The organism is Lacinutrix undariae (genome assembly GCF_052934785.1).
Genome location: NZ_CM128809.1, coordinates 1,105,172 through 1,162,842, shown reverse-complemented (window position 1 = coordinate 1,162,842; position 57,671 = coordinate 1,105,172). Strand labels below are relative to the sequence as shown.

49 protein-coding genes and 1 tRNA gene (2 of these 50 running past the window's edge) are annotated in these 57,671 nt (G+C 32.2%); 24 read left to right on the top strand and 26 right to left on the bottom strand.

Annotation, left to right across the window (positions count from 1 at the left end):
• Positions 1 to 968: the 5' portion of a S8 family peptidase gene (locus ACU4C5_RS05155; protein ID WP_446845984.1), read on the bottom strand. The gene continues 631 nt to the left of window position 1, outside the view; 968 of the gene's 1,599 nt are visible here — the first part of the coding sequence; the start codon lies at positions 966 to 968; its stop codon lies off the left edge, out of view.
• A 13-nt stretch (positions 969 to 981) separates the two neighbouring features.
• Positions 982 to 1,839, bottom strand: a complete 858-nt coding sequence (locus ACU4C5_RS05150; protein ID WP_446845983.1) for an MBL fold metallo-hydrolase — start codon at positions 1,837 to 1,839, stop codon at positions 982 to 984.
• Between the two features lie 229 nt (positions 1,840 to 2,068).
• Here ACU4C5_RS05150 and ACU4C5_RS05145 point away from each other — a divergent pair, with 229 nt between their 5' ends.
• Complete coding sequence (locus ACU4C5_RS05145; protein WP_446845982.1) at positions 2,069 to 3,916, top strand: cation:proton antiporter; 1,848 nt, start codon at positions 2,069 to 2,071, stop codon at positions 3,914 to 3,916.
• 115 nt (positions 3,917 to 4,031) lie between these two features.
• Here the strand turns inward: ACU4C5_RS05145 and lepA are convergent, their stop codons facing one another.
• Positions 4,032 to 5,828: a translation elongation factor 4 gene (gene lepA, locus ACU4C5_RS05140; RefSeq protein WP_446845981.1), complete on the bottom strand. Its 1,797-nt coding sequence runs from the start codon at positions 5,826 to 5,828 to the stop codon at positions 4,032 to 4,034.
• Positions 5,829 to 5,981: 153 nt separating this feature from the next.
• Here lepA and ACU4C5_RS05135 point away from each other — a divergent pair, with 153 nt between their 5' ends.
• Together ACU4C5_RS05135 and dusB are read left to right on the top strand one after the other, a co-directional pair.
• The gene (locus tag ACU4C5_RS05135) at positions 5,982 to 8,399 is read left to right on the top strand and encodes a TonB-dependent receptor domain-containing protein (protein ID WP_446845980.1); all 2,418 of its coding nucleotides are present in this window, start codon (positions 5,982 to 5,984) and stop codon (positions 8,397 to 8,399) included.
• Between the two features lie 278 nt (positions 8,400 to 8,677).
• Entirely contained in the window at positions 8,678 to 9,667 is a 990-nt protein-coding gene (gene dusB, locus ACU4C5_RS05130) for a tRNA dihydrouridine synthase DusB (RefSeq protein WP_446845979.1), read from the top strand.
• Between the two features lie 104 nt (positions 9,668 to 9,771).
• Here the strand turns inward: dusB and ACU4C5_RS05125 are convergent, their stop codons facing one another.
• The gene (locus ACU4C5_RS05125; protein ID WP_446845978.1) at positions 9,772 to 10,974 is read right to left on the bottom strand and encodes an ABC transporter permease; all 1,203 of its coding nucleotides are present in this window, start codon (positions 10,972 to 10,974) and stop codon (positions 9,772 to 9,774) included.
• Between the two features lie 4 nt (positions 10,975 to 10,978).
• Positions 10,979 to 11,374: a 30S ribosome-binding factor RbfA gene (gene rbfA, locus ACU4C5_RS05120; protein WP_446845977.1), complete on the bottom strand. Its 396-nt coding sequence runs from the start codon at positions 11,372 to 11,374 to the stop codon at positions 10,979 to 10,981.
• Between the two features lie 166 nt (positions 11,375 to 11,540).
• Here rbfA and mce point away from each other — a divergent pair, with 166 nt between their 5' ends.
• The 3 genes from mce (at position 11,541) to ACU4C5_RS05105 (ending at position 13,204) form a co-directional block, all read left to right on the top strand.
• Complete coding sequence (gene mce, locus ACU4C5_RS05115; RefSeq protein ID WP_446845976.1) at positions 11,541 to 11,945, top strand: methylmalonyl-CoA epimerase; 405 nt, start codon at positions 11,541 to 11,543, stop codon at positions 11,943 to 11,945.
• 76 nt (positions 11,946 to 12,021) lie between these two features.
• A tRNA-Ile gene (locus tag ACU4C5_RS05110) sits at positions 12,022 to 12,095 on the top strand.
• A gap of 896 nt (positions 12,096 to 12,991) precedes the next feature.
• A complete protein-coding gene (locus ACU4C5_RS05105) occupies positions 12,992 to 13,204 on the top strand; it encodes an Fjoh_0651 family PID-CTERM protein (protein ID WP_446845975.1) in 213 nt (70 codons plus the stop codon).
• On the opposite strand, the gene ACU4C5_RS05100 is transcribed toward ACU4C5_RS05105, so the two are convergent.
• Positions 13,197 to 13,784, bottom strand: coding sequence for a riboflavin synthase (locus ACU4C5_RS05100; RefSeq protein WP_446845974.1), 588 nt, complete (start codon positions 13,782 to 13,784; stop codon positions 13,197 to 13,199). The genes ACU4C5_RS05105 and ACU4C5_RS05100 overlap by 8 nt on opposite strands.
• Before the next feature lie 137 nt (positions 13,785 to 13,921).
• Here ACU4C5_RS05100 and pdxA point away from each other — a divergent pair, with 137 nt between their 5' ends.
• The 8 genes from pdxA (at position 13,922) to ACU4C5_RS05060 (ending at position 20,348) form a co-directional block, all read left to right on the top strand.
• Positions 13,922 to 14,968, top strand: a complete 1,047-nt coding sequence (gene pdxA, locus ACU4C5_RS05095; protein WP_446845973.1) for a 4-hydroxythreonine-4-phosphate dehydrogenase PdxA — start codon at positions 13,922 to 13,924, stop codon at positions 14,966 to 14,968.
• Between the two features lie 73 nt (positions 14,969 to 15,041).
• Entirely contained in the window at positions 15,042 to 15,581 is a 540-nt protein-coding gene (locus tag ACU4C5_RS05090) for a YceD family protein (RefSeq protein ID WP_446845972.1), read from the top strand.
• Positions 15,582 to 15,587: 6 nt separating this feature from the next.
• Complete coding sequence (gene rpmF, locus ACU4C5_RS05085) at positions 15,588 to 15,791, top strand: 50S ribosomal protein L32 (protein ID WP_076662774.1); 204 nt, start codon at positions 15,588 to 15,590, stop codon at positions 15,789 to 15,791.
• Between the two features lie 179 nt (positions 15,792 to 15,970).
• Positions 15,971 to 16,969 carry a beta-ketoacyl-ACP synthase III gene (locus ACU4C5_RS05080; RefSeq protein ID WP_446845971.1) on the top strand — a complete coding sequence of 333 codons (999 nt, stop codon included), beginning with the start codon at positions 15,971 to 15,973 and terminating at the stop codon, positions 16,967 to 16,969.
• A gap of 37 nt (positions 16,970 to 17,006) precedes the next feature.
• Complete coding sequence (gene accB / locus ACU4C5_RS05075; RefSeq protein WP_446845970.1) at positions 17,007 to 17,486, top strand: acetyl-CoA carboxylase biotin carboxyl carrier protein; 480 nt, start codon at positions 17,007 to 17,009, stop codon at positions 17,484 to 17,486.
• Between the two features lie 86 nt (positions 17,487 to 17,572).
• Positions 17,573 to 18,925, top strand: coding sequence for an acetyl-CoA carboxylase biotin carboxylase subunit (gene accC / locus ACU4C5_RS05070; protein ID WP_446845969.1), 1,353 nt, complete (start codon positions 17,573 to 17,575; stop codon positions 18,923 to 18,925).
• 273 nt (positions 18,926 to 19,198) lie between these two features.
• The gene (mtgA, locus tag ACU4C5_RS05065; RefSeq protein WP_446845968.1) at positions 19,199 to 19,909 is read left to right on the top strand and encodes a monofunctional biosynthetic peptidoglycan transglycosylase; all 711 of its coding nucleotides are present in this window, start codon (positions 19,199 to 19,201) and stop codon (positions 19,907 to 19,909) included.
• On the top strand, positions 19,899 to 20,348 hold the full coding sequence (locus ACU4C5_RS05060; protein WP_446845967.1) for a 3-oxoacyl-ACP synthase: 450 nt from the start codon (positions 19,899 to 19,901) through the stop codon (positions 20,346 to 20,348). The genes mtgA and ACU4C5_RS05060 overlap by 11 nt, the downstream gene beginning before the upstream one ends.
• A gap of 7 nt (positions 20,349 to 20,355) precedes the next feature.
• Here the strand turns inward: ACU4C5_RS05060 and ACU4C5_RS05055 are convergent, their stop codons facing one another.
• The 7 genes from ACU4C5_RS05055 to ACU4C5_RS05025 all read right to left on the bottom strand — a co-directional run bounded on the left by ACU4C5_RS05055 (position 20,356) and on the right by ACU4C5_RS05025 (position 28,036).
• Positions 20,356 to 21,270 carry an ABC transporter ATP-binding protein gene (locus ACU4C5_RS05055; protein WP_446845966.1) on the bottom strand — a complete coding sequence of 305 codons (915 nt, stop codon included), beginning with the start codon at positions 21,268 to 21,270 and terminating at the stop codon, positions 20,356 to 20,358.
• Positions 21,271 to 21,341: 71 nt separating this feature from the next.
• Positions 21,342 to 23,438: an FG-GAP-like repeat-containing protein gene (locus ACU4C5_RS05050; protein WP_446845965.1), complete on the bottom strand. Its 2,097-nt coding sequence runs from the start codon at positions 23,436 to 23,438 to the stop codon at positions 21,342 to 21,344.
• Positions 23,439 to 23,452: 14 nt separating this feature from the next.
• Positions 23,453 to 24,547 (bottom strand): hypothetical protein, encoded by a 1,095-nt coding sequence (locus tag ACU4C5_RS05045; RefSeq protein WP_446845964.1) that lies wholly within the window; start codon positions 24,545 to 24,547, stop codon positions 23,453 to 23,455.
• Between the two features lie 133 nt (positions 24,548 to 24,680).
• A complete protein-coding gene (locus ACU4C5_RS05040; RefSeq protein ID WP_446845963.1) occupies positions 24,681 to 25,670 on the bottom strand; it encodes an aspartate-semialdehyde dehydrogenase in 990 nt (329 codons plus the stop codon).
• A gap of 136 nt (positions 25,671 to 25,806) precedes the next feature.
• Positions 25,807 to 26,217, bottom strand: a complete 411-nt coding sequence (mscL, locus tag ACU4C5_RS05035; protein WP_446845962.1) for a large conductance mechanosensitive channel protein MscL — start codon at positions 26,215 to 26,217, stop codon at positions 25,807 to 25,809.
• Between the two features lie 72 nt (positions 26,218 to 26,289).
• Complete coding sequence (gene alr, locus ACU4C5_RS05030) at positions 26,290 to 27,399, bottom strand: alanine racemase (protein ID WP_446845961.1); 1,110 nt, start codon at positions 27,397 to 27,399, stop codon at positions 26,290 to 26,292.
• On the bottom strand, positions 27,392 to 28,036 hold the full coding sequence (locus tag ACU4C5_RS05025) for a thymidine kinase (protein WP_446845960.1): 645 nt from the start codon (positions 28,034 to 28,036) through the stop codon (positions 27,392 to 27,394). The genes alr and ACU4C5_RS05025 overlap by 8 nt, the downstream gene beginning before the upstream one ends.
• A gap of 103 nt (positions 28,037 to 28,139) precedes the next feature.
• Here ACU4C5_RS05025 and ACU4C5_RS05020 point away from each other — a divergent pair, with 103 nt between their 5' ends.
• Positions 28,140 to 28,955 (top strand): DUF8457 domain-containing protein, encoded by an 816-nt coding sequence (locus ACU4C5_RS05020; protein WP_446845959.1) that lies wholly within the window; start codon positions 28,140 to 28,142, stop codon positions 28,953 to 28,955.
• A gap of 191 nt (positions 28,956 to 29,146) precedes the next feature.
• Positions 29,147 to 29,455: a hypothetical protein gene (locus ACU4C5_RS05015; protein WP_446845958.1), complete on the top strand. Its 309-nt coding sequence runs from the start codon at positions 29,147 to 29,149 to the stop codon at positions 29,453 to 29,455.
• Here the strand turns inward: ACU4C5_RS05015 and ACU4C5_RS05010 are convergent.
• Positions 29,452 to 32,787, bottom strand: coding sequence for a DUF7933 domain-containing protein (locus ACU4C5_RS05010; RefSeq protein ID WP_446845957.1), 3,336 nt, complete (start codon positions 32,785 to 32,787; stop codon positions 29,452 to 29,454). The two genes, ACU4C5_RS05015 and ACU4C5_RS05010, sit on opposite strands and share 4 nt — an antisense overlap.
• Before the next feature lie 143 nt (positions 32,788 to 32,930).
• On the opposite strand from ACU4C5_RS05010, the gene rsmI reads away from it, so the two are divergent.
• From rsmI to ACU4C5_RS04985, 5 genes are all read left to right on the top strand, one after another.
• The gene (gene rsmI / locus ACU4C5_RS05005; RefSeq protein WP_446845956.1) at positions 32,931 to 33,599 is read left to right on the top strand and encodes a 16S rRNA (cytidine(1402)-2'-O)-methyltransferase; all 669 of its coding nucleotides are present in this window, start codon (positions 32,931 to 32,933) and stop codon (positions 33,597 to 33,599) included.
• A gap of 16 nt (positions 33,600 to 33,615) precedes the next feature.
• Complete coding sequence (locus tag ACU4C5_RS05000; RefSeq protein WP_446845955.1) at positions 33,616 to 34,038, top strand: OsmC family protein; 423 nt, start codon at positions 33,616 to 33,618, stop codon at positions 34,036 to 34,038.
• 2 nt (positions 34,039 to 34,040) lie between these two features.
• Complete coding sequence (gene recJ / locus ACU4C5_RS04995) at positions 34,041 to 35,735, top strand: single-stranded-DNA-specific exonuclease RecJ (protein ID WP_446845954.1); 1,695 nt, start codon at positions 34,041 to 34,043, stop codon at positions 35,733 to 35,735.
• 96 nt (positions 35,736 to 35,831) lie between these two features.
• Positions 35,832 to 36,191: a hypothetical protein gene (locus ACU4C5_RS04990; RefSeq protein WP_446845953.1), complete on the top strand. Its 360-nt coding sequence runs from the start codon at positions 35,832 to 35,834 to the stop codon at positions 36,189 to 36,191.
• 90 nt (positions 36,192 to 36,281) lie between these two features.
• On the top strand, positions 36,282 to 37,559 hold the full coding sequence (locus ACU4C5_RS04985) for an MFS transporter (protein ID WP_446845952.1): 1,278 nt from the start codon (positions 36,282 to 36,284) through the stop codon (positions 37,557 to 37,559).
• 50 nt (positions 37,560 to 37,609) lie between these two features.
• On the opposite strand, the gene ACU4C5_RS04980 is transcribed toward ACU4C5_RS04985, so the two are convergent.
• Together ACU4C5_RS04980 and ACU4C5_RS04975 are read right to left on the bottom strand one after the other, a co-directional pair.
• Positions 37,610 to 38,362 carry a UDP-2,3-diacylglucosamine diphosphatase gene (locus ACU4C5_RS04980; RefSeq protein ID WP_446845951.1) on the bottom strand — a complete coding sequence of 251 codons (753 nt, stop codon included), beginning with the start codon at positions 38,360 to 38,362 and terminating at the stop codon, positions 37,610 to 37,612.
• 32 nt (positions 38,363 to 38,394) lie between these two features.
• Positions 38,395 to 38,844, bottom strand: a complete 450-nt coding sequence (locus ACU4C5_RS04975) for a 6-pyruvoyl trahydropterin synthase family protein (protein WP_446845950.1) — start codon at positions 38,842 to 38,844, stop codon at positions 38,395 to 38,397.
• A gap of 113 nt (positions 38,845 to 38,957) precedes the next feature.
• Between ACU4C5_RS04975 and ACU4C5_RS04970 the strand changes: the two genes are divergently transcribed.
• Positions 38,958 to 39,599, top strand: a complete 642-nt coding sequence (locus ACU4C5_RS04970; RefSeq protein WP_446845949.1) for a 2OG-Fe(II) oxygenase — start codon at positions 38,958 to 38,960, stop codon at positions 39,597 to 39,599.
• Between the two features lie 101 nt (positions 39,600 to 39,700).
• Here the strand turns inward: ACU4C5_RS04970 and ACU4C5_RS04965 are convergent, their stop codons facing one another.
• The 3 genes from ACU4C5_RS04965 to ACU4C5_RS04955 are packed head-to-tail and all read right to left on the bottom strand — an operon-like array spanning position 39,701 to position 41,690.
• Positions 39,701 to 39,874, bottom strand: a complete 174-nt coding sequence (locus tag ACU4C5_RS04965; RefSeq protein WP_446845948.1) for a hypothetical protein — start codon at positions 39,872 to 39,874, stop codon at positions 39,701 to 39,703.
• 25 nt (positions 39,875 to 39,899) lie between these two features.
• Entirely contained in the window at positions 39,900 to 41,234 is a 1,335-nt protein-coding gene (locus tag ACU4C5_RS04960) for an MATE family efflux transporter (protein ID WP_446845947.1), read from the bottom strand.
• A 24-nt stretch (positions 41,235 to 41,258) separates the two neighbouring features.
• The gene (locus ACU4C5_RS04955) at positions 41,259 to 41,690 is read right to left on the bottom strand and encodes a TlpA family protein disulfide reductase (RefSeq protein ID WP_446845946.1); all 432 of its coding nucleotides are present in this window, start codon (positions 41,688 to 41,690) and stop codon (positions 41,259 to 41,261) included.
• Positions 41,691 to 41,818: 128 nt separating this feature from the next.
• Between ACU4C5_RS04955 and ACU4C5_RS04950 the strand changes: the two genes are divergently transcribed.
• Positions 41,819 to 44,173, top strand: a complete 2,355-nt coding sequence (locus ACU4C5_RS04950; RefSeq protein WP_446845945.1) for a hybrid sensor histidine kinase/response regulator — start codon at positions 41,819 to 41,821, stop codon at positions 44,171 to 44,173.
• Between the two features lie 7 nt (positions 44,174 to 44,180).
• On the opposite strand, the gene ACU4C5_RS04945 is transcribed toward ACU4C5_RS04950, so the two are convergent.
• From ACU4C5_RS04945 to ACU4C5_RS04930, 4 genes are all read right to left on the bottom strand, one after another.
• Positions 44,181 to 46,946: a PD-(D/E)XK nuclease family protein gene (locus ACU4C5_RS04945; RefSeq protein ID WP_446845944.1), complete on the bottom strand. Its 2,766-nt coding sequence runs from the start codon at positions 46,944 to 46,946 to the stop codon at positions 44,181 to 44,183.
• A 71-nt stretch (positions 46,947 to 47,017) separates the two neighbouring features.
• Positions 47,018 to 48,379, bottom strand: coding sequence for an OmpA family protein (locus tag ACU4C5_RS04940; RefSeq protein ID WP_446845943.1), 1,362 nt, complete (start codon positions 48,377 to 48,379; stop codon positions 47,018 to 47,020).
• Between the two features lie 122 nt (positions 48,380 to 48,501).
• Complete coding sequence (gene kbl, locus ACU4C5_RS04935) at positions 48,502 to 49,695, bottom strand: glycine C-acetyltransferase (protein WP_446845942.1); 1,194 nt, start codon at positions 49,693 to 49,695, stop codon at positions 48,502 to 48,504.
• Between the two features lie 22 nt (positions 49,696 to 49,717).
• Entirely contained in the window at positions 49,718 to 52,873 is a 3,156-nt protein-coding gene (locus tag ACU4C5_RS04930; protein WP_446845941.1) for a UvrD-helicase domain-containing protein, read from the bottom strand.
• A 124-nt stretch (positions 52,874 to 52,997) separates the two neighbouring features.
• Between ACU4C5_RS04930 and ACU4C5_RS04925 the strand changes: the two genes are divergently transcribed.
• Positions 52,998 to 53,606, top strand: a complete 609-nt coding sequence (locus tag ACU4C5_RS04925; RefSeq protein ID WP_446845940.1) for a superoxide dismutase — start codon at positions 52,998 to 53,000, stop codon at positions 53,604 to 53,606.
• Positions 53,607 to 54,106: 500 nt separating this feature from the next.
• Here the strand turns inward: ACU4C5_RS04925 and ACU4C5_RS04920 are convergent, their stop codons facing one another.
• The 3 genes from ACU4C5_RS04920 to ACU4C5_RS04910 form a co-directional block, all read right to left on the bottom strand.
• A complete protein-coding gene (locus ACU4C5_RS04920; RefSeq protein ID WP_446845939.1) occupies positions 54,107 to 56,005 on the bottom strand; it encodes an amidophosphoribosyltransferase in 1,899 nt (632 codons plus the stop codon).
• 148 nt (positions 56,006 to 56,153) lie between these two features.
• Complete coding sequence (locus tag ACU4C5_RS04915) at positions 56,154 to 57,089, bottom strand: PfkB family carbohydrate kinase (RefSeq protein ID WP_446845938.1); 936 nt, start codon at positions 57,087 to 57,089, stop codon at positions 56,154 to 56,156.
• Between the two features lie 124 nt (positions 57,090 to 57,213).
• Positions 57,214 to 57,671 carry the 3' portion of a ribonuclease H1 domain-containing protein gene (locus ACU4C5_RS04910; RefSeq protein ID WP_446845937.1) on the bottom strand. It continues 184 nt past the right edge of the window, so 458 of the gene's 642 nt are visible here — the last part of the coding sequence; its start codon lies off the right edge, out of view — the gene reads right to left on this strand; it ends in the stop codon at positions 57,214 to 57,216.

Below are 57,671 nucleotides of genomic sequence, written 5' to 3'. Positions count from 1 at the left end.
GGAACTACTCTAACCGACATGATTTTCACATTATTAGCAATTCCGTTCATTCCTATATTATTGTTACGTTTTGCAGCAATAATTCCAGCAACGTGTGTTCCGTGACTTTCATCAGCTTTATACGGTTTCACATTTGAGTTTCCGTAAATAACATCTGAAATGTCATTAGGGTTATCTCCTGTTTTTCTACCTTTATAAGACTTGTTTAGGTAAACATCTAATTGTTCATTTATAGAAACTAAATCTTTTGTTATGGCTGTTTTAGTTTCGGTTACTGAACCAATTCCAAAGCTATAAATAGATTTAATCATGTTTGCTGCTTCAATTACCGATTGATCTTCAGTAGTTATCGCGTATACTTCGTCTTTAGTGTATTCAGGTTTTTTTAAATAGCCAGAAACCACTTTGTCGGCAGCTATTATTTGTGCTGTTATGGCTTGGTATTGTGATTTTAACTGTGTGTATTTTTCAACCGCTTTTTGATATTCAAAAACAGCAGCACTATATTGTGGATTTGTACTATCTCCCGAAGCTAAAATTCTTACATATTCTAATTGTTCATCGTAAGTGTCTCCAAGAAAATTCCAACCATGTACATCATCAATATATCCGTTATTATCGTCGTCTATATTATTATTAGGAATTTCATCTTCGTTTACCCAAATTACATCACTTAAATCTTCATGATCAATATCTATGGCCGAATCTATAACGGCTACAATAGTGGTTTTTCCTTTTTTATTCTTAATAATTTCGGCGTAAGCTTTATTTAAACTTATTCCTGGAATGGTATCTGTTATTAAATCTAGATGTCCCCAATTTTGCAATTGCGTATCTGTTAATGCTGAAAATTTTAGTGGAATGCTATCTATATTTTCTATAGGCGTAGAAATAATACGAGACGTTCCACAGCTTGCCATTATAGCTGATATAGCAGTTATTGCTATTAATTTATTGAAAGATTTCATGTTTAGTGTAGGATTAAAAAAGATCGTTACAAGTTAAAACATCGTTTAAACGCACGCCTTTTTCGGTATGTTTTACTGTTATTATTGGGTTGTGAGCATCGTGTTCTAAAAAGAGGTAAAAATTCTCATCTGCAGCCAAATTAAGAAATTTTTCTTTTTCGGTAAGTGTTAATAATGGCCTAGTATCATATCCCATTACAAATGGTAACGGTAAATGACCTGCTGTTGGTAATAAATCTGCCATAAAACAGATGGTTTTCCCTTTATAATTAATCATAGGAATCATTTGCTTATCGGTATGTCCGTTGGCAAAGAAAATATCAAAACCAAGCTCTGAATTTTTTAAGAAATCAGTTTCTGGGATTGATGTAAATTTAAGTTGTCCGCTTTCTTGAATAGGCATAATATTTTCTTTCAAAAAAGAAGCTTTTTCTCTATTATTAGGTTGTGTTGCCCATTGCCAATGGTCTTTATTACTCCAAAAATGCGCATTTTTAAAAGCAGTTTCGTAACCTGTTTTATTAGCATTCCATTGTACGGCACCTCCTGAATGATCAAAATGTAAATGCGTCATAAATACATCGGTAATATCATCTCTATGAAATCCGTATTTAGCTAAAGAAGCATCAATAGTATGGTTTCCCCAAAGGTGGTAATATCCAAAAAATTTATCACTTTGCTTATCCCCCATTCCGGTATCAATTAATATGAGACGATTACCATCTTCAATTAATAAACAGCGTGCCGCAATATCAATCATATTATTAGCATCGGCAGGGTTTGTTTTTTGCCATAAAGTTTTTGGGACAACGCCAAACATTGCACCACCATCTAGCTTAAAATTACCTGATTCTATAGGATATAAGTTCATTGTGAATTCTTTTTAATGCAAAATAAAAAAACTGAAGCAATTAGTAGGTATACTTTAGTTTTTATTATGATTATTTACAGTTGATATTACCTTTAAATTAGCTTTGTTTATCTAATTTAAAATATTGATTTTTAGATAATTAATTAATTTTAAGATTTATTTAAGTGTATGAAATATGTAAAGCGCTTTCTATATTCATTTTAATTAGTATTTTAACAAAAAAATACAGATGTTAGAACTTGCAGGAATTATTATTCTAGGAATATTGGCACAATGGGTGGCTTGGAAATTTAAAATTCCAGCAATTTTACCTTTAATACTTATAGGATTGCTTGTAGGACCTGTTGCTTCGGAGTTTTTATCTGAAGATGGTAGCAAGTGGATTGAACCAATTTGGAATGGTACCAAAGGTCTTTTCCCTGGAGAAAGTTTATTTTATTTTGTGTCTTTAGCAATTAGTATTATCCTTTTTGAAGGTGGTCTTACCCTAAAAATGACCGAAGTGAAAAATGTTGGCCCCGTAATTACCAAATTAATTACATTAGGATCAATGGTGACTTTCTTTGGAGCAGCTATTGCTGCACATTTTGTGTTTTATTTAAGCTGGGAAATTTCATTCTTGTTTTCAGGACTAATAATTGTAACAGGACCAACCGTAATTACTCCTATTTTACGTAATATTCCTCTTAAAAAAGATGTCTCTGCAGTTTTAAAATGGGAAGGAATTCTTATTGATCCAATTGGTGCTTTGGTCGCGGTATTGGTTTTTGAATTTATTAGTGTTGATGCTGGTGAAGAATTTACTAAAACAGCACTTATAGAGTTTGGTAAAATTGTACTTTTTGGAACTACTTTTGGATTCACTTTTGCTCATGGATTAAACTTTTCAATTAATAAAAAATGGATACCTCATTACCTTTTAAATGTGTTTGCTTTAGCAGCTGTTTTAGGGGTTTTTGTACTATCTGACACCTTTGCTCACGAATCTGGTTTATTAGCTGTAGTGGTGATGGGAATGGTTTTAGGGAACTCTAATTCTCCCTATTTAAAAGAACTTCTTTACTTTAAAGAATCATTGAGTGTCTTGTTAATTTCAATCTTATTTATCTTATTAGCAGCAAATATTAATATGCAGGATTTACAACTTATTTTTAATTGGAATACGGTTGTTTTATTTGCTATTATTGTGTTTGTAATTAGACCAATAGGTGTGTTTTTAAGTACACAAGGATCGACTTTAAAATTGAATGAAAAAATATTTATAAGTTGGGTAGGACCACGTGGTATTGTTGCTGCGGGTATTGCCTCTTTATTTGGGTTGAAACTCGCTAAAGAAGGCATACCAGGTGCCGAATATATTACACCATTAGTATTTGTAATTGTACTTGGAACCGTTTTACTAAATGCTACTACTGCTCGACTTTTTGCTAAATTAATTGGTGTGTTTTTAGGGAAATCTGAAGGTATTATAATTATTGGAGCTTCAAAAATAGCACGTCTTATAGGTCATTATCTAGAAACTAACGATCGTCATGTAGTATTAATTGATAGTAACCAAAACAATATTAAAAAGGCTAAAGAGTTAGGTTTAGAGGCTTTAAATACCAATATTTATTCAGATACATTATTAGATAATATTGAGCTTAATGATATTGGATATCTTATGGCACTTACCGCAAGTACTGATATTAATGAGTATGCTATTAGTAAATTTGGACAACAATTTGGAGAAAATGGCTCGTTTAGATTAATTACTAGCGACGAAATGAACGATCCAAATAGTAGCCCAAAACAAGCTTTATTTTCTTTAAAAGATGATTATAGTTCGTTATTTGAAGTGGTTAAAAAATATCCTTCAATACAAGAAATTGAATTGGATGATAAAGCACATTATGATGACCTAATTTCGGTAACTAAAAAAGATAAAGACATCATTCCATTATTTATAAAAGACACCAATGATGAGCTTCATATTATTTCAACATCTGCTAAAGAAGTTGAAAACATAAAAGCAGGTTGGCAATTGGTTTACTTAGGGAAATCTATTGATGTAGAAAAAGTAGCTTTAGAAAGCTAGATAATATGAAAATAAATATCTGATTATTAATATATTGATCATAAAAAATGCCTCCTTATTTATTTAAGGAGGCATTTTTTATAGTATTAAAATCGCTATTAGCGTTGTTTATGTATTAGTCATTCAACTTTAAAACAGCCATAAATGCTTGTTGAGGAATTTCTACATTACCTACTTGACGCATACGTTTTTTACCTTTTTTCTGTTTCTCAAGAAGTTTACGCTTACGAGAAATATCACCACCATAACATTTTGCGGTAACATCTTTACGAAGTGCTTTAATAGTTTCTCTCGATACAATTTTAGCTCCAATAGCAGCTTGTATTGGAATATCAAATTGCTGACGAGGAATTAATTCTCTTAACTTCTCACACATCTTTTTACCAATGTTTTGAGCATTATCAGCGTGTATTAAAGCTGAAAGTGCATCAACTGGTTGTGCGTTTAATAAAATATCTAAACGTACTAATTTTGATGTTTTCATTCCTATTGGATGATAATCAAAAGAAGCATATCCTTTTGAAACTGTTTTTAAACGGTCGTAAAAATCAAATACAATTTCCGCTAAAGGCATTTCAAAAGTTAACTCAACACGTACTGGTGTTAAATAAGTTTGGTTAATTATAAGTCCACGTTTTTCAATACAAAGTGACATTACATTTCCTACAAAATCGGCTTTTGTAATAATGGTAGCCTTAATAAAAGGCTCTTCAACTCTGTTAATTGTTGATGGATCTGGTAAATCACTTGGGTTGTTTACCACAAAAGCTTCATCAGGGTTTTTGTTAGTATACGCAAAGTAAGATACATTGGGAACCGTAGTAATTACAGTCATATCAAACTCACGTTCTAGACGTTCTTGGATAATTTCCATGTGTAACATTCCTAAAAATCCACAACGGAAACCAAAACCTAATGCTGCCGAACTTTCTGGTGCAAATACAAGAGATGCATCATTAAGTTGTAGTTTTTCCATAGAGTTTCTTAACTCTTCGTAATCCTCAGTGTCTACAGGGTAAATTCCTGCAAATACCATTGGTTTTACGTCTTCAAAACCTTCAACAATATTGGTAGTTGGGTTATCAAAATCTGTAATTGTATCTCCTACTTTTACTTCTTTTGCTGTTTTAATTCCTGTAATAAGGTATCCAACATCTCCAGCTTTTACACTTTTTTTGGCTACTTGAGTTAGTTTTAATGTCCCAACTTCGTCTGCAAAATATTCGTTATCTGTAGCGACAAATTTAATTTTTTGTCCTTTTTTAATTTCACCATTAAAAACTCTAAAATACGTTTCAATACCTCTAAATGTATTGTAAACAGAGTCAAAAATTAAAGCTTGTAGTGGTGCATCAACATCTCCTTTTGGAGCAGGAATACGTTCAATAATTGCTTTTAATATGTTATCTACTCCAAAACCAGTTTTTCCACTAGCGTGAATTACATCTTCTGGATCACAACCTAAAAGGTCTACAATATCATCTGTAACTTCCTCTGGGTTTGCGCTTGGTAAATCTACTTTATTTAATACCGGAATAATTTCTAAATCATTCTCTAACGCTAAATAAAGGTTAGATATGGTTTGTGCTTGTATGCTTTGTGCGGCATCTACAATAAGTAATGCGCCTTCACATGCAGCGATTGAACGCGATACTTCGTAAGAAAAATCAACGTGTCCTGGGGTATCAATTAAATTTAATACATATTTTTCGCCATCTTGCTCATAGTCCATTTGTATGGCATGCGATTTAATGGTTATCCCACGTTCACGCTCAAGATCCATAGTGTCTAGCAACTGCGCTTGTTGTTCTCTAGCAGTTACTGAGCCAGTAAAATCTAACAAACGGTCAGCAAGCGTACTTTTACCGTGATCTATATGTGCAATGATGCAAAAATTTCTAATGTTTTTCATAAAATCAAATCTTCAAACTAAGATCTGCAAATATAAGTGATTTATCATCCATTAAATATTTTTTATTTATAACATTAATAATAAAGAATTTATAAGGTTTTTAGTTAAAAAAATTAACAGAAAGAGTATATTGCATTATAAAAACATTAAGATTTGAAATCTCTCCCATACATTATATTAACGTTAGCAAGTATTTTTCCTTTATCTGTTTTTAGTCAAAATTTCTCTATTAAAGGACAAGTTGTTGATAATCAAAATTCTGAGGTTTCGTATGCTAATGTCATGTTGTTGACTACAAGTGATTCTACAATTGTAAAAGGGGTTTCTACCAATGAATTAGGAAATTTTAAATTTGATAAAATTGAAGCTTCTCAATATCTTATTAAGGTGAGTTTTTTGGGGTATCACGATTTTTTTCAAACGATTACAGTAAAAAATGATCTTATATTAAATACAATTAGTTTAACTGAAAATCTAGAAACACTTAATGAAGTTAATCTTGTATATAAACAACCTACATTAAAAAAAGAAGCCGATCGGTTAATCTTTAATGTTGAAAATTCAGCTTTAATTGAAGGAAATATTCTACAAGTTTTAAAAAATACACCAGGTGTTATTGTATTAGATAATGAGTTTTTAGTAAAAAATATTCAGCCTACAATATATATAAATGACAGACGCATGCATTTATCAGCTACCGAGTTGAGTCAGCTTTTTGAAGGCGCATCAGCAAATAACATTCAATCTATTGAAGTGATTACCAACCCATCGGCAAAATATGATGCAGATAGCGGGGTAGTGGTGAACATAAAAATGAGTAAAAATCTTATTGCAGGTTATAAAGGAAGTGTGTTTGCAAACTATACACAAGGTGTTTTTCCGAGGTATAATTTTGGTACGAGCCATTTTTTTAAAACCGAAAAATTAAATGTTTATGTTAACTATAATTATACAGATAGTAAAATAAATAGAGATAGTGATGAAGCTGTTTTTTATTTAGATCAAGACAAGAATATTACCGAAACATGGCGTTCTAATATCAACAGAAATACTTGGTCTAAAACACACAATCTTAATGCTAATATATCTTACGCGTTTGATGATAAAAATAGCTTAGAGTTTTCTTCTTCTCTATTATGGTTACCTGATTTTGAATATTTGGTAAAAAATCGTACTACAATGTTTGATGTTAATAATGATTTAAGCGGTCATTTTGATACCAATAATTTATCTTTTGATGAAAAAGAAAACGTAGGTTTAAATATTGATTATTTACACCTTTTTAAAAATCCTGAAGAAAAATTAGCATTTAATGCACACTACACATTCTTTAATTATGAAAGACAACAAGATGTAGATAATAATTATTTTGATGCCGATGCGATGCTTATTCAAAACTCAGTGTACAACACATTTAGTGATCAGGATACAAATATTTTTACAACACAATTAGATTATACCTTACCAATTGGTGATGTAGCAGTTTTTGAAACAGGTTTAAAAACATCTAGTATTGATAATAGTAGTGATATTAAACACTACAATATTATTTCTGGGACACCAGTATTAAATACTAACAATACTAACGCTTTTAATTATGATGAAACTATTTTTGCTGGATATGTAAATTATACTCGTGATTGGAAAAAATGGAATTTAGCTATAGGTGTTAGAGCCGAACAAACTAATGTAGATGGCTACTCGGTTACAGAAGATGAAACCAACTCTCAAGACTATTTAAAATGGTTTCCATCAACGAGTATTACTTTTAGAGCTTCAGATAATTTAAACCTATATACCAACTATAAAAAGAGTATTGACAGACCAAGTTATGAGTATTTAAATCCCTTTAAGTTTTATATCAATGATAACACATTGTATTTAGGGAATCCAAATTTACAACCCGTAATTAATGATTATATGAACGTAGGTATTAGTTTTAAAGATACCTATACGATTGAGAGTTATTACTCCAAAGCTAAAAACAATATTTACGAATTACCAGTACAAGATAATACTACTAATCTAGTTACTTATTCGCCAACTAATTTTGATGAAACTATTGAGTATGGTTTTGATTTTGTGTACAATTCTTACCTTTCTAAACGCTGGTTTATATATGCTGTAACGTCTTTTTATAATAAAAAAGATGTAAGAACTTTTACCACAGCAAATACCGTGTATAAGCGTGATATGTGGTCTAATTATACCGCTATTACTAATGATGTATCACTGTTAAAAGACAATAGTTTGTCTGTGAATTTTAGCTTAATGTGGTTAGGTAAAAACATGCAAGGGTTTCGTGTTGTGGAAAATAGAATAGGCTCAAATTTAGCGATCTCTAAAACGGTTTTAAAACAACGTGGAGTGGTATCGTTATATGTTAACGATATTTTTAATGCACAAGATTTTGATATCAGTTCTAATTATTTATTTCAAAATAATTCTGTTAGAATGGATGCCGATAACCGCTACATTAAACTTGGGTTCCGTTATAATTTTGGTAATGTAAAGTTAAAAGCCAATAGCTATTCAAAAACTTTAGATGAGACCGATCGTTTAAATAAGTAAAACACCTTTAAAATAGTAGAGAAGCAGTTCTTGTTCCTATCATTTCTCTTCATCTTATTTTTATTAATTATATTGTAAAATCATAAAGTATACGTGATTTTATTATATTTTTTTAAAGAACGGCTTTTAATGATTAATTTCGCGCTTTAATAGTTTCTACCTTCAAAAAGCTTATCATTATTATAAATAGGATAACTTTTTTTTTGAAGACAGAAATCCCACAACCCTAATTGTAGATCGTAATTACGATACAATAGACATAGAAATTACGTTTTATTATGGTAAAAATAGACCAAATTGAGTTACCCGATTTTCCATTACTTTTAGCACCTATGGAAGATGTTAGTGATCCTCCATTTAGAGCTTTATGTAAAGAACAAGGCGCCGATGTGGTGTATACCGAATTTATTTCTAGCGAAGGTTTAATTCGTGATGCTGTAAAAAGTACCATGAAATTAGATATCTACGAAAAAGAACGTCCTGTAGGGATTCAAATCTTTGGAGCCAACCTAGATAGTATGCTCAAAACTATTGATATTGTTGAAAAATCTAACCCAGATATTATTGATATCAACTTTGGTTGTCCTGTAAAAAAAGTAGTAAGTAAAGGCGCTGGTGCCGGAATTTTAAAAGACATCTGTCTTATGGAAAGTCTTACTGCCGAAATTGTAAAACGTACCAACTTACCAGTTACTGTAAAAACCCGTTTAGGATGGGATCATGATTCTATTCGTATTGTTGAAGTTGCTGAGCGCTTGCAAGATGTTGGTTGTGCAGCCATTTCAATTCACGGACGTACACGTGCACAAATGTATAAAGGAGAAGCCGATTGGGGACCAATTGCTCAGGTAAAAAATAACCCACGTATGCACATTCCTGTATTTGGAAATGGCGATGTTGATACTCCCGAAAAAGCCATGTTAATGCGCGATGAATACGGGCTAGATGGTTGTATGATTGGACGAGCAACTATTGGAAATCCTTGGTTTTTTAAGCAAGTAAAACACTTTTTTAATACCGGTGAACACTTAGCACCAATTTCTCTTGAAGAACGCGTAGATGCTGCTCGCAGACATTTACAAATGGCTATAGACTGGAAAGGGGAAACGCTTGGAGTTTTTGAAACCAGACGTCACTATACTAACTATTTTAAAGGGATTCCGCATTTTAAAGAATACCGTATGAAAATGGTAACTAGCGATGATTCAAAAGATGTATTTGCAGCCTTTGATGAAGTGTTACAAAAGTTTTCGGGATACGAATTTTAATATTTTTATGACGAAAAGAGCATGAAATAGTTTCTTTATTACAGTTGTAGGTAGAATAGTTTACGATTTGTTTTACTTAGAAAACAGCTAGTCGTATTAAAAAACTACTCGGTAATTAATCCTTTTTTAACTCTTGCAGAAGCCACTTTTGAAGCTAAAATTCCTAAAACACCAATTGTAAGCATTACAATTACAAAATTGATAGCTTTAATTTGTACAGGATAAGGTAAAGATGGCGTAAGCATTACCAATTGAAATTGTTGTTGTAAAAACACAACTACAAATCCTAAAAACAAGCCAATTGCACCACCTAATATAGTCATTAAACTTCCTTGTAGAAAGAATATTTGTTTCACTTGGTTTACGGTGATTCCTAAGTTAAATAAGGTTTTTGAAGCGCCTTTTTTATCTAAAATCATCATAATTAAAACGCCTACAATATTAAATAAGGCAATAATTATAACGAGTGTAAAAATGAGATACACCATTAGGTTTTCGGTATTTAGCATTTTGTTGAGCGAATCGTTAAGTTGCGACCGGTTTTTAACAATAACTTGGTGATCAAAAAGGGTGAGTAATTGTTGTTTTATAGCTTCTTGATTAGCGTTAGCATTTAGTTTTATTTCAAGACTACTTATTTGATTGTCATTGTAGTTTAATAAGCGTTTTGCGGTATTAATATCGGCAAAAAGATATTTACTATCTAACTCTTCATTAATTTGAAATACGCCAACATTGTATGCTTTTATAGTATTAAAAGCACCTTTTACAGAACTTATTTGTCCTTTTCCGGGTTTTGGTACTGCTATGGTGAGTTGTTTGGTATAATCTAAAATTCCAATAGATAAATGATGAGCCACCAAACCACCAGCAACGACTTGATTGGTGTTGTTTTCAAACCAATTTCCGTAGGTAATCATGGTATCAATTGCGGTAACTTTAGTATAGTTTTCATCAACTCCTTTTATGGTAGCTAATTGTCGTTTTTCATCAAAATCAAGAATCACATGTTCTTCTATAATTTTTGAAAACAAGGCAATACCTTCAATATGTTCTAGGTCTTGGATTTGGCTAGGTGATAGCTGTATAGATTTTCCGCTTGACGGTAAAACTTTTAAATCTGGATCAACATAAGATGAAAATTGCAGACTAAAATCTTTTAATCCTGCAAAGCCAGATAGTACAATAAATAAAGCCGCAGCAGTAATGATAATACTAGATGCGGCAATTATGGTCATTATATTTATAGCGTTGCTGCTGCTTTTTGAAAACAGGTAACGTTTTGCTATATATAGAGAAACATTCAATCGGTTACGATTTTTTACGCTTGTTTAATAACTCTGGATCTAAAATTGGGTTTTCTTCCCTTCTTAGAGATTTTTCAATATTATCAATATACTCTAGTGAGTCGTCAATAAAAAACTCAAGATTAGGCATACGACGTAATTGGTGTTTTGTACGTTGCGCTAATTCGTGTCTTATAAGTGGCGTGTTTGAGCGAATTCCTACTAATAATTCTGGTGCTTTATCGTTAGGGAATATGCTTAGGTAAACTTTAGCTACAGATAAATCTGCGGTTACATTTACTTTACTTACCGAGATAATTACACCTCTTAATCCACCTTTTGTAGCGGCTCCTTGAAGGACTTCAACTAAATCTATTTGTAAAATTCCTCCTATTTTTTTCTGTCTGTGACTTTCTTCCAATGTAATATATGTTTTAATCGTAAAAGGTTCCCAAAATTAATATTGGTAGTAATTTACGGATAAAAGCAATTATGTTGCTTTCAATTTGCAAAAATATAGCATATTTAAAGATTATCTTATTTTTAAAGGCATTAAATTTGTCTCAATAGCATAAAACATCCTTAAAATGAATAAAATAGAACATATTGGTATCGCAGTAAAAGACTTAGAGGTTTCAAATACATTGTTTTCGGCCTTGTTAGGTGTGCCACATTATAAAACCGAAGCTGTAGAAAGTGAAGGGGTAAAAACTTCTTTTTTTAAATCTGGACCAAATAAAATAGAATTATTAGAAGCTACTAATGCAGATAGTGCCATTGCTAAATTTATTGATAAAAAAGGTGAAGGTGTACATCATATTGCTTTTGCTGTTGATGATATAGTTGCTGAAATTGAGCGTTTAAGCAACGAAGGTTTTAAAATTTTAAACCCTATTCCTAAAAAAGGAGCCGACAACAAATTGGTAGCATTTTTACACCCAAAAACAACAAATGGTGTGTTAATTGAACTTTGCCAAGAGATAAAGCCGTAATTTTTCTTGTAGAGTTTTAAAAAATGTATTAATATTGCAAACTCTTATTATAAGAGAGATTAGTTTTATACTAATTGGTCCTATAGCTCAGTTGGTTAGAGCACCTGACTCATAATCAGGTGGTCCATGGTTCGAGTCCATGTGGGACCACAACAAAAGCCTTTCAATTTATTGAAAGGTTTTTTTGGTTTATAGATGTAAATAATTAAATCAAAACCTCTCTAAAACATTACAATTACTTTCAATAAATAGTCTTTACGATAATTAATAACTTTTTATATCCAAAATTTAAAGACTTCATAATATTACCTTCTGCTTGCGTTAGTTTGTAACTAGTGATGATTATGAGTAAGTAAAAAGAGATGTAGTATAAAAAAATGAGTATTAAGTTATTCAATATTTTATATTCAATATAAAGTAGCTAATCACTTGTTTTCACAATTACAAAAGTATTTTTGATGTAGTTTTCAGTTGAAGAAATATATTTACGCTTTATTTAATAGTTGCACTTGCGGCAGCTGCTGTAATGCTAAATACATGTGATGTTGTTGGCATTAATGATGATTTGCATACAATAACGTTTACCATATAGTAGTAATTTATTACCAACTTCAAATTATTGTTTTGTAGTTTTTTTATACATTTAGGTATATAAAAAGAGTTTAAAGCTCACTTTTTAATAAAACATTTTTTTTAAAAACATTTTATTCGTCATAAAACTATATGAATAGAAAAAATGAGTATTTTAGATAATGTAATAAATAAACTTAAACCTTTTAATATAAGTTGTTTAAAGTTGTTTTATGATAAAGACTTTAAAAGCGTTTGATGTAACCTAAGTGAATATTATTTAGGAGTTTATCCTTTTGGATTTTTTTTTTTATACATTTACACCCCAAATAAGAACTATTTAAAAAAAATCATTCAAGCCCCTAAGAAAGAATTTTTTTATATTTAAAAGTATCTATAAATAATTTATTATTTACATAGATTTAACTTTTAAGAATCAAAATTTTGATAGCTTGCTTTTTTTTAGCAAAGGAATAATGAGAATACAAAATAAAACCATTTTAGCCTCAATCTTATTAGTATTAATAAGTTTTGTATCTGTTGCTCAGGAAACCTCAGTGCCTCAACCACCTGCACCACCACCACCACCAGGATTGCCTATAGATACGGCATTGCCTTATGTGTTAGTAATGGCTATTGTGTTTGGTATTGTTGTAAAATTAAAACAGTCAAGAAAACAGACTATTTAGTGCTGTTTAATTTCTGAATATATTTTCCAAGAACATCAAATTCAATATTTACAATACTTCCTACTTTAAAGGTATTGAAATTAGTATGTTCAAAAGTGTACGGTATTATTGCTACACTAAATTCATCGGTTTTTGAGTTTACAACTGTCAAACTCACTCCATTTACTGTTACAGACCCCTTTTCAATAGTCATATTATTTAAAGAAGCATCATATTTAAAAGTATATGCCCAACTCCCTTCTTGAGATACAACAGACGTACAAACTGCAGTTTGATCTACATGACCTTGTACAATGTGTCCATCCAAACGATCACCCAATTTCATGGCACGTTCTAGGTTAACAGCGTCATTGGTGTTTAAATTACCAATATTTGTCTTATCTAAAGTTTCTTTAATAGCAGTAACCGTATAACTGTTGTCTGTGATTTCAACCACCGTTAAACATACTCCATTATGAGAAACACTTTGATCAATCTTAAGTTGAGGAGTGATATTACTCTCTATAGTAAGGTGAAGATTCTCTTGCTCATGTTGTAAGCGAGTAACTTTTCCTATATCTTCAATAATTCCAGTAAACATAATGTCGAATAATTAATTAAATTTGCACCAAATAAAAAGGATATACAAAGCAAAGCATTTTTAGTGAAAGATTTTAATGATTTTTCAATCTATTAATAACTTCGTATTTCCTTTTTAAATAATACGAATATCCAAAGATGAAAAAAGAAGAAAAAATTAGAGTAGGTATATCGGTAGGAGACTTAAATGGAATAGGACCAGAAATCATTTTAAAAACATTTGAAGATTCTCGCATGTTAGATTTTTGCACTCCAGTTATTTTTGCATCAATTAAAGTTATGTCGTTCTTTAAAAAACACTTTAAAAGCAGTATTAACTTTCATGCGTTAAATGATATCAACCAAGTTGTAGATGGAAAAGTAAACGTTTTAAATATTTGGAAAGAAAACGTAACCATTAAATTCGGAGAAGAAAACAAAACAATAGGAGGTTATGCCGTAAAATCTTTAGAACGTGCAGCAAATGCATTAAAGGAAGGTGAGATAGATGTCTTAGTTACTGCGCCAATAAATAAGCATAATATACAATCAGATACTTTTAACTTTCCTGGTCATACTAATTATTTAGCAGAAGTATTAGGAGGAAAAAGCCTTATGTTTATGGTAACCGATACTTTAAAAGTAGGTTTACTTACTGATCATGTTCCTGTAAAAGACGTGGCAAGTCATATAACACCACAGGTTATTGAAGAAAAAATAAATACCGTATATAAATCATTAGTACAAGATTTTAAAATTAATAAACCTAAAATAGCCGTTTTAGGCTTAAACCCTCATGCAGGAGATAATGGTGTTATTGGAGAAGAAGACGATAAAATATTGAGTCCTACACTTCAAAAAATTAAAAAATCAGGAAAATTAGTATTTGGTCCTTATTCAGCAGATAGCTTTTTTGGATCTAATAGCTACAAGAAATTTGATGCTATTATAGCATCTTATCATGATCAAGGATTAATTCCTTTTAAAACTTTAGCCTTTGGAGAAGGTGTAAATTTCACCGCTGGATTAAATAAAATACGCACTTCACCAGATCACGGTACTGCATATGAAATCGCCGGAAAAGGAGTAGCAGACGAGAGTTCGTTTAAAGAAGCCTTGTTTTCTGCATTACAAATATTTAAAAACAGAGAAGAGTATTTAGAGCTTTCAAAAAGCCCTCTAAAACGTGCTCCAAAAAAGATATAAACATTTTTTTGTTTATAACATAGCTTTGTAAATAAAAAGTTTATATATTTGCAGGCTTAAAATGATTGTGAATATGAAACCGCTAAAGGATTATTTAATACCGTTTATTGGTTTAAAAGTAGGAAAACATCATTTTGATTATCAAATTGATAAAAAGTTCTTTGAACATTTTGAGTATGACGAATTTAATGATGTAGACATTAAAACAAACTTAACGTTTGAAAAAAAATCTACATTTTTTGAATTACACTTTGAAGTTGAAGGCTTCGTAAACGTTAATTGTGACGTTACTAACGAGCTATACAACCAAGAAGTTAAAGGAGATTTTGATCTCGTAGTGAAGTTTGGAGATGAGTATAATGACGAATATGAAAATATCTTAATTATCTCTCATGGAGAATATGAATTAAACGTAGCACAATTTATTTACGAATTAATTATATTATCAATGCCAGCTAAACGTGTTCACCCAGGGGTAGAAGATGGCACACTAGACTCGGACATACTTGAAAAATTAGAAGAATTAAGCCCAAAAGGCGACAAAATTAAGAGTGAATCAGAGGAAACAGATCCTCGCTGGAATACATTAAAAAAACTATTAACGGATAAATAATATAAAATGGCACATCCTAAAAGAAAGATTTCTAAAACTAGAAGAGATAAGAGAAGAACACATTACAAAGCTTCTGTACCTCAGATTGCTACGTGTCCTACAACAGGAGAAGCTCACTTATACCACAGAGCTCACTGGCATGAAGGGAAACTTTATTACAGAGGACAAGTTCTTATAGACAACTCTGAAAAAGAAGAGAATTTAGCATAATTATTATGCATGCATACAAAAAACGCTCACAACAGAGCGTTTTTTTTGTGATTAATTTTTGAATGTCTCAAAAACAACTTAATTTGCATAAGATTTATCTAGAAAAGTGGTAGATTCAATAAAAATTTACGCGTTTTTGGCTTTTTTTGCCAAATTTCCGAGTAACTAACAAAGAAAAAATGAGTAAAATCACAGCAGCAATAACCGCTGTCGGGGGATATGTCCCAGAATTTGTATTATCTAACAAAGTTTTAGAAACTATGGTAGATACTAACGATGAATGGATCACTTCTAGAACAGGTATCTCTGAAAGAAGAATACTTAAAGAAGAAGAAGGAGAAGGTACATCTTACCTTGCCATAAAAGCAGCCCAAGACCTTATAAATAAAAAGCAACTTGATCCTAAGGAAATTGATTTGGTAATTGTAGCAACTGCAACACCAGACCTTCCCGTAGCATCAACAGCAGTATTTGTAGCTACACAAATTGGAGCAACAAATGCTTTTGCATATGATTTGCAAGCAGCATGTTCTAGTTTCTTATACGGCTTATCTACAGCAACAGCTTATATTGAAGCAGGAAGATATAAAAAAATACTACTTATTGGAGCAGATAAAATGTCTTCAATAATTGATTATACAGATAGAGCAACATGTATCATCTTTGGTGATGGTGCAGGAGCTGTTTTATTAGAACCAAATACAGAAGGTCTAGGACTTCAAGACGAATATTTACGTAGTGATGGTTCAGGAAGAGAATTCCTTAAAATTGATGCAGGTGGATCACTCTTACCTCCAAGTGAACAAACGCTTAAAGACAAAAAACATTTTGTACATCAAGACGGACGTACTGTATTTAAATTTGCCGTATCAAATATGGCAGATGTATGCGAAAAAATAATGCAACGTAACAATCTATCAAACGATGATGTATCTTGGTTAGTACCACACCAAGCCAACATGAGAATTATTGATGCAACTGCAAATCGTATGAATTTAGACGGATCTAAAGTGCTTAAAAACATTCATAGATACGGAAACACAACATCAGCAACACTTCCGTTATTATTAGCTGATTTTGAAACTCAACTTAAAAAAGGTGATAACCTTGTATTTGCTGCATTTGGTGGCGGATTTACATGGGGGTCTATTTACTTAAAATGGGCTTATAACTCCTAAAAAAATAATTACTAACTAAAAATTAATCTAATTTATTATGGATATTAAGGAAATTCAAAACTTAATCAAATTTGTTGCTAAATCTGGAGCAAGTGAGGTTAAATTAGAAATGGACGATATTAAAATCACTATTAAAACTGGTGGTGATGATAAAGCAGAAGCAACTACAATTCTACAACAGATACCAATGGCACAAGCTCAAATGGCTCCTGCTGCTATTCCTGTTGCTGAAGTTGTAGCACCTGCTCAAGCAGCGGCTCAAGAAGAAGACTCAAAATATATTACTATTAAATCACCAATTATTGGGACGTTTTATCGTAAACCATCTCCAGACAAATCTGTGTTTGTAGAAGTGGGTACAACAATAAAAGAAGGTGATGTACTTTGTGTTATTGAAGCAATGAAATTATTCAATGAAATTGAATCTGAAATTTCAGGAAAAATTGTAAAAATATTAGTTGATGATGCTTCTCCAGTAGAATTTGATCAACCATTATTTTTAGTAGATCCATCATAACCATTTAAAAATTCCAATAGACAAATCTCAAAATCCAATATTTGGAATCTGGTGATTGGAATTTGTAATTTTTAATTTAAAAAGTTATGTTTAAAAAAATATTAATTGCCAATAGAGGGGAAATAGCATTACGTGTTATTAGAACCTGTAAAGAAATGGGCATTAAAACTGTAGCTGTATATTCTACAGCTGATGCCGATAGTTTGCACGTTAAATTTGCAGACGAAGCGGTTTGTATTGGTCCTGCTCCAAGTAGCGAATCATACCTTAAAATGTCTAATATTATAGCAGCTGCCGAAATTACTAACGCAGATGCTATACACCCAGGATACGGTTTCTTATCAGAAAACGCTAAGTTTTCTAAAATCTGTGAAGAACATAACATCAAATTTATTGGTGCTTCAGCAGAAATGATTAACCGAATGGGAGACAAAGCTTCAGCAAAAGAAACCATGAAAGCTGCCGGAGTACCTTGTGTACCAGGAAGCGAAGGTATCATAAAAGATTTTGAAGACTGCATAAAAGTAGCACTTGAAACCGGATACCCAGTAATGCTTAAAGCTACTGCTGGTGGTGGTGGTAAAGGAATGCGTGCCGTATGGAAACCAGAAGATCTTAAAGATGCTTGGGATTCTGCACGATACGAATCTAAAGCTGCCTTTGGAAATGACGATATGTATATGGAAAAACTCATTGAAGAGCCAAGACATATTGAAATTCAAGTGGTTGGAGATTCTCGTGGAAAAGCATGTCACTTATCAGAAAGAGATTGCTCAATACAACGTCGTCATCAAAAATTAACAGAAGAAGTTCCTTCTCCTTATATGACCGATGAACTAAGAGAAAAAATGGGAACCGCAGCAGTAAATGCAGCCGAATTCATCAAGTATGAAGGGGCCGGAACCGTAGAATTCTTAGTAGACAAACACCGTAACTTCTACTTCATGGAAATGAATACTCGTATCCAAGTAGAACACCCAATTACAGAACAAGTTATCGATTTCGATTTAATACGCGAACAAATTTTAGTAGCGGCAGGTGTGCCAATTTCTGGTAAAAACTACACCCCAAACCTACACTCAATTGAATGTCGTATTAATGCCGAAGACCCGTATAACGATTTCCGTCCTTCTCCAGGAAAAATTACAACATTACATGCTCCAGGAGGACACGGTGTACGTTTAGATACTCACGTTTATGCAGGATATAGTATTCCGCCAAACTACGATTCAATGATTGCAAAGTTGATTACAACAGCGCAAACAAGAGAAGAAGCGATCAATAAAATGAAACGCGCCTTAGATGAATTTGTAATTGAAGGTATTAAAACAACTATCCCTTTTCACAGACAGCTTATGGATCACCCAGATTATTTAGCTGGTAATTATACCACTAAATTCATGGAAGATTTCGTAATGGAAGCGCCTGCTGAAGACTAAAAATACTTAAGACTCCGAAAATAAAATTTCGGAGTTTTTTTATGGTGTTATTTTTGCTCACCAAAAAAGCAAAAGTCAGGCTATTCGCTATATCTTTTTTAATATTCTATAGGTGTCTAGCTACTTTCTTAAATAAAAAAAACATTCTGTATTTTTTAAATATGTGTTAATTCAATATAAAAAAAGGATGCCGCTACTATCCTTAACACAGACTGCGTATTTTCAAATTAAAAGCATAATTTTACCAATCCCAATTTATAGGGATTTCTCAATATGATAAAACGCTTTTTTAAATTCATTTTCAAAATCATTCTATGGCTATTTGTGTTATCTATAGCACTTGTGTTTCTGTATAAATGGATTCCGGTACCATTAACTCCACTTATGGTATTGCGTAGCGTAGAGATGCATAAAAAAGATAAAGACATAATTTTAAAACATGATTGGGTGGCAATAAACGAAATTTCAAAAAATGCACAATTAGCTGTAGTTTGTAGCGAAGATCAAAGTTTTTTAAACCATAACGGATTCGATTTTAAAGCCATTGAAAAAGCCTATCAAAACAATAAAAAAGGTAAACGTATAAAAGGCGGAAGTACCATAAGTCAGCAAACTGCAAAAAATGTATTTTTATGGCCCGAGCGTAGTTGGTTACGAAAAGGATTAGAAACCTATTTTACGTTTTTAATTGAAATTATTTGGGGAAAAGAACGTATTATAGAAGTATATTTAAACAGTATTGAAATGGGAAACGGTATTTATGGTATTGAAGCTGCGGCACAATATTGGTTTCATAAACCAGCCTCAAAACTTAGCGAATATGAGTGTGCAGCAATTGCATCAATTTTACCCAACCCAAGATCATACAAAGCAAATCCTGCATCAAAATACATCCAATCGCGTAAAATATGGATTGTAAAACAAATGCGATATATGGGACAACTTAATTTTAACTTAGAGCAAGCACCACACATTGAAAATTAAACAAGAACTATATCAACAGTGTTTCAATTTTATTGAACAACGTCTTATTACCGTACAGCATACCATGAGCGAAATACAGGAATCACTAACTAGCGAAACTAAAAGTAGCGCAGGTGATAAACATGAAACTGGTCGTGCTATGTTGCAATTAGAGCGCGAAAAGGCAGGAAATCAACTATCTGAAATTGTAAAAGTAAAGGAAGCTTTATCTAAAATTGATACTACCAAAACATCAAAAGTTGTTGGTCTTGGAAGCATTGTATATACCACTGAAGCTAATTATTACATTGCTATTAGTGCTGGCATATTAAAATTAAATAGTGACTCTTTTTATGCTATTTCACCAAGTACACCTATTGGTCAATTACTTATAGGTAAAACTTGCGGAGATATTATTTGTTTTAGAGCTACTGAATTTAAAATTATAGCTATACTTTAAAATCGTATTATAGAGTAGTTATAGCGAGATGTACCCCGGTATTGATTTCTATAAAAGTAGGATGATAAAAAAGAATATTACTACCATTTATTGTGGCTTCAATTAAATAATGATTTCCTTTAAAATAACTTTGAGTCACTACTGCTTTTATATTTGATTTTTCAACTACTTGTAATTGATGCGCATATACAATCTTACTATTAATCATATTAAATTCATCAAAAAATGAGGCGATTAAAGGTGTTTTAGGGTCTTTGTAAAGGGCTTGAGTAGTATCGTGAACTGCTATTTTATGATTGTTTAAAACCATCATTCTATCAGAAAAACCAAGTACGTCTTCCTTGTCATGAGTGGCAACAATACAGGTGATATTTTTTAGTTTTAAATATTTAAAGAGGTTACGACGTAAACTTTGCTTGTTAAAATTATCAATATGACTAAAAGGCTCATCTAGTAATAATATTTCGGGCTCGTTAGCAATCGCTCTAGCTAATGCCACACGTTGTTTTTGTCCGCCACTAAGTGTTTTTACTTTTACTTTAGCAAAATCGGTAAGTTCAACAACATCTAAAAGTTCTGCAATACGTGCTTTCTTCTCTTCAGGAAAAAAATTAGAAAGGTGTTTGCCTATATTTTCTTCAACAGTTATAAAAGGCATTAAATCAAATCCTTGAGCTACATGTTTCATAAAATCATAGCCTACAACAAGATTGAATTCAGGACCTAATATTTGGTTGTCGTTCCAAAAGATTTCTCCTTCGTTTAAATCGTGTTCACCGTATATTAATTTTAGGATAGTACTTTTTCCAGAGCCACTTTCTCCAATAATAGAAAGATGTTCGCCATCAGCGACGTTAAAAGATATAGCATCTACAACGGCTGTTTTATGGTACTTAAATGTGATGTTTTTTACTTGAAGCATACTGCAAAAATAACATAAAAAAATCGCTTAATGTCTTAAGCGATTTTTAAAAATCAGATAACTATTAAAATTTAATATTTTATAAACTTTTGAGTTTTTATTGTGGCTCCAGCAGAGATTCTTAAAATGTAGTTTCCAGCACTTAGTTGCGACACATTAATGGTTGTATTATTTAGTTTTCCTGTGGTAATACGTCTTCCTGTGATATCAAAAACAGTATACACTGCATTTGTTAAATTATCTATAGCACTAATATTTAAAAGATCTTGTGTTGGATTAGGGTACATAATTAAGTTTTCACTAAGTGTATCTTCAATACTTAATGTGTTTCCACCTTCATTTACAATCAATGTATTATTAATATTTGGACTGTTTATTTGATCTATAATACCTGATGGCCAAGTTATTTTTATATAATTAATATTGGTATCTGTACCAATCCCGAAATGAGTATTTAAGGTACTCATATACCTGAAACCTGTACCACTCTGTACATCTCTTATTTGTTTACCAGAAGCTGTATTAATTTCCACACGCGCACCTATACCGTTAATATTACTGTATCCGTTACTTGCTCCCCCTACAGTTACAATTTTTATCCAATTGTTTCCTGAGCTAGCATTATTAGTGTAAAGATTTCCACTTCCATTATACACATCCATATAACCATCGTTATTTCCATCTCCAATAGCTCCTGCAGAAGGTCCGGAGAATAGGTTGAAAGTAAGATCTCCGTTTCCGTATAGTATAGATCCGTTAGTGAAGACATCTAAATTTCCATCGTTATCAAAATCTACAGCAATACTTTCTATTCCGTAATTTGCATTTTCTACAATATATTGTTCAATAACATTTGTAAATGTACCGTCTCCATTGTTTCTCATTAGTTTATGGAAATTTTCAGGATCAGGTGTGTGTGTACCTCCAACAGCAAATTCATTAACACTTCCTCCAACATAAGCATCCATATCACCATCATTATCATAATCTCCCCATGCGGCAGACCAGGTTTGCATTGGATCGTCTAAACCTGCAAATGTCCCTACTTCAGTATAAACACCATTGCCATCATTTCTGTAAAGTTGATTGGTTCTGCGTTGTACAGATCCTCCACATTTTGCCATAAACATATCAATATCACCATCATTATCATAATCTATCCAAATCGACGCGTAATTTCCACCATCCACATGGCTCCCAAGTCCATTGGTATTGGTAAATGTTAAGGTATTGTTTCCATCGTTCATATACGAAATACTTTTTGCAGTATCATGACACATAAATAGATCTAAATGACCATCATTATTAATATCTACAAAGTTTGAACGTTGCGAAAATACACTTTCAGTTCCTGAGGTTTCCACATAAGATACGTCGGTATATCCACCAGTACCAGAATAGCTAGATGTCATAAAAGTAACCCCGCTTGTTGCTCCATATACTAAATCGGCATAACCATCTGCATTGTAATCACCTACAGATAAACTCCAAGATGGAAGAAAATTGGCAGCTGTGGTTACTTTTGTTACGGCATCAAAAGTACCACTTGTATTTTGAAGTTTTAATTTGATAGCACTTTGTTCAATATTTACTAAATCATCTAAATAATCACCATTAATATCTACAAAACCTCTATTGTAGGTACCGCCAACTGCTGGAGATGTTAATGTGAAATCAATTGGTGGTGGTATAATATATGGTGCTTCTGTAAGTTCCCAACTAAAAGCGTTGCTACTCCATTTATTATCCCAAACGATGTAATAGGTGTTTCCTACTTCAACATTAAAATTTGCTACAGACAGATAAGAACTTGTATTTGTGCCTGTATATTCTCCAGAATCATCATCACCAGTAATACAAATTAAATTAGTACATGTTCCTTTAAAAATATGAAGACGTGTGTCTCCGTCTGCATTTATTGCCAAGTCAGAACTTACAGTAACATTATAATTACTCGTAGGTTCATATTTTATCCATTCGGCATATTCTGTACTCGATCCATCGCTAATACAATAGGATAATGGTAATGTACCATCTATTGCTGAAACGGTGTAAGTTCCTGCAGTAACAGAGGTTGAATTTACTGCATCACTGCATAAATTGTAACTTTGAGCATTCATTTGATGAGCTGCAAAAAGTATTAGAATTAATAGTAAAGATTTTTTCATAATAACAGATTTTTTTAATTACAGTTAGGGTTTAACGTATTGATCCATTGTTCAATAAGTACGACACCTTCTGTGTGTTTTAGAGTTCTGCTTAATAAAGGCATTCTTAGGTTTTCTTCGGTTGAGCTAATTCTGGTGTGTAATACTGAGCGTTCGTAGTTTCCTGGGGTTACAATAAATGTTAATGCAGGATCAATTACGGTGTTGGGAGGAACACAAACACCAAGATTAGTAATGTCGTCAGATTCGTTAAAGGCAAATCTTATTGGGCGATAATCGCAATGTCTATTATCTGAATGGCAGTGTGCACAATTTACATCAAGATATGATCGTACTCTAATTTCTAATAGTTGATTTGTATCACTCCAATCTACAAGGCTTTCTATGTTTGTAGGTGTTGTGTTTGATAAATACCCCATTGTTTTCCACTTTTGTAACTGGTTTTCATTACCCGAATCATAAGTGTATGGTCTGTTTAGATTTTGTGGTTTGGGGCCAATAGGAATTGGAGTTTCATTAATAGATTTATGGCAGGTATTGCATTCTGAACTTGAAGGGATACGATAATTTAAGTTTTTTGTGATTCCGTTTTCTATAAAACTAAAGGCTTTAAAACTTCCATTAAGGTCAAAATTAGCTTCAGTTTGATTATCGTTCCACTTATAATTAGCAAAAATCCAACCATCAGATTTAAGAATCATTAATCGAGTTTCTAATATTTTTGTAGAGGCATCGGGAAGGATGTTTTCAAAATAAAAATTTTTAATAAGAATTGTGCCTATCGGAAAGTCTAACGGTGCATAATCATTTACATAATTAGCACTTTTGTTTTGAGGCATCCATATAAAACGTTTCTTTTTTGCATAATCAGAAAAAAGAGGGGTTATTAAATCGTAAGGTAATACTCCAAAAACAGGATCTAATGAGGCAATATCCTCCTTGAAAAAATTGTATTCTGATAAGGTGGAGTAAGGAACATTATCAATATTAAAAACAACAGGCGATACTTGACTTTGTTCCACATTAGTGTAATCGTCATCATTTTTACAAGAAAAACAGACAATTAAAAAAAAGAGGACATAACTATAAGTAGCGTATTTTTTTAACATATTACAGTGAAATTTGGTTAACTAATATAAGAGTTAACTAAATAGTATTGTAATTAATTAGTTGAAATACACGGTTTTACTGTTTATTTAATATTCAAGTTAAAAAATAAGGATGAATAAGGTCTCGTTTTCTTTAGATTAAGTTTTGTTTTAGTAAATATTCGGCAATTTGTACAGTATTTGTTGCAGCTCCTTTACGTAAGTTATCTGCTACAATCCACAAGTTTAGAGTGTTAGGTTGTGATGCGTCTCTTCTTATTCTTCCTACAAATACATCATCTTTTCCGTGTGCATGAATAGCCATTGGATAGGTGTTAACATCAGTATTATCTTGTAGTACTATTCCGTCAGTGTTATGTAGAATTGTTCTTACATCACTTAAATCAAAATCATTCTCAAATTCTACATTTACAGATTCACTATGACCTCCAGAAGTTGGAATTCTTACAGCAGTTGCGGTTACTGCAATGGTATTATCGTTAAGTATTTTTTGTGTTTCTCTAACCAGTTTCATTTCTTCTTTAGTGTATCCATTATCTTCAAAAACATCACAATGTGGTATGGCATTTCGGTGTATTTGGTATGGATATGCCATTTCTCCTTTAATACCGGCCATTTCATTTTCTAGTTGTTTTACAGCTTTTACACCGGTTCCAGAAACAGATTGATAGGTAGAAACTACCACACGTTTTATCTTGTATTTTTCGTGAAGTGGCGCTAATGTTAATACCATTTGTATGGTTGAACAGTTAGGATTTGCTATTATTTTATCGTCTTTAGTAAGTGTGTTAGCATTAATTTCTGGAACAATTAATTTTTTAGACTGATCCATTCTCCATGCCGAAGAATTATCAATAACTGTTGTTCCTACTTCTGCAAATTTAGGTGCCCATTCTAATGAAGTTTCTCCACCTGCCGAAAATAAAGCAACATCTGGTTGCATAGCAATAGCATCGGTTAAGCTAACTACAGTGTAATCTTTTCCTTTAAAAGAAATGATTTTTCCTACAGAGCGTTCTGAGGCAACAGGAATAAGTTCTGTTAATGGAAAATTACGTTCGCTAAGAACTTTTAGCATTACTTCTCCAACCATACCAGTGGCACCAACTACAGCTACTTTCATCTTACTTAAATTTTAAAATATTTATAAGACAAAACTAATTATTAATTTTTTTGTAGAATTAAAAAAAGCCCTTGTTTTTTGATAAACAAGGGCTTTTTAACAAGAAATATTAGATTGTTAAATTATTAACAAGGTGTTATTTTTTTAACGCGTCTCTAATTTCTTTTAATAAATCGTTATCAGATGGTCCTGCTGGTGCAGCTGGAGCCGCTGGAGCTGGAGGTGTTTTTGTTTTGTTGTAGGCTTTTACAATCATAAATAATACAAAACCAACAATGATTAAGTTGATGATTGCATTAATCCATCTACCGTACATTACAGCGTTTTCTGGCTTAGTTACAGTTCCATCGGCGGCAATAATAGCTTCGTCTAATACAACTTTCATTTGTGCGAAGTCTAATCCTCCTGCAAAATGACCAATAAATGGCATCATGATGTCTTTTACAAAACCACTCACTACTAATCCCATTGCTCCTGCTAATAATACTGCAACAGCTAAATCTATGACATTACCTGTCATAATAAATTTCTTAAATTCTTTTAACATAATTAATTATATAAAGTTAGTTACTAGCTTACAATATTAGTTAAAAAAGTTAAATGTTAAAGACTGTTAATGTTATTCTTTTGAAATGATGCGTTTTACACGTTGTGAAATAGCTGTAAGTATTTCGTATGAAATGGTGTTTGCACCGTGTGCAAACTGATTAGCTGTAGGCGTTTTTCCGAAAATAATTACTTCGTCACCTTCGTTACATGAAATATCGGTAATATTTACCATAATCATATCCATACACACGTTTCCTATTATTGGAGCAGTCTTATTATTTATGGTTACAAAGCCGTTTCCGTTTCCGTATTGACGACTAATTCCATCAGCATGACCTATTGGAATTGTGGCTGTTTTTATATCTGTAGTTGTAATAAAACCTCTGTTATACCCAATAGATTCTCCTGCTTTTATATAATGAATTTGGGAGATTATAGATTTTAAACTTGCTATAGGTGTGAAGTTTTTGTCTTTTTTTTCTGAATTTCCAAAACCATATAATCCAATACCACTTCTTACCATATTATAATGTGCTTCAGGATAATTTAATATTCCAGACGTATTACACATATGTAATAAAGGTTGGTAGCCAATAGCAGTACTAAAACTTTTTGCTATAGTATTAAAGGTTGCTATTTGCTGTAGGGTAAATTCTTTTTCATCAAAATCTTCACTTGCTGCCATGTGAGAAAATATTGATTTTGTTTTTACTGCTATTTGTGATGTTAAGGTTTGACTAATATTTGAGATATCGGTTTTGGTAAAACCTAATCTATTTAAGCCAGTATTAAATTTTAAGTGAATAGGGTAATTATTTTGGTTTTTAGCTTGGGCAACTGCAATAAATTGATTTAAAACTTTAGTGTTATATAAACTAGGTTCTAAGCAGCGTTCAATAATAGTCTCAAAAGCTGTAGCTACTGGGTGTAATACCAAAATAGGTTTTGTAATTCCTGCGTCTCTAAGTGCAACTCCTTCGCTTGTGTAAGCAACGGCAAAATAATCTACATTTAATTCTTGTAAGTAATTAGCCACTTCATTAGCGTCACTTCCGTAGGCATAAGCTTTCACTACCGCCATAAATAATGTGTTGTTACTTATTTTAGATTTTAAATAAGTATAATTGTTCTTTAGTGCATTTAAGTTCACTTCAAGGACAGTTTCTGTAACCTTAGGCATCTTTTTCTGAATTAAAAGGAATTTCTATAGGAGTGTTTACATTAAGTTTTTTCATTTTATCAAATTGCATAGCTTTATAATATGCGGCTCTACTTAAGGGTTCATATTCATTAACTTCTCCAAGTAAAACAATATCATTACTCGCTGCTTTACGGTAACTATATTGTGCTAAATTCCCTGTACGGGTACAAATAGCATGTACTTTAGTAACGTATTCGGCAGTAGCCATAAGATTAGGCATTGGTCCAAAAGGATTACCTTTAAAATCCATATCTAAACCTGCTACAATAACACGAATACCTTTGTTGGCTAGGTCGTTGCATACACGTACAATTTCGTCATCAAAAAATTGAGCTTCATCAATACCTACAACCTCGCACCCGTCGGCTAAAATGGGAATATTAGCTGCGGCTGGTACTGGCGTTGATCTTATTTGATTATCGTCATGAGAGACTACGTTATCTTCATCGTAACGAATATCTATTGACGGTTTAAAGATTTCAACTTTCTGTTTTGCAAATTGGGCACGTTTAAGTCTGCGAATTAATTCTTCGGTTTTACCCGAGAACATGGAGCCGCAAATAACTTCAATCCATCCAAATTGTTCTTTATGATTTACTGTATTTTCGAGAAACATTTTGTAATTTTAACACTAAAACAAAGTTTGCCTTTGTTTTTTATAAAGGTGGCGTAAATTTACTAAAAATCAAAAGCATAAATTAGATTAAATTTTAAAAGTTATGAAGAAGAAATTGGAATCTGAATTAATGAGTATTGCTCACAGGCTTCTTAAGTTAAAAGGACGTGATGATGTTTTAAAAATGCATGAGGAAGTGCGCGTGTTATATGAAAAACTAACACTGCTAAAGTTTGCTCATGATAATTTTGAAGGTAACATGCCAACTATTGGAGGCGATTCTTCTTTTTTTGATATGCTAGATGTTGCTTTTAATAATAAGGTAAGTGATAATATAGAAGTTGAAGATCGTGTGTATGTTAATATGGATGAGAAGGAAGATGATGGTATTATGGAACCTGTAATGGATAAAATTAGAAATCTTGTTGCAGAAATGCCTGAAGAAGAAAATCCTGTAATTACAGAAGCTCCAAAACCAGTAGAGGAAAAGGTAGAGAAAATAATTAAAAAAACACAAGAGCCTACACCTGTAGATACATTATTTGACGCAGTAACTCCAAAAGTTGCACCCGTAAAAGAAGATTTACAAGATATTACTGCAGGTTTTGAAGAGACACCTATTTTTGAACCTATAGCAGAAGCAAATGCACGTATTAATGCTAAAACATCACTTAATGATAAATTAAAACGTGGAGGGATTTCTATTGGTCTTAATGATAAAATTGCTTTTATTAAACACTTATTTGGTGGAGAACACGAAGATTATGAGCGTGTTTTATCTCAAGTGATTACTGCCGATTCTTTTGATGAAGCTAGTCATTTAATTCAGAATATCGTAAAACCAGATTATAACCAATGGCTTGGAAAAGAAGATTACGAAACTCGTTTTATGGAAATTATTGAGAGTAAATTTGATTAATTTATAATATAATTTATGAGAAAAATAACTGTTTTAGTAGTGATGTTAGTTGTAAAAGTACTAAGGTACAAACTTCTGAAAAATCAAATTATTCTATTGAAACAGTTGTAAGTTCTATTGGAGATAGCACAATTTCTGTTAATGAGTTGAGATTTTATAATATAAAATCTGCAAGGCATAGCCAAAAAATCATGTTTGATAAATTTGGTAAATGGGATAAAGTGGTTGTTAACGCTAATGAAAGACATCCTGTTTTAGTATGGGAAAATATTTCGTTTTTTAAAGAAGACGATAGTAGAACATATTCTATCGCAGCTAGCGGTATTGAAACACCAACAGAATATTATACCTCAGTAATTGTTTTTAATGATAAAAATAAAGATTGCCTTTCACCAACAAGTAATGAAAGACAGTTTATTATCAATTATTTTTCAAAAGCACTAAAAAACTTAAGTTTAGATGATGCTTTCTTTAAAGCTTATTCGTCATTAATTTTTTAATAATTTAAGTATACCCAACCTACTTTTGTTTGCGCATTATTAGGTAGGGTTACAACATAATAATACGTTCCAACAGGTAATAATGTATTATTTTTTGGAAAACCTTTATTGGGTTTACCATCCCAATCATTCAGGTAATTATCACTTTGGTAAATAAGTGTTCCTAAGCGGTTATATATTTTTATCGTATTTCCTGTGTAATCTTCAATACACGGAATCACAAAATAATCATTAATGCCATCGTCATTTGGAGAAAATCCTTCCGGAATCTCTAAGCAATTATTCACTACAACTTCAGCAGTATCCATGTTATTATTGTCATCTCTGTCTATTTCATTTACATGTTCTAGTTGTGCTGTATTCATTAAATTATCCGAAGATAATACTGTGGCAACAATACTTAATGTTTCTGTTTGAGTTGGAGATAATTCCTCTAAAGACCATTCAAGAGTAGTCATATCAAAATCACCTAAAGTGGTAGAGGCACTCACAAAATTAAAACCTTCTGGAAGTAAATCTCTAATGCTAATTCCTGTTGCTAATGTGGTTCCTAAATGTGTTGCAGTGATATTAAAAACTACCTGATCTCCAATTGCAGCTTCGGTAGGTGTGACTTGTTTTTGTATTGAAATGTCAACATTTGTGGTGTCTTCAATAACGTTAAGTTGCGCAAAAGTTTGTGAGGTATCTATATTATTTTGATTATCAAAATTTGAGGTGTTATTAGTGTATATTCCAGTGGTACTTGAGGTAACAGGAATAGAAAATGTACAACTAGCTACACCTTCAGGGAAATTTAATTCGGTAATTGCTATTGCATTTTCACCTATAGTTGACGTAAAAACAGCAGTACATCCGTTGGCTTCATTCCAGTAGGCGGTTCCCACAATAAACACGCCGTTTGGAAGATTATCTGTAAATGAAATATCCGATTGAATAGGATATGTAGCCAAGTTATAAACCGTAAAAGTTAGAATGCTTTCTTGGTTTTCAAAAATCGTTTCCGGAGAAAAGGCTTTAAATAATGAGGGTGCAATCACCTGCATATTACTAATTGAAATATTGGTTTCTGGCGTTAATTCTTTATTGTTTGTAATATCCGGAATTGCTTCAGCAGTATTACTAAAAGCACCACCATAACTAGGTGCTGTTACAGGAATTCTTAGCTGTATTGTAGCTCCTGCATCTATATTTGGAATAGTACCACTTACGGTATTTCCAGAAACGGTAAAAGTAGTTACACAAGTTGCAGTTGCTGTAGTTACTGTACATGTTGGCGTTCCTGAAATTGTAAAAGCACTATCCAAAGTGTCTTCAAAATAAATATTTATAGCGTTTGAACTTGTTTCACTATTACTAATATCTACTATCCAATCAAAATTATCATTGACGGTAACTTGCGTGAATTCAGGAAAAGTTTGTACAATTAAATCAATACAAGCGGCTAAATATGAGGTCACCTGATCTGAATTGTTACCATTATTAGTGTCAATAATTGCATCGTCAGCATGTGATACAATAACATTGTTAATTACAGGAATAGGTGCATTTGAACATTCTGTATCCCAATTTACTGTCGCTTGAAAAGTCACAGAACTTTGAGCTGGTAATGTCCAATTTTCTTCGGCTTTAATTTCCCAAAATATATCATAATCTCCATTTTCTAGTTCTCCGTCAAGCGGAATACCTATAGCAGTATTATTGATTTCAAAACATTGTGCAGTTCCTGTTGTTGCCACACAAGATACTTCTGTTAAAGTTCCTGTTACAGGTATGGCATTACCTAAAGTTATATAGTCTGACAGGACTAAAAAAGTATCTATATCACTTTGATTGCTAACAGTAATCTCATAAGTTATTGGACCCCATTCGGTAGTATTATCAGGTGAAGTGCCTTCTGGAGTAAGAGGGTTAATTTGTGTTTTGGTAACTTGTAAATCTGATGATGGACACAGTGAGGTTGCAGGTAATGTCACATAGTCACTTTGTGCATTATTTATTATATTGATGTCAAAAATCTGGCTATCTAAAACATTTGTTCCACTTCGTATGTGCGCAATTGTATTTTGAGGACTTGTAGAACATTCGGGTTCTAAAAAGACCACAACAGTTTCAATGGTAATTGTTGCTCCAACTGGCATTGTAAAAGAGCTGGTTGACCAAAGTATATCTTGATTTGTGATTGTAAAGTCATCACATGAAGCCGTTCCAGAGGTGTCTATGCAGTTTACGCTAATAATATTCCATTCTACCGTTGTAGATAAATTTTGAAGAAAGAAAAGAATTGGCGCTTCCAAAGGCCCATTATTACAAACCGTAGTTTCAAAAGTTACTTCTTCACCCCAATCTACAAGCGTTCCAATACTAGGAAAGGTTTGTACGGTATCAATACAAATATCAGTAGTATCGCATAATTCTGCGGTAAACAAAAGAGTTTCAACTGAATTAGAACTATTTGAAGATTGATTGGTATGACCCAACATAATATCTACACGCGTATCCACCACTATTTGTTCTTGTTCTAAAGCGCAACCAGGTTGTAAATAAGTGTAGGTAATATTAAAAGTAACACTGCCTCCTGCGGTAAAGGTGTGGGCTGTTCCAAATGAAAAGATAGTACCACTTGAGCTTACAACAACAGGATTGCCATTGAGTACGGAAACATCAGGGCAGGTAGTACCATTAGTACTTTCAATACAAGTTACAGACTGTAATTGTATAACCGCTATTCCATAAGCTAAAGGTGATGATAAACTCGCAATACCTTCAAAGCCATTTAAAGGATACGCAATACTGCTATTATTGGTAATAGTTACTTGATAAGTTGCTGTATCACCCCAAGCACTAATTGCAGTACCTAAAGCTGGTGATGTTTGTGCATAAGTCACCGAAAAATCAATAGGAACATCAATAACATTTATTGAGATAATGGATTGATTATTAGATATATTAGTATCTTCAATGTCACTAGGTGCAGTAACAATAGCCGAAGCTGCTATACCTCCGGTATTGATTGGAGCTAAAACCAGTATTTTTACAGCAACGCTAGAGTTGTTGGGTAAATTTGCTACGCTACCTGTTATAATGTTATTTTGATCTAAATTAAAGTTTGTTGCTTCACTAGCTCCTCCTATAGCATTTTGTGACGTGTAGCTTTCAACGCTAATTTCGTTGTTTAAATCTATTGAAAACGTTGTGTTTTCTACAGTATTTCCAGAGTTTATAAGTGTTAGTATATATTGAAATTCTTGATAAATTTCTACCTGAGAAACGGCAACATTATTTGTAGTTTGAGCTTCAATTACAACCGCTAAATCAGTGGTTTGAGCCAAGGTTTTTATAAAAAAGCAACAAAAAAGAGTAGAGAGTAGTAGTCTTTTAAACATAGTTAAGTTTATTTATTGATAGCAATTATTATAAACGAGGTGTTAAGATAGTGAAAAGATTGTAACTTTGAATTGTAAAACATATTGTAATGAAATTATACATCGTTCCAACACCTATTGGGAATTTAAAAGATATGACCTTTAGAGCTGTTGAAGTTTTAAAAGAAGCCGATTTAATCTTAGCAGAAGACACGCGAACTTCAGGAAAATTATTAAAACATTTTGAAATTAGCACACCATCGCAATCGCATCATATGCATAATGAACATCGCACTGTTGAAGGCTTAATACAGAAGTTAAAAAGCGGCTTAACCATCGCACTAATTAGTGATGCTGGAACGCCTGCAATTTCAGACCCTGGATTTTTACTCACAAGAGCGTGTGTAGAACACGGTATTGAAGTTGATTGTTTACCTGGAGCTACAGCTTTTGTTCCTGCTTTAGTAAATAGCGGACTCCCAAATGATAAATTTGTTTTTGAAGGTTTTTTACCGGTGAAAAAAGGAAGACAAACACGCTTATTATTACTTGCCGAAGAAACGCGAACGGTTATTTTTTACGAAAGCCCACATAAACTCATCAAAACATTAACTCATTTTTGTGAATATTTTGGGGAAGACCGTCAATTGTCAGTCTCAAGAGAATTAACTAAATTGTACGAAGAAACCATAAGAGGAACAGCAAAAGAAGTGTTAACACACTATACAAACAAACCACCAAAAGGTGAAATAGTAATTGTTGTTGCAGGAAAAAAATAAGATAAATAATATAGATATGACAAATAAAGTAAGCACTCACTGGAAAGGAAATATGCAATTTGAGTCGGATAACCCAAGTGGAAAAACCGTACTTATGGATACCAGTCCAGAAAATGGAGGTCATAGCTCTGGTTTGTCTCCAAAAGCAATGATGTTATCATCATTAGCTGGATGTTCAGGATTAGACGTTGTGTCTATTTTAGATAAAATGAAAGTTGAAGTAGCCGATTTTAAAATGGATACTTATGGTGAATTAACCGATGAACATCCAAAATACTATCATACAGTTTCTGTAGAATACCATTTTTATGGTGAAAATTTAGAAGAACAAAAAATAACAAAAGCAGTTAATTTATCTATTGATAAATATTGTGGAGTTATGGAAATGTTCCGAAAATTTGCTAAAATAAATACCTCTATTCACTTTCATAAAAAATAATTATGCGTTGGACGCTTAAGCCAAAACCAGATGCCAAAAAACTAGCAGAACTTCAATCTGCATTGCAAGTAGATGCTAATGTAGCAACACTCTTGTTACAACGTGGGATTGATACTTTTGAAGCTGCTAAAACGTTTTTTAGGCCAACTCTTAACGATTTACACGATCCGCTTTTAATGAAAGATATGGATCTTGCGGTAGCACGTATTGAGGAAGCTTTGGTGAATAACGAAAATATTATGGTTTTTGGTGATTATGATGTAGATGGTACAACATCTGTGTCATTAATGAGCACCTATTTAAGAACACTTACCGACAATGTTGTCACCTATATTCCCGATAGATATGCCGAGGGTTATGGCGTGTCTTACATGGGAATTGATTTTGCCGATGACAACGATATTTCTCTTATTATTGCTTTAGATTGTGGTGTAAAAGCTATTGATAAAGTCGCTTATGCTAAAGAAAAAGGTGTCGATTTTATAATTTGCGATCACCACAGACCAGGAACAAATATCCCAGATTCTGTGGCGGTTTTAGATCCAAAACGTGACGATTGTTTATATCCTTATAAAGAATTATGCGGCTGCGGTGTTGGGTTTAAACTTATTCAAGCTTTAGCGTCTAGACAAGGTAAAACTATTGAAGATTTAATACCATATCTAGATTTGGTAGCCACGGCAATTGGTGCAGATATTGTTCCAATTACAGGCGAAAATAGATGTCTTGCCTTTTTTGGGTTACAAGTGATAAGAAATAGTCCAAGACCAGGCATTAAAGCCATAATCAATCAACTAAATAGAGAAGTACAAACAATTACCGATGTTGTTTTTACCGTCGCACCAAGAATTAATGCGGCAGGTAGAATGAAACACGGTAATCATGCGGTCACTTTATTAACCGAAACCAATCCGGAACAAGCAGAAATATATGCTTCAGAAATTGAATTATATAATTCCGATAGGCGAGAAGCAGACCAAGAAATTACCATAGAAGCTTTACAGCAAATAGAAGATAATAAAGAGAAAGAACGTTTTACAACCGTGGTTTATAAAGACACTTGGCATAAAGGTGTTATTGGTATTGTGGCTTCTCGATTAATTGAAACTTATTACAGACCCACATTGGTTTTTACTAAAAGTGGAGATAAATTAGCAGCTTCTGCACGTTCAGTTACAGGTTTTGATGTTTACAATGCCTTGGAAGCATGCAGCGAACATATTGAACAATTTGGAGGACATAAATATGCTGCGGGATTAACTTTAAAACCCGAAAATTACGAGGCTTTTAAACAAGCTTTTGAAACTGTCGTTGAAAAAACCATTGATAAAGCGCTTTTAACTCCCGAAATTCGAGTAGATGCTTGTCTTAATTTATCCGATATTGACGATAAATTATGGCGAATTATTAAACAATTTGCACCTTTTGGACCTCAAAATATGACACCCGTTTTTATGACTGAAGATTTAATAGATACCGGTTATGGAAAATGTGTTGGTGAAGATGATAAACATTTGCGGATTACCGTAAAACAACCACCACACGCTAAACAATTTGTATGTATAGGTTTTGGTTTAGGGGATAAATTAAATGTAATTTCAGGTAAAAAACCGTTTAGTGCTGTGTATTCTGTTGATGAAAACAATTGGAAAGGAAATGTGAGTTTACAGTTTAAATTAAGAGATATCAAACCTTAAATTTCTTCCAGTTTTTTTATTAACTGTTAAAATTTTAATTCTTTATTTAGATTTGTTCTAAATAAACTTATATTTGTGTATTAAAAATAGGCAAGTATGACTAACGACATCCATAAAATCTATCATAATAAATTTGGTATTGCCTTTAAATGGCTACAACCTGTATCAAAACAAAAACGTAATAAAGTTCAAATTGTATTTAGAGATATGGGCTTCTATTTAACCCATAAAGAAGTGCAACAATTTTACAATTGTATTTGTGATTCTCAAGAAAGTGAACCTTGTTCTTGCTGTAAAACTGATTGTGATACACGCAATATTTTAATAAAAACACCTAGTAGTAAAATTGATATTGCCTTAAATGCCGAAGAATTAATTTTGGTTGAAGACTTAATAAAAGGCACACTTTTTCAGTTAGATTTAGATGATTATTTAATGAACGTTTGTAAAAACTAATTTAAAAGTTAAAGTCTTTATTAGCACATTTTCTAATTGTATTTTTGCAAAGTAAAATTTTATTTACAAAATAGAATTGCGTTATTTATTATGAAAAAGGCGAATAAAAAAGATCCCTACGCAGCATTGCGAATTAAAGAATTCAATATGTTTTTAATATTGCGTTTTGCGCTTGTTTTTGGTTGGTCTATGCAATTTATTATCATAGAATGGCAAGTTTATAGTATCACAAAAGATCCATTATCATTAGGAATTATTGGTTTAATGGAAATTATTCCCGCATTAACCATGGCGTTATTTGCAGGACATATTGTGGATCAGCGTGAGAAACGTAATTTATTAGCAATTTGTATATCGGCTTTTTCATTAATTAGTTTTGGTTTGTTTTTATTGACTTGGCCAAGAATTATTGATGGTTGGGGAACAACAAAAGTGCTATACTGTATTTATGCACTCGTATTTTTTGGAGGATTTTTACGCTCTTTTTTCGGACCAACAATTTTTTCTTTAATCGCATTAATTGTTCCTAAGAAAATATATCCAAATGCCGCAACCTGGAGTAGTTCTACATGGCAAATAGCATCAGTACTTGGTCCAGCAACCGCGGGATTTTTAATTAGTTTTATAGGCGTACATTGGGCATTATGCTTTGTGTTTGGGATGGTAGTATTCGCGCTATTAATGGTAAACCAAATTAAGAAAAAACCAATTTTAAACCCTAAAATAGGCGAACCTATATTGCATAGTCTTGCCGAGGGTTTAAGTTTTGTATTTAAAAACAAAGCTGTTTTAGGTGCCTTAACTTTAGATATGATTGCGGTATTATTTGGTGGTGCAATTGCATTATTACCCGTATTTGCTCAAGATATTTTAAAAGTTGGATCAGAAGGTTTTGGTGTGTTAAGAGCTGCTCCTGCCGTAGGTGCATTTTTAACGATGCTAATTACAGCGTATATTCCTATTAGTAAAAATGCAGGTCTAAAATTATTAGGAGCTGTATTTGGTTTTGGAATCTGTATTATTGCTTTCGGATTGTCATCTATATTTTGGATTTCGGTAGTCGCCTTATTTTTTAGTGGCGTTACAGATGGCGTTTCAATGGTAATAAGACAAACTATTTTACAAATAAAAACACCCGATAATATGCGTGGTCGTGTGGCTTCGGTAAACTCAATGTTTGTAGGATCTTCTAATGAGTTGGGTGCTTTTGAAAGTGGTGTAACCGCTAAAATAATGGGAGCAGCAAGTGCTGTAGTTTTTGGTGGATCAATGACGTTAATTACAGCGTTAACTACCGGAATAGTATCGCCTTCGTTTAGAAAACTAGACTTAACAAAAGACTTAGAAGCTCATGAAAATGAAGATTAATTTGTGCTCTCATGCGTAGTTGAGAGATTTATTATCTTCCGAAATAAAAATTAATAGGTCTTCAGTTCCATATTTTCACCATCAAAAACACCATAAGTGTAATAGTGAATCCAATCGCCTAAATTTACATATTTTGAATTTTCATTAAGTTGAATTTCCATAGGTAAATGGCGGTGTCCAAACACAAAATAATCTCTGTGTTGATCTTCTAATTTGCGTTTAGCATATTGTACCAACCACTCGTTATCTTCTCCTAAAAATTTGGAGTCATCATCACCAGAAATTAATTTGTTTTTAACCGATAAATATTGCGCAATTTTAAGTCCAATATCTGGGTGTAACCATCTAAAAGCCCATTTAAAAACAGGGTTTGTAAATACTTTTTTCATACGTTTATAACCTTTATCATTAGGTCCTAAACCATCTCCATGACCAATAAAAAATTTGGTATCATTAAACGTGAATTCTTTAGGCTTATGGTACACAGGAATATTTAATTCGTCTTCAAAATAACCATCCATCCATAAATCATGATTTCCTGCAAAAAAGTAAATCGGAATTCCGGAGTCACTAATTTCGGCTAATTTTCCTAATGTTCTTGTAAAACCTTTTGGAACCACCGTTTTGTATTCAAACCAAAAATCGAATAAATCTCCAAGTAAAAAAATAGCTGCTGCGTCTTGTTTCACCTCGTCTAACCAAGCTACAAACTTTTTTTCACGAGGAAAAGAAGCATCTTTGGTTGGAGCGCCTAAATGATTATCGCTAGCAAAGTATATTTTTTTTCCTTTAGGAATATTCATAATGTAAAAGTGAGAGTTAAAAAGTATAAAAATTAGTTTTCTGAGGCATGCCATTCTGCATAAGAACTATCAGTTTCCTGAAGTCTTAAGGTATGCAAATCGATACCTTCTGGTAAACGACTTTTAATTTTTTGAGCAAAATCAATCACCATCATTTCACTTGTAGGTTGATAATCTACCAAAAGTACATTGTGACCGCGGTCTTGTAACTCTTTAGCAAGTTCAACATGTGGTGTATTTTTGTTAAATACTGTGGCATGATCAAACACATCAACGATATCTTCTTTTACAATCTTTTTAAGATCACTAAAGTCTATTACCATCCCGTGTTTGGCATTATTTGGATCATTAATAGGCGAACCAATTACTGTTACTGAAAGTTTGTAACTATGTCCGTGGACGTTTTTACATTTTCCGTCGTAACCATAAAGGGCGTGACCAGTTTCAAAAGAGAATAGCTTTGTAATACGAATTTTGCTCATGTGTTATTTAATTTCGGTGCAAAGATATTGAATTTGTAAAAGCAAATGCTTTTTAGATTACATTTGCTTACTTTTTTGCTTGCTATAAGCACTGAAATGTTGTTAAACCTACTATGAATAACCTTTTTGAGGAGATTGATTTTGTTGAAAATCCGTTATACGAACAAATTATAACCGATATTTCAACTAAAAAGTACAGTGTTGTTGAGCATTTTTTCAATTTAGAAGAAGTGGAACGTCTTAGAGAATCGTTATTAGCAAAGCATGAAGCCGAAGCTTTTAAGAAAGCTGCTATTGGAAATCGTATTAATGAAACCATTATAAAAACGATTAGAGGTGATGTGATTTTATGGATGGATGAAACCAAAGCAAACCTAAGAGAACAGCTTTTTTTTAATAAAATAAACGATTTGGTGGGTTATTTAAATCGGACTTGCTTTTTGGGTATTCTGTTTAAAGAGTTTCATTATGCCTTATATCCAAAGGGGACATTTTATAAACGTCATATTGATACGTTTCAAAATGATGACAGACGAAAATTGTCTTTTGTATGTTATTTAAATGAAGAAGATTGGCAACCCGAAAATGGTGGCGAATTGGTATTATATTTAAATGAAAATGGCGTAGAAACAGAGAAGGTAATTTACCCATTTCCTGGTCGTGTTGTTATTTTTGAAAGCCAAATTATAGAACACGAAGTAAAACCTGTAAATACAAGACGAATGAGTATTACAGGTTGGTTAAAAACACGCTAAATTAGCGACGTTTATACTTGTTATAAAAGTAAATGATTACTAATACAACTCCTAGGATTAAAAACAACCCATTACCGCTTAAAAAAGACATTGCATCCATATTATTGTTTGTTTATTTTGTTTTTATTGTATCTGAATAACGCAAATGCGACCACTACTAAAATTACAAAAGGCAATAGCGAACCTATAAAAACACCAATTTCGTAGGCGCTATCGGGAGCTTCTTTTATTTTCTCTTCTATAATTCCGTTTTGTAAAATAAATAATAGTTTCATTGCAAAATATAATTGTGCTTCAAAGTTAGTTTTTTTGAGCTAGTGGCAAAAAAACTTGTCTAAATTTTATAATTAATGGTAAACCTCTAGCGATAATCCATACGGTAAGCGCTATAAAAATGGCATAGAGTTTTAAATCTAAACTGTCTAACCAAAATAAAATTGGTAGAAATACTATAAATGTACTTGCCAATAATAGGTTGCGTAAATATTTCATTCTACCTAAACCTTTAAAAACACCATCAAAAATAAAAGCGAGTGCGCATAAGGGTTGCATGAGTAGGATAATCCAAAATACATTGTAAAACTGTGTCAGTACTTCGGGATCTTTTGAGAACATCTTACCTATTGGCATATAAAAAACGGCTCCAACAATACTTAAACCTATACCTACTAAAATACCGTATTTAATAAGTGTGTTACTCAAGCTAATTAGCGTACCGTATTGTTTTGCTCCTAATAATTTTCCTGATAAAATATTTCCTGCACTCGCAAAACCATCAATAAAAAAGGCCCCAAAAAACCATAAATTTATGGCAATTGTATACGCTGCAATATGGGCTTCACCATATGATGTTGCAAATCTTGTTGCAAAATATAACGTAACATTTAAAGCTAGTGTGCGCACAAAAAGATTGAGAATCATCACACTAAAGTTTTTTAATTCTTTATTTATAGGAAGTTGTGCAATGAGTGGAATGTTTGTTTTTTTAAGGAGTAAAATACCCGAAATTAATGCCATTAACGCTTGTGCTATTACACTTGCATAAGCTGCACCTTCTACATACATTGGTGCTATTATTCCTTCAATTCCATACACAAAAATGACATCTAAAATAATATTACTAAATGCACCAATACTGGCAATTATCATAGGATAAAAGGTGTTTTGCAACCCTCTAAAGGTACCAAAAACAGCGATTGTAAATAAGGTAAAAGGAAATCCGAAAACTCTAATTTGATAATAAGATACACTGTAATCTAAAATATTTCCGGAGGCATTGTAAAGCTTAAAAATAGATTCTGAAAAGGGATAGGTTCCTAAAATTATTAAAAGACTTAAGGCGGTTATAATATATATCGCTTGCGCTGGAAGTGTTATCACCTCTTTTAATTTTCCGGCCCCTAAATACTGTGATATTATTGAAGAAAGTGCGCTTCGGGTTTGCCCTAAAACCCAAATTAACATCGATAAAAATGTAGACACAATTCCTACGGCTGCAAGAGATTCGGTGGCATTAAATTCAATATTACCAATAATTGCAGCATCTGTGAGCGATAAAATTGGCTCAGAAACACCAGCTATTAATGCAGGAATAGCGAGTTTATTAATTTGTTTTAAGGAGATGGTAGTATTCAAAAAAAATATAAACTAATGAGTTAATTATTCAGCTTCAATTAAAGCTTCTAAAGCGTAAGATAATCTATTTTGAGCACCTAATTGTGAACCAAATATAGAGCGGAAAAGCATTCCCGATTTTGTGATTAATACCCATTGTGGCGTACCTTCACAATTAAAATCATCATACACTTTATGATTTTGATCTATGTATATAGGAAACGGTAAATGATCAATTGTAAAGATGCTTTTAATGTCTGCTTTAGTGGTATTATTATCCAAAAAATTACTGTGTATACCAATAACCTTAATAGATTGATACTGTTTTTGAAAATCGTTTGCCAACGGAATAGCTCTTCCTGTACACCCTAAGCAACGGTTGTTATAAAACAGTAATAGTAAAGGTTGGTTGGGATATGCTGCTATTAAATTGGTAGCTTTCTGATTTAAATCAGTAACCATTATGGATGTTATCATTATTTTGTATTGTGCAAATTATAAAAGGGGTAAGTGTTATTCCGTAATGACAAATATAAAAATGTTAGACTTTTTTAAGTCTAAAAAGACTATATTTCGTAGTTATTATATTAGCTACTCACTAACTTATGAAATATTTTACATTATTATTATGTCTTGTTTGCTTCAGCTTACATGCTCAAGAAAAAGCATATAATCCTGAAGAAAGTAAGGGTGAATTATATGAATATGGAACTTATGTAAAAGTTGATCATCATGATTATACGATTGATGAAATTATAAAAAACGAAACTTTAAAATTTAGCCCGCTTATTAGCGATAACCACAGTGAAGGTTTTACCTGTAGCAGTTATTGGGTAAAATTTAGCTTATATAATAGTAGTAATTATCCTAAGACTTATTTTTTAGAAACAGGTCGTTCTATCACAGATATTGCCGATTTATACCAAGTCTCGAATTCGGGAATTCAAAAATTTAGGAGTGGTGATCAAATTCCGTTTAACGAACGTCAAGTGGCGCACAGGTCTACTGTTTTTAGGATAGAATTACCTTCAGCCATCCAACAAGATTTTTATTTATATCTTAAAAGTGATGGAGAAACCATTAATATTCCATTACATCTTCGCGATACCGAAGAGTTTATGTTTGTAGAATCTAAACAGCAATTGTTTTTTGGTGTTTTTTATGGTTTATTATGTTTTGCAGGACTTATTTATCTGTTCTTTTATTTTAGTATGAAAGAAAAATCCTTTTTGTATTACGGGTTTTACGTCTTTTCAATTGTATTCTTACAAGCCGCTTTAGATGGGTTTGTTTTTCAATACATTATTCCTCATGGCGGGTATTTTAACAGTAGAATGGTTATGATTGCTGCAGTATCTTCTAATTTATTTCTTTTAAAATACTGTGAGCATTTTCTGAAAATAAAAACAGAACTTCCACAGGTTCAAAAGTTTTTTAAAATAATATATGGAGTGCTTGCCCTTGTGTTTGTCATGATTTTTATAACACCAAAATCTTTAGAGTATACTTATCCTATTGCCAATTTAAATGGTTTAATTAGCTTGATATTTTTACTTGGTATTCTGTTTGTTATGTATTATAAAGGCATTAAGATAGATTATTATTTTTCAATAGGTATTTTCTTTTTAGTAATAGGGCTTTTAGGGTTTGTAATGAATAATTTAAGCTTGTTACCTAATAATTTTTATACACTTAACAGTGCTAAATTTGGTGCAGGATTAGAAGTCGTTTTTTTATCCTTATCCATGACCAATTTAATACGTATGTTACGTATGGAGAATGAAAATTTCCAAAATGTGGCACTTCAAAAATCAGAAGAAATAAGTCAGTTGAAATCCTTTTTCATGTCCAATATCAGTCATGAATTGCGTACGCCAATTAATACGATTAGAGGAGTTTCAGGTCATTTATTAGAAAAAGAAACCTTGTCTGAACACCGAGAAGATTATGAGATGATCAATAATGCTTCTTTAAGTCTTTTGAGTAGTGTGAATGATATTTTAGATTTTGAAAAAATTGAAAAAGATAAATTAATCTTGCGTATCGAAACTTTTAATCCTTTAGTATTACTCAATCAGATTAGTTTAAATTGGAAATCTGAAGCTGAAAAAAAAGGGCTGCTTTACACATTTGGTATGTGTGAGAATATCCCTTTAAAAGTTTATGGAGACACCGAACGGTTTATTCAAATTATAAATAATGTGCTTAGCAATGCTGTAAAGTTTACAGTTTCTGGTCGTATTGATTTTAAATTGCGATGTAATTTACAACCAGGTGGACAAACCTGTTTTTCTTTTACAGTGACAGATACAGGAGTTGGTATGGATGAGGATAAAAAAAACAATGCTTTTGATAGTTTTAACCAAATGTCACTTAACGATAAAAGACGATTTGGAGGTATTGGTTTAGGGCTCACAATTGTAAAACATTTAGTCGTTTTATTTCAAGGGCGTATTCATATTGAAAGTAGTAGTAATGAAGGTACATCTGTATTTATTGATTTACCGCTTCAAGCTATTTCTGTAGAAGAAATAAAAACCTTAAAGTCTGAAATTAAAACTCAAAAATCGTTACGTGTTTTAATTGTAGAAGATAATAAGATGAATCAATTAGTGATGCAAAAACTATTAAGTAAATCTAAATATATTATATATACAGTGGTTAATAATGGGCAAGAAGCTATTGATACTTTAACAAAAAATGGTTATGATATTGTGCTTATGGATTTACAAATGCCTATAATGGATGGTTTTGAAGCCACTAAGGTGATCCGAAGTGGCGTATTAGGTAAAACCATTGGTCGTATTCCAATTATTGCTGTCACTGCCGATGCAATGCAAGAAACACACCAACGTGTTTTAAATCTAGGGATGAATGATTACATGACTAAACCTATTGATGGTAATATGTTACTTGAAAAAATTGAAAACTGTTTTAATGCCAATCTAAAAAAGGTGTAACATCTATTTACACTTCTTTTTCTACAAAATTTACAGCCATATCGCAAATTGTAATAATTAATTGTTTTAGCGATGCTTCAAAATTAATAAGAGTATCATCAGTTATTAAAGTATTCTTAGTAGCACCTCTACCGTCTTTATCTTTTTTGGTGAATTTTAAAACTCCCGCATTTAAGTTTTTAAATGAGATAATCCCTGCTTCAACATTTTCTGTAAAAGCAGTATTTTTATTCATCATATAGGCGTAGGTTAAAATCTGAAAACTCTTACTATACTTATCATAGTCAGATGTGAGATCTTCCCAGTTTACAATTTCTACCTTGTTTTGTTCAACCTTACCAGACTTGTAATCTATAATTCTAATCACGCCGTTATACTCGTCAACTCTATCCACTTTTCCTGTAACATGTACAGGGAAATCTAACTCAGGAATATCAATTTTCACCTTATTATCAGCCTCAATACTTACAATTTTTATTATATTTCCTTTTTTTAGATCTTCAATTTCTAGGTTTAAGAAGTTTAGCACATAGCGTTTTGCAATTTCAAAAACAATCAAGTTTTTTCCACTCGTCATATCACCCTCTTTATAGAGGTCTGTAAAATGTTTTATCACGGTAGCATCAATGTTTTTTTTCATTTCAGCTATGGCATCTACAGTTAATAGTTCACCTTGTAACGGTTTGTAATAATCCTCAAGCGTATTATGTATTACGGTTCCCAAAGTGTTTGCAGCTACGGTTTCTTCAACGTCATCAAACTCTTTTATACCTAATACTTTTTGATAGTAAAAATCTAATGGGTTTCTTATATAGCTGGTCAGCGATGATGGAGAAAAACCTCTTTCGGCAACCTGTTTTAAACGTTGTAGTACTAAATCTGTTTTTTTAATTTCTTTTAAATTTGAAACTAACGATGGTACCTTTGGAGCTGTAATATAATGTTTTAAAGAGTGAATTTTTTCAATCTCTAACTGTGTTATAAACCTGCTTTTTTCGCCACCTTCAAGTACATCGGGTTCTGTATTATAAATGATATAAACGTTTTTAGCACGTTGTAATAAACGGTAAAAGTGATAGGTGTAAACAGCATCTTTCTCTTTGTATGTTGGCAAACCGTTTTCTAATTTTACATCAAAAGGGATAAATGAGTTGTTACTTTTTCCGGCAGGTAAAATACCTTCGTTTACAGATGAAATAATTACGGTTTCAAAATCTAATACACGAGATTCTAGCATTCCCATAATTTGAAGTCCATCTAAAGGTTCTCCTTGAAAATCTAACGTTTCAGTTTTAATTAACTCTTTATACATGCCGTATAAGGTGTTAATGTTATTGATATGTGTGTACGTTTCGTTAAGGCGTGTTAGCTCATTAAAAACCTCGTTAAAGCGGTATAGATATTCTAAAGCGAGTAGGTTTTTATCTTTTTCTTCCGATAGAATTGCTTTTATAAAAAAGATAAGTTTTGTACAGTTACTAATACTTGTTGTTGGGTTATCATTCCAAGAATTAAATAACAAACTTGTAACATCACTTTTGTTGTTGGCAATTTCATTTAGTTTTTCGGAAGTAATATTTACTATATTATTAGATTGAATATATGAGATGATTTTTTCTGCATAATTTTCAGTCTCACCATTTAATAACGGTTTTACAAATTGGTGTGAGAGTAGTGCAATAACATCTTTATAGTAAAATGTCTTGGTATTATTTTTATGTAAACGGAATAATTCTTCAAATAATGCGGCCATTGGTATAACGTGCAATGGTAATCCCATGGTAATATTTATGGCATCAACTTCTTCTGGGATAGACCCTAAAAGAGGCATTAATAACGTTTCGTTTCCTAAAACGATAGCTGTATTTCTTAAAGATTTTTTATCTTTTTTTATCTGTTGAAGTAACTCTCCAATGTGTTTTACTTGTCCAATATTTTTAGGTGTACCAATTACGGTAACATTTTTTTTATCGGTATAAAAATTAGAAGGCCATTGGATAGGGTTTTGTTTTAAATAAGGCCAATTTTTTTGATGAGATCTTATAAATAAACCGGCATCATGAATTGGGTTTTTTACAAAAATTTCGTCAATATCCCAATATATTAAAGCGTCTTCTTGCTTTAGTAATTGTTGTATAATGCGTTCTTCAGCTTTATTTAAAGCGTTAAAACCAACAAATACGTAGGTTTTCTTTTCGGTAGTATTTAGATAAGTCTCTAAATTGTCTACAGCTTCTCTATACACTAAACCTTGATAGCCTTTATTTTTGCTAATTAAGGTGTCTTTAAGATTGAAATAATAATCTTTAATACGTTTCCAAAACGCGAGATAATTTTTAATGTACTGAGTTTGATTTTCATCAATAGACCAATGATCAAGTTCTATTTCTTTAATAGCTGTTAAGTAATCAAAGATGTTGTTTGGGGTAATTAAATATCGGTCAATTTCGTTAAAATCTTGAATTAGGATTTGCCCCCAATTAGAAAAACTTTCAAAAGATTCTATTTTATCCTTTGGAGTGATTTTTAAATAGACTTCATAAAACTCAAAAATTAATTCGGTATTAGAGATGTATTCTAGGTTAGATATGTTTTCTACAAACTCTTCAATTGCTAGAATTTCTGGAGCGAAAATAGTTTTTTCTGTGGTTTGGGATATCATGTGTTTTAAAAACACTCCCGATCTTTTACTAGGTAAAATAAAGGTTAACTCTTGTAGGTTTAATCCTTTATTCTGTATATCTACTATAACTTCTTCTATAAAACTTGTCATAGTATAAAAATAAAAAACGCCCCGAGTTATCGGAGCGTTTTTTCAATTTATTTTATATGTTTTTTTAAAACTTATTTAACAAGTTTTACTTCTACACGTCTGTTGTTTTTTCTTCCAGATGCAGTAGAGTTAGAGTCGATAGGGAAACCTTCACCAAAACCTTTTGCAGTTAATCTGTCAGCAGAAATTCCGTTAGAAATTAAGTAATCTCTTACAGCGTTAGCTCTTCTTTCAGATAATAATTTGTTAGAAGTTTTAGCACCTTGGCTATCAGTATGACCTTCTAAAGAGAAGTTAGCTTGTGGGTATTCTTTAAAGATAGCAGTCATTGCTTTTAATACAGGCTGAGTTGCTTTCTTGAAAGAAGATCTTCCACTATCAAATAAGATAGTTCTAGCGTAGCTATTTAAAGTTTCCATTACTGCAGCAGTAGGAACAACTTCAGGACAACCGTTGTTTGCAACAGTTCCAGCTTCGTTAGGACATTTATCATCTTTATCTAATACTCCATCTCCGTCAGTATCAGCCCAAGGACAACCATTGTTTGCAGCAGGACCAGCTTCAGTAGGACATTTATCATCTTTATCAGCAACACCATCACCATCAGCATCAGGACAACCATTTAAAGCTTTTAATCCAGCAACAGTAGGACAAGCATCATCTTTATCAGCAACACCGTCACCGTCAGTATCAGGACATCCGTTAAGTTCAGCTGAACCAGCTTCGTTAGGACAGTCATCTTTAGCATCTTCAATTCCGTCATTATCAGAATCAGGACAACCATTGAAAGCTTCTAAACCAGCAACATCAGGACAAGCATCATCTTTATCGTAGATACCATCTCCGTCTGTATCTTTTCCACCAAATTTGATAGCAAGACCAGCAGAATGTTGGAAGTGAGAAGATAAGTAATCTTCAAAAGCATGTTTGTAAGACGTTTGAACAGTAACACCAATGTTATCAGTAAACCAGTAGTTGATACCTAAAGTTCCGTTTAATGTACCAGCTCCAATATCATCAATCCAAGTGTAACCACCACCAACACCTAAATAAGGGTCAACTTTTTCAGATTTAATTAATTTAGCAAAGCTATAGCTTACAGTACCATCTAAAGCATAGTAAGTTAAGTCATCAACTGTAGAATCTCCAAATTTTTCAATTTCGTTAATTGTTCCACCAGCAGTTAATGTAAAACCATCACTTAAGTATCTAGAAACAGATACTGAAGATACAGATGGTAAGAAGTTATAATGATCGTTAGCGTTAAAAAACTCGTCAAAAAATTCTCCTCTAGGAGCATCTTCACCAACAGGATACATGTCAACTGCATTAGTACCAATTCGAATAGCCCATGGGTTGTTCTCATCTTGTGCAATAGCATTGAAGCTTAATAAAAGCGTCATAGCGATAAATAATCTGCTAAGATTTTTCATATTCTAAAATTTTAATTTTAAGTGTTAATTAGTTGCAAAAGTAACTTGTTAAAGTTTATTAACAAAAATTTTTGACTAAAATATTGTTTATTTCCTATAAAGTATAGGTGTTTACATTCGATTTAAATAACGTTTAAAGCTTTTCCTACTTTGGTAAAAGCAGTAATTGCCTTATCTAAATGTGCTTTTTCGTGTGCCGCAGAAAGTTGTACTCTAATTCTAGCTTTCTCTTTTGGTACTACAGGGAAAAAGAATCCAATTACATAAATGCCTTCTTCTAACAGTTGTTTAGCCATGTTTTGTGATAATTTTGCATCATATAGCATTACGGGTACAATTGCTGAGTCTCCGTCAATGATATCAAAACCAGCTGCTTTCATTCCTTTTTTAAAGTAATTAGTATTCCATTCTAATTTATCTCTTAAATCGGTATTGTTTGATAACATTTCAAATACCTTTATTGATGCTCCTACAATTGCTGGTGCTAAAGAATTTGAAAATAAATAAGGTCTTGAACGCTGACGTAACAACTCAATAATCTCTTTTTTACCGGTTGTATAACCTCCCATAGCGCCACCTAAAGCTTTACCTAGAGTTCCTGTAATAATATCAATACGTCCTAAAACGCCTTTTTCTTCTAGTGTTCCTCTTCCTGTTTCACCTATAAATCCAGCAGCATGACATTCATCAATCATTACTAAAGCATCATATTTATCTGCTAAATCACAAATAGCATCTAATGGAGCTACTAATCCGTCCATAGAGAATACACCATCAGTAACTATAATTTTAAAACGTGCTCCGTTTTCATTAGCAGCAATAAGTTGTTGCTCTAAATCTGCCATATCATTATTTTGGTAACGATATCTTGCCGCTTTACATAAACGAACCCCATCAATAATAGAGGCGTGGTTTAATGAATCTGAAATAATAGCATCTTCTTTTCCTAATAAAGGTTCAAAAACCCCTCCGTTAGCATCAAAAGCAGCAGCATATAATATGGTGTCTTCTGTTCCATAAAATTCGGCAACTTTAGCTTCCAAATCTTTATGGATATCTTGTGTTCCGCAAATAAAACGTACAGACGACATTCCAAAACCATGCGTATCCATAGCGTCTTTTGCAGCTTGTACTACTTCTGGGTGCGATGATAATCCTAAATAGTTGTTTGCACAAAAGTTTAAAACACTAGCTCCTGTGTTTAATGTGATTTCGGCTCCTTGAGGAGAGGTAATAATGCGCTCTTCTTTAAAAAGGCCTTCGTCTTTTATATTTTGTATTTCGTTTTCTAAATGTTGTTGTATTTTTCCGTACATATTATTTGTATTTACTGCAAAGTTAAAATTCTTTTATTTCAATTCCATCATTAATATATACAAGAATTTTTTTAGTGACTTTAAAGTCCATTTCTTCAAGTATATATTGATAGTCTAAAAGTTGTTGTTCATGCTTTATATTTTCACTACCTGTTTTATAATCTATAATAACAGCTTCGTTATTTTGATTAACTACCACACGATCGGGTCTTAAAATTAAACCGCTTTTTGTAATAATATCTTTTTCATTATATATAAGGAGCGATTCTTCAAAATAGGGTGATAGTATTTTATGGTTGATAATGTTTTTTATTATAGGTTGAAGCTCCGCAAGCTGAATACTGCTAATTTTTCCGGTGTCTAAAAATGAACTCAATGCCTTATCACTATCTACTTTGGTTTTTATTTTAGCCATAATGTTATGGACTAAATTTCCTTTTTCAATCGCTTTCTCTTGTTCTGTGTCCCATAAATATCCAGAGTTTGTAATAATTCTTAAATTATGATCTTCTCTTGAGTTAGAAATAAAATGCTCCTGAACAACTGCTTCTTCAAAAGGTTTTTCTTTTGAAGTACGCTGCGCATTTCCGAAGCTATATTCCTGTTCTGCCGTGTTCCATCTATCAATAGATTTTAGGTAATTAATTAATAATCCAGAATATAAGGTGAGTTTCTCGTTTTCTTTAGCATCCAAATCATACTCCGAAATCACATATAATTGTTCCACCGCACGGGTTAAAACTACATATAAAAGATTAATAGAATCTAGCTCTAATTCTCCTTGGTGATTGGTGTAAACAGCTTCACCTAACTCGTTATAACCTTCTAAATCTTTATTAAGACTGGTGTATACGAATTTAAAATTATGATATACATCATTTTCTTCGGTTACCGGAAACCAGGTTTTTGGTTGCATATCAAAATACACATTCTGATTTGCGTAAGGAAAAATAACCACAGGAAATTCTAGTCCTTTAGATTTATGAATGGTCATGATTTGAACCGCTTCATTGTTTTGTGGTGATACCACGCTTAATTTATCTTTTTTACGTTCCCAAAAATCAATAAATCCAGAAATATTAGCATGATGTTTTTGAGAATAATCTAATACTTCATCTAAGTAAAATTGAATATAAGCATTTGAAGTTTTGTTAAGATTAAAAGCTCTCACAATGGTTTCAACCGCTTCGTAAATTGGTAATTGTATAAATGTATTAAAGTTGAAATCCCAACCGTAAGTACTCAATTCTTTAAACAGATTTTTAGTATCTAAATGTACTAAATCTGCATAAAATTTGTGCTTGTCTTCTAATTTTAAAGCATATTCTGCGAGGTAACTTAAAAGTTCAATTTTAAGATCACTATTATCTTTTTGGATGGTAAGTTTTAAAATGGTGCTAATAAAATTCACTTCTGGCGAATTTTTAAGCATCAAAGATTCCGAAGACACAATTTTAATTTGCTGACTGCTCAAATATTCAGCAATAGCAATACCTTCTTTTGTTTTTCGGGCAATAATACAAATGTCTCCCAAACTAAAACCATTAGCTTGTGCTTTTTGGATGCACTCTAAAGTTTTTTCGCAATGTAATTCGTTTTTATCTTCATCTTTAGTATCTAAGAACGATAACTCTACATAACCTTCATTTTTTATGAAAATTTCTTGAGCACTATTACTGTAAATTTCTTCGTGCTCAGGGTTTGAAAAAGCAAACGTACTGAGGTGTGTAAAAAATTTATTATTAAAATCTACCACATTTTTAAAACTACGGTAGTTTACAGGTAAAGTTCTAGGCGACATTTCTGCCTGAAAAGGTTGCGATCTTTTGGCGTATAAATCTATAAATTGTTCTGCTTTTCCACCTCTCCAACGGTAAATTGCTTGTTTTGGATCTCCAACAAGCATACTTGTTCCCGTTTCTCCTTTTAAGTTTTGCCCAGAAATAGCATTATCAATTAATGGAACTAAATTTTCCCATTGTAATACTGAGGTATCCTGAAATTCATCAATAAAATAATGTCTAAACTTTTCGCCAATACGCTCGTAAATAAAAGGTGCAGGTTGTTGCTTAATTTCTTTAGTGATAATGGAGTTAAACTCTGAAATTAATAACAAATTATCTTCCTCCTTTATAATTTGTAAGGTTTGATTTATGGCATTTAAAACTGATAATGGCGTTACACTTTTAACGCAGTTTCGCATAAACGAAAGACTTGATACTTTTGCTTTACAAGCTTTAAAAGCATCTGCTAATTGTGGTTGTAAATTATCTATAGTTAATGCGATATCTGGTTTTACGCGCTTTGGGTAAAGCGAATTTCCTTCTACAAGATCAATTTGCCATTTTGGAGTAAACGATACATTAAATTTTTCGTTAGCAAGATTATCAAAGAATTTTGGTACATAACTGCTCGAAAAATCTTTAAAATCTAATCCTGCATCTGTAATACGTTGTAAAGCCGTTTTAGCGATTTCACTAATTTCAATTTCAACTTTAATAATCTCTTTGCGAAGATTACTTTTTAAGGTTGAAAAATCTTGAAGTGATTTGTTTTTTATGGTATCTATAAACGGAATTTCGTTCTCGTTTATTAATAGTTTGGCAATATTGTTAAAATCTAAAGTGATGTCCCAACTTTTATCATCGTCTGCTTTTTCAAGTGCAAAATCTACAAGAACTTTAGTAAGTTGTTTATCTGTACCGGCTTTATCAATTAATTTATCTACCGCTTTTCCTAGTAAATAAGTGGTGTCTAATTCTACTTCAAAATTAACAGGTAAATTTAAATCGTGAGCAAAAGTGCGAATGAGTTTATGGTTAAACTTATCAATAGTTGAAATGTCAAAAGATGCATAATTATGCACTATGGTTTCTAAAATAAGTTTTGATCTGGTATTTAAATGCTGATGAGAAATTTCTAATTCTTCAGCAATAGTAAGAAACATACTACTAGGTGTTGTTAAAATTTTTTCTTCGGAAAACTCTTTTAAAGTATCAATAATTCTAACCTTCATTTCATTAACCGCCTTATTGGTAAATGTTAAAGCTAAAATACTTCTGAAAGCTAAAGAGCTATTAGATTTAAATAGAATCTTTAGGTAGTCTTTAACAAGAGTAAACGTTTTTCCACTACCTGCAGAGGCATTATAAATTGTAAAAGCACTAGGTGTTTGCATGTTTTTAAATTTTGATACAAGATAGAAACTATCAATGGTTTGATAACAATTTATTATTTTTAATTGCGCCCTTTTATGCGTAATTTTGAATGAATTTAATATTAACTACATAAAACTTACTATTATGGCTTTCGAATTACCGAAATTAAAATATGCATATGACGCTTTAGAGCCTCAAATTGATGCTCGTACGATGGAAATACATCACTCAAAACACCACCAAGGATATACTAATAACTTAAACAATGCAATTGCAGGTACTGAGTTAGAAGGACAATCTATTGAAGCGATTCTTGGAGGATTAGATATGGAAAACAAAGCGGTTAGAAATAACGGTGGAGGTTTTTATAATCACTCATTATTTTGGGAGGTTATGAATCCTGAAGGAAAAGGACGTTTATCTGGAGATTTAAAAGATGCTATTGAAGCAGCTTATGGATCTGTAGATGCTTTTAAAGATGCTTTTAGTAAAGCAGCAGCAACTCAATTTGGTTCTGGATGGGCATGGTTATGTGTACATAAAGGAGGTAAAGTTGAAGTGTGTTCTACACCAAATCAAGATAATCCATTAATGCCAGGTGTAACTTGTGAAGGAACTCCAATTTTAGGATTAGATGTTTGGGAACACGCTTATTACTTAAACTACCAAAACAGAAGACCAGATTATATTAATGCATTTTTTGATGTAATTAACTGGAATGAAGTTGAAAGACGTTACGCTGAAGCTAAATAAGCATTAGTTGTAAATTATATATTGAAAGCAAACCTTTTAGGTTTGCTTTTTTTGTGGTAAAAAGTAAAATAAGTAGTTTTTTAAAATGAAAAAAGGCGAACAGATGTTCACCTTTTTTGCCCCAAATCTACCATAAACTTAACCTACTTATGTTATGGTAGCACGAATGTATGTTCCATTGAGGGATTTCTTAAATTTATTAGATAAACAGCACATTTCTTAGCTTAAAAGATATATTGAGTTTTAATGTGACATAAGAGATAATATGATTTTTTAAGAAAAAGTCTTTTTTATAGCTTAATTTTTTAAAATAAAAAAAGGCGAACAGATGTTCGCCTTTTTTTGCCCCAAATCTACCATAAACTTAACCTACTTATGTTATGGTTTCACTAAGATATATGTACTTTATTGATTATCAATTAATTATTGGCTAAAATGCAATATTTATAGCTAAACAGTATTTTAAGCTCGCTAAACTGTTGAATATCTATATTTTATGTTTAGTATGCTCGTTCTATGTTACCTTCATAAAAGTTGATAAATGCTCTGTTTACAACACGATTTCCTCCTGGTGTAGGATAGTTTCCTGTAAAGTACCAATCTCCTAAATTTTTAGGACAGGCTTCATGTAGGTTTTCAATAGGTTGAAATATAGTTTCTACTTTTGCATTTACAGTATCATCAGAAATAAGTTCTGCAATTTTTTCAGAGATTTTTTCAGCTTCAAATTCAGAATATAATTCTTTTACAAAATTCTTAACGTCTTTATCTTTCTTGTTTACTTGGGCAATACATTTTTTGTATACCTCTTCAATAAGGTGATATTTGTTGTCTTCTTTTAAAAGAGCTAACATGGCTTTAAAAGCAATTAAATCTTCTAAACGTGCCATATCAATACCGTAACAATCTGGGTAACGAATTTGTGGTGCAGATGATACAACTACAATCTTTTTAGGATGTAGTCTATCCATCATTTTTATGATACTCTTTTTTAAAGTGGTACCGCGTACAATACTATCATCAATGATAACGAGGTTATCTGTTGGTTTGATAACACCATAAGTAACATCATAAACGTGTGCAACTAAGTCATCTCTACTGCTAGCTTCAGTAATAAAGGTTCTTAGTTTTACATCTTTTATAGCTATTTTTTCTATTCTTGGACGTTCCGATAAAATTTCGGTAACACGTTCAGATGATAATTGCCCGTTACCATCAAGAATGGCTTGGGTTTTCTTTTCGTTTAAATGTTCTTCAACGGTTTCAATCATTCCGAAGAAAGAGGTTTCAGCAGTATTTGGAATAAATGAAAATACTGTGTTTTTGGTATCATTATCAATGGCCTTTAATACTTTTGGCATTAATAATTTTCCAAGATTTTTACGTTCTTGATAAATTTCTGCATCACTTCCTCTAGAGAAATAAATACGTTCAAAAGAACAGGCTTTACGTTCAGTAGGTTCAATAATTTTGGTAATGCTTGTTTCACCAGATTTTTTAGTGATAATAGCGTGTCCTGGATCTAATTCTTTAACATCATCAAAATTAACATTAAATACAGTTTGAATCACTGGGCGCTCTGAAGCAACTACAACAATCTCATCGTCTTTATAATAGTATGCGGGTCTAATTCCTGCCGGATCACGAAGTACAAATGAATCTCCATGACCTAAAAGTCCTGCCATAGCATAACCACCATCCCAGTTTTTAGAAGCGCGTTTAAGAATTTTAGCAACATTTAAACGTTCTCCAATTAATGGTGAACATTCATTTTTGTTGAAACCTTCATTTTTAAGTTGTTTGTATTTTTTTGCAACTGCATCATCCAAAAAGTGACCAATTTTTTCCATTATAGTAACGGTATCGGCTTTTTCTTTTGGGTGCTGACCAATTTCAACTAAACTATCAAAAAGTGTGTTTACGTTAGTCATGTTAAAGTTACCTGCAAGAATAAGGTTTCTGTGCATCCAGTTGTTTTGTCTTAAAAACGGGTGTACACTTTCAACACTATTTTTACCGTAAGTTCCATAACGTACGTGTCCTAAAAGTAGTTCACCTATGTATGGAATATTTTTTTTCTGAAGCTCAACGTCATTTGCATACTCAGGGTTTTCAGTAAGATCCTTGTTTATACGCTCATTAATTTGCGCAAAAATATCTTGTATGGGTTGTTGAGCAATTGAGCGAACTCTACTAATGTAGCGTTCTCCTGGTTTAGTATCTAGTTTTATGCTGGCAAACCCCGCACCGTCTTGTCCACGGTTGTGTTGTTTTTCCATCATTAAATACATTTTATTTACACCGTAAAAAGCACTACCATATTTTTCTTTGTAGTATTCTAATGGTTTTAATAATCTTATGAGTGCAATTCCGCATTCATGTTTTAAAGCATCGCTCATTGTGTTGTGTTGTTGAGAGTTGTAAAAATAAAAACGCGCTCAGTTATGAGCGCGTTAGTTTATATATGTTTAATTAATAGTCGTCTATGTTTATGTAAATAGGTCATAAATAGAATTGTTTTTAGCAAATTCTTGTCAAAGATATTAATTAATTCTGTTTTGTAGTGATTTCAAACTGTGTTAAACTTTTAAATTGTGCTAAACGGTTTGAAACTTCTTCGTTTGTAAGATTTTCCATACGTTCTGTTCCAAATTTTTCAACACAAAAAGAAGCTAGTGTTGATCCGTATATTACAGCATTTTTCATGTTTTCAAAAGAGATATCTCCCGATTGTGCTAAATACCCTGCAAATCCTCCAGCAAAAGTGTCTCCTGCTCCAGTTGGATCAAAAACTTCTTCTAGTGGTAATGCTGGTGCGTAAAACATGTTGTCATTATGAAATAATAATGCACCGTGTTCTCCTTTTTTAATTACTACGTATTTTGGTCCCATTTCATGAATTTTACGTGCTGCAACTACTAGAGAATATTCTCCTGTTAATTGTCTTGCTTCTTCATCATTAATAGTAATAACATCTACATTTTTTATCACTGCTAATAAATCATCTAAAGCAATATCCATCCAGAAATTCATTGTGTCTAGGATCGCTAACTTAGGTTTTTTATTCATTTGGTTTAATACACCTTGTTGTACAAGTGGGTGTAAGTTACCTAACATTACAATTTCTGCATCTTTATAGTTTTCAGGAACTACAGGATTAAAGTTCTCTAATACATTTAGCTCAGTTGCTAAAGTATCTCTAGAGTTCATATCGTTGTGGTATTTACCACTCCAAAAAAATGTTTTACCTTCTTTTACAATTTCTAATCCAGAAATATCCATGTCCTTACCTGTTAAAAGGTCTAGGTGTTCTTGTGGGAAATCGCCACCAACTACAGATACTATTGCAGTATCTACATTGTTAAACTGTGATGCAGAAAGCCCAATATATGTTGCTGCGCCTCCTAATATTTTATCTGTTTTTCCAAAAGGTGTTTCGATAGCATCAAAAGCTACGGTTCCTACAACTACTAATTTGCTCATATTGAGATATTATTTTTTTTGCAAAATTACGTAAAATATATTCTGTAAAAAAGGATTTATAATTTGATACTTAAAGTGTCGTACTTTTAAGGTTTATATTGAAATAGGCCTAACTCTAAGCTGTTTATTTTCTTCCAAAATCTGCAGGTATTTCTCCCCAAGCTTTAGTTTCCCATTTTACAATGGTAGTTTTATAAGTATTGTTTTTTAACCAATCTATGGCGCGGTCTACTAAGTCAAAAACAGGTTTGTTCTTTTCGCTGCGTACTAATTTTGTATTACAAGTCTTTTTAGTAATCCAACTCATGGCTATCCTAGAATCTGTATATAAAATACGGTCGCTATTATGTTGTTTTAAAAAGGCTAAACCATGTACAAGTGCTAAAAATTCTCCTATATTATTGGTGCCTTGTGCAAACGGACCTTGAATAAATAGTTGTTTTTTACTTTTAGTATCTACGCCTCTATATTCCATAATCCCTGGGTTTCCTGAAGATGCTGCATCAACAGCGATAGAATTATAGTTGGGTTGCCCAATTTTTTTAAGTTGTTCGGCTGTAAGTTCGCTTTTAAAGCTTTTAT

What these genes read in the sequence shown, in the direction of transcription:
- ACU4C5_RS05150 (WP_446845983.1), bottom strand. Translation starts at nt 1,839, where the DNA reads ATGAACTTATATCCTATAGAATCAGGTAATTTTAAGCTAGATGGTGGT.
- ACU4C5_RS05145 (WP_446845982.1), top strand. Translation starts at nt 2,069, where the DNA reads ATGTTAGAACTTGCAGGAATTATTATTCTAGGAATATTGGCACAATGG.
- lepA (WP_446845981.1), bottom strand. Translation starts at nt 5,828, where the DNA reads ATGAAAAACATTAGAAATTTTTGCATCATTGCACATATAGATCACGGT.
- dusB (WP_446845979.1), top strand. Translation starts at nt 8,678, where the DNA reads ATGGTAAAAATAGACCAAATTGAGTTACCCGATTTTCCATTACTTTTA.
- mce (WP_446845976.1), top strand. Translation starts at nt 11,541, where the DNA reads ATGAATAAAATAGAACATATTGGTATCGCAGTAAAAGACTTAGAGGTT.
- ACU4C5_RS05105 (WP_446845975.1), top strand. Translation starts at nt 12,992, where the DNA reads ATGAGAATACAAAATAAAACCATTTTAGCCTCAATCTTATTAGTATTA.
- ACU4C5_RS05100 (WP_446845974.1), bottom strand. Translation starts at nt 13,784, where the DNA reads ATGTTTACTGGAATTATTGAAGATATAGGAAAAGTTACTCGCTTACAA.
- pdxA (WP_446845973.1), top strand. Translation starts at nt 13,922, where the DNA reads ATGAAAAAAGAAGAAAAAATTAGAGTAGGTATATCGGTAGGAGACTTA.
- ACU4C5_RS05090 (WP_446845972.1), top strand. Translation starts at nt 15,042, where the DNA reads ATGAAACCGCTAAAGGATTATTTAATACCGTTTATTGGTTTAAAAGTA.
- rpmF (WP_076662774.1), top strand. Translation starts at nt 15,588, where the DNA reads ATGGCACATCCTAAAAGAAAGATTTCTAAAACTAGAAGAGATAAGAGA.
- ACU4C5_RS05080 (WP_446845971.1), top strand. Translation starts at nt 15,971, where the DNA reads ATGAGTAAAATCACAGCAGCAATAACCGCTGTCGGGGGATATGTCCCA.
- accB (WP_446845970.1), top strand. Translation starts at nt 17,007, where the DNA reads ATGGATATTAAGGAAATTCAAAACTTAATCAAATTTGTTGCTAAATCT.
- accC (WP_446845969.1), top strand. Translation starts at nt 17,573, where the DNA reads ATGTTTAAAAAAATATTAATTGCCAATAGAGGGGAAATAGCATTACGT.
- mtgA (WP_446845968.1), top strand. Translation starts at nt 19,199, where the DNA reads ATGATAAAACGCTTTTTTAAATTCATTTTCAAAATCATTCTATGGCTA.
- ACU4C5_RS05055 (WP_446845966.1), bottom strand. Translation starts at nt 21,270, where the DNA reads ATGCTTCAAGTAAAAAACATCACATTTAAGTACCATAAAACAGCCGTT.
- ACU4C5_RS05050 (WP_446845965.1), bottom strand. Translation starts at nt 23,438, where the DNA reads ATGAAAAAATCTTTACTATTAATTCTAATACTTTTTGCAGCTCATCAA.
- ACU4C5_RS05045 (WP_446845964.1), bottom strand. Translation starts at nt 24,547, where the DNA reads ATGTTAAAAAAATACGCTACTTATAGTTATGTCCTCTTTTTTTTAATT.
- ACU4C5_RS05040 (WP_446845963.1), bottom strand. Translation starts at nt 25,670, where the DNA reads ATGAAAGTAGCTGTAGTTGGTGCCACTGGTATGGTTGGAGAAGTAATG.
- mscL (WP_446845962.1), bottom strand. Translation starts at nt 26,217, where the DNA reads ATGTTAAAAGAATTTAAGAAATTTATTATGACAGGTAATGTCATAGAT.
- alr (WP_446845961.1), bottom strand. Translation starts at nt 27,399, where the DNA reads ATGCCTAAGGTTACAGAAACTGTCCTTGAAGTGAACTTAAATGCACTA.
- ACU4C5_RS05025 (WP_446845960.1), bottom strand. Translation starts at nt 28,036, where the DNA reads ATGTTTCTCGAAAATACAGTAAATCATAAAGAACAATTTGGATGGATT.
- ACU4C5_RS05020 (WP_446845959.1), top strand. Translation starts at nt 28,140, where the DNA reads ATGAAGAAGAAATTGGAATCTGAATTAATGAGTATTGCTCACAGGCTT.
- ACU4C5_RS05015 (WP_446845958.1), top strand. Translation starts at nt 29,147, where the DNA reads ATGTTTGATAAATTTGGTAAATGGGATAAAGTGGTTGTTAACGCTAAT.
- rsmI (WP_446845956.1), top strand. Translation starts at nt 32,931, where the DNA reads ATGAAATTATACATCGTTCCAACACCTATTGGGAATTTAAAAGATATG.
- ACU4C5_RS05000 (WP_446845955.1), top strand. Translation starts at nt 33,616, where the DNA reads ATGACAAATAAAGTAAGCACTCACTGGAAAGGAAATATGCAATTTGAG.
- recJ (WP_446845954.1), top strand. Translation starts at nt 34,041, where the DNA reads ATGCGTTGGACGCTTAAGCCAAAACCAGATGCCAAAAAACTAGCAGAA.
- ACU4C5_RS04990 (WP_446845953.1), top strand. Translation starts at nt 35,832, where the DNA reads ATGACTAACGACATCCATAAAATCTATCATAATAAATTTGGTATTGCC.
- ACU4C5_RS04985 (WP_446845952.1), top strand. Translation starts at nt 36,282, where the DNA reads ATGAAAAAGGCGAATAAAAAAGATCCCTACGCAGCATTGCGAATTAAA.
- ACU4C5_RS04980 (WP_446845951.1), bottom strand. Translation starts at nt 38,362, where the DNA reads ATGAATATTCCTAAAGGAAAAAAAATATACTTTGCTAGCGATAATCAT.
- ACU4C5_RS04975 (WP_446845950.1), bottom strand. Translation starts at nt 38,844, where the DNA reads ATGAGCAAAATTCGTATTACAAAGCTATTCTCTTTTGAAACTGGTCAC.
- ACU4C5_RS04970 (WP_446845949.1), top strand. Translation starts at nt 38,958, where the DNA reads ATGAATAACCTTTTTGAGGAGATTGATTTTGTTGAAAATCCGTTATAC.
- ACU4C5_RS04965 (WP_446845948.1), bottom strand. Translation starts at nt 39,874, where the DNA reads ATGAAACTATTATTTATTTTACAAAACGGAATTATAGAAGAGAAAATA.
- ACU4C5_RS04955 (WP_446845946.1), bottom strand. Translation starts at nt 41,690, where the DNA reads ATGATAACATCCATAATGGTTACTGATTTAAATCAGAAAGCTACCAAT.
- ACU4C5_RS04950 (WP_446845945.1), top strand. Translation starts at nt 41,819, where the DNA reads ATGAAATATTTTACATTATTATTATGTCTTGTTTGCTTCAGCTTACAT.
- ACU4C5_RS04945 (WP_446845944.1), bottom strand. Translation starts at nt 46,946, where the DNA reads ATGACAAGTTTTATAGAAGAAGTTATAGTAGATATACAGAATAAAGGA.
- ACU4C5_RS04940 (WP_446845943.1), bottom strand. Translation starts at nt 48,379, where the DNA reads ATGAAAAATCTTAGCAGATTATTTATCGCTATGACGCTTTTATTAAGC.
- kbl (WP_446845942.1), bottom strand. Translation starts at nt 49,695, where the DNA reads ATGTACGGAAAAATACAACAACATTTAGAAAACGAAATACAAAATATA.
- ACU4C5_RS04930 (WP_446845941.1), bottom strand. Translation starts at nt 52,873, where the DNA reads ATGCAAACACCTAGTGCTTTTACAATTTATAATGCCTCTGCAGGTAGT.
- ACU4C5_RS04925 (WP_446845940.1), top strand. Translation starts at nt 52,998, where the DNA reads ATGGCTTTCGAATTACCGAAATTAAAATATGCATATGACGCTTTAGAG.
- ACU4C5_RS04920 (WP_446845939.1), bottom strand. Translation starts at nt 56,005, where the DNA reads ATGAGCGATGCTTTAAAACATGAATGCGGAATTGCACTCATAAGATTA.
- ACU4C5_RS04915 (WP_446845938.1), bottom strand. Translation starts at nt 57,089, where the DNA reads ATGAGCAAATTAGTAGTTGTAGGAACCGTAGCTTTTGATGCTATCGAA.